This window comes from Phytoamicus setariae, from assembly GCF_016722925.1.
Lineage (GTDB): Bacteria > Pseudomonadota > Alphaproteobacteria > Rhizobiales > Rhizobiaceae > Rhizobium_E > Rhizobium_E setariae.
In genome coordinates this window covers 115343-170671 of the sequence record NZ_JAEQNC010000010.1, presented here as the reverse complement: position 1 = coordinate 170671, position 55329 = coordinate 115343, and the positions used below count along the sequence as shown (strand labels likewise).

Sequence of the window (55329 nt, the reverse complement as noted above, 5' to 3'; positions counted from 1 at the left end):
CGCTCCATGCTCCAGCGTTTGCGCATCCGCCGTGACACCTGTCCATCATGGGTCGCAAGAATGAGCGCGGAATAGGTCTCAGCGAGTTGGTCCAGAACCACGTCCAAGAGCACCATTGCGGTGCGCGTGTCGAGCTGTCCCGTCGGCTCGTCTGCAATCAGCAGCTTTGGACGCACGACCAGAGCTCGCGCCATCGCCACTCTCTGGGCCTGGCCTCCGGAAAGCTCCTCGGGAAGCTTGCTCGATAGGCCCGCGAGTCCCAACACGTCGAGCAGGCGCTCTGCCCGCGCCGTCGCATTCGTTGACCGCCCAGCTAAAAGCAGTGGGAGACTGACGTTCTGGAGCACGGTAAGGGGCGGGAATAAACTCGGTGACTGAAAAACGAAGGCAATCTGCATCGGTTGCAGATCAGTGCGCTTTCCAAGGGCTGGCCAATTGATCTCCCCTGCACTCGGCGACACCAGGCCTCCGAGAATTGTGAGCAGCGTCGATTTTCCGCTTCCCGAAGGCCCCTCGACGGCGATCCGGTCACCAGGCATCACGCTGCAAGTCGCGTCACGCAACACCTCGACGGTTTCACCATCGGGCAAGTGGTAAACCTTTGCCAGATGGTAGGCATCTACAAGTTTCTCAGTCATTGTCCGTCCTGCCGTCTCTAAGGCGGATGATGCGATCGGCTGTCCGCGCGAGCTGTTCGCTGTGTGTGGCGATCAGGCTCGCAAACCCTGCCGCTTTCCTCGTTTCGAAGAGTTCGACGAGCATCGCCTCGGTATGTTTGTCCACCTCGGCGGTGGGCTCGTCGGCAATGAGGACGGACGGCTCCGCGGCCAACGCCACCGCCAGACCTGCGCGCGCGGTCTCTCCGCCGGAGAGCTGCGTCGGATAGTTGTCGCCACGGTGTGCCAAGCCAACAGTCGACAACAGACTGCGGATGCGGGATTCATCCCGCCTGTCCGCCAGCATCATGCGAAGGCGAATGTTCTCTGTCACCGACAGGTGAAAAAATAGATTGCCGGACTGCATCATCATGCCGAGATGAAGCGCCCGTAGCCGCGCCCGAGCCTTCTCCGACCTGCGCGTCATACGCTCGCCCTTGATGTCGACGAATCCTCCGTCAGGCTCGTCTAGGCCAGCGATACAGTTCAGCAACGTCGACTTTCCGCTTCCTGACGGCCCGACGAGCGCGACGAGTTCTCCGGCCTCGACTTCGAGGCTGACACCGCGCAAGGCCGCCGTTTCCTCATCTTCGATATGGTAGAAGCGATAGAGCTCGTTCACCTCCAGGAGCATCGCTCATTTCCATGAAAACGAGCGCGACATAAGCAGCCACTGGTCGACGTTGTCCGCGCCTTTTGGTGCATAGAGCTCCAGCGTCACAAGCTTGCCGTCGCGATAAAAAAGGTAGCGTTCGTTCTCCAACCGCACCTGTTTGTTCGTCACCGCGTTCGGTTCGGAGTTCGAGGTGTAGACGATCCGGATCGCCTCCCCAGATGGAAGTTTCACCGACTTCACCGCGCTAACCTTGATGGCGCGCCCGGACGCCTTGAGGTTCTCGACGTATTGGGATTTCGCCGTCGCGACGTCGGGCCTCTGCTCGACGGCGGCTGCCGTCAGGACGACGCCGTCGAGCTTGTCGACGAAGCTGGCTCCGTCCGGCTTGTCGGAACGAGCCCATCCTTCTGGCACCTTCATGGTGAAGCCGAGCTTCGAGGTATAGTCAATGAACACCTGGGTGTCGGGGATATCACCGGGCGGATTCTTTTCGGCGGGCACCGCGCTCTCTGCATGGGCGGTTGCGGCCATGGTGAATGGTGCAAGTGGCGGCGTCGCTACGGCGGCCACCAACGCCGTGACGGAGATGACGCGTATTGAGATTTCAGAAAACACGCCCATAAAAGGCCTCCATTCGTCGTTCGCAGCCACCGCGACCTTCGAGGTGCGGCGAACGACGACAAGGTAGAAGTCGAGTTATACGGAAACCTGTCTTCGAACTTACGAATTTGTAAGGCCCGAGGAAACTTACGTATCCGTATGGAAGCGTTTTGGCGTTCGCTCGCGGAGCAATGCCCGGACTTGAAGATGCAAGATCGCGATTAAAGCGTTGATATCGGAAAAAATTCTAAAATGCTCAAGGTGGCTAGTACACCCCGGAATGATGGCGCGCGATCAAATCATCAGTACTTGCATCGGCACGTTTTGATCCGGAAGTTGTCTTATCTGTAAATTGGCGAACACCTTGGTGTCGATTTTCAGACCGACCAATTCCGCGTCCCCACGCGTTGTCGGGGAAACCAAGGAGAATGAAAATGCCCAAGGCAATCGTATTGGCAGCTGCGGCCGCCGTCGCCCTCACCGCATTCGACGCAAGCGCTGCCACCATGTCCGGCGTAGTAAAGAGCATCGACAAGGCACGTGACGCTATCCGGCTAACTGACGGCAGCTCTTATGTCCTATCGGAAGGCAGCGAAGCAGAGGACTTCAAGCCTGGAAGCAAGGTCTCGATAACTTATTCGACCAAGCACGGCCAGAACGTTGCGTCGTCCGTGAAAATACTGAAGTAGTTGTCTTGTCTTGCGGGGCTCCCAAGCATCGGCTTGGGAGCCACCTACGGACCAACCAGGCGGAGGCCGTTTCGATTAACCGGCATCGCCCGAACCTGCATGGTTGTTCGCTCAGCTCAATGCCACTGGTTGAGGTGCTGCCCAGCCTCGGTTAGAGTTTCTCAGGTGCATAGCCTAGTGGTTCTCTGCCGACGACTTGAAAGGGCCCAATGAAAATCCTTCTGATCGAAGACGACCGGAAAATCGCGGAACATGTTACCAAGGGCTTTGCTCAGGCTGGGCATGCTTGCGATGTAAGCGACAACGGCCAGGAAGCTCTCCGAAAAGCGAACTCGGAAAGCTACGACGTCTTCATCGTCGACAGGATGGTCCCCGGCCTCGACGGCCTTTCGTTCGTGACCGCGATCCGGGCCGCCAACATCGACGCGCCGGCGATATTCCTTACCTCTATCGGTGGAATCGACGACCGCGTGGAGGGCCTCGATGCGGGTGGGGATGACTACCTCGTCAAGCCGTTTGCGTTCGCGGAATTGATAGCGCGGGTCAACGCCCTCGCCCGCCGGCTACCCGCGTCTGATCAAAAAACCGTCCTAAAAGTCTGCGACCTAGAACTCGACCTTGTAAAACGGAAAGCGACCCGGGCCGGACAGGTGATCGAACTCCAACCTCGCGAATTCACGTTGCTCGAAGTGCTCATGAGGGCGGAGGGCCGCATCATGACCCGCGCCATGCTCCTTGAGCTTGTTTGGGACTTCCATTTCGATCCCAAGACCAGCGTCGTGGAGACCCACATCAGCCGCCTGCGTACGAAAATCGACAAGCCGTTCGGCGTTCCATTGCTGCACACGATAAAGAACACAGGATATACCCTGCATGTCCCTCAGTAGCGTTTGGCGATCCACGCCGTTTCGCCTCGCGGTGACGTTCGCCTGCATTTTCGTCGCAGCCTTTCTTCTGGCGGGAGTCATCACATACCAGCTGTTCAAGAAAGAATTGCTTGACAATCTCGACCGCTCGATGCGCGAACTCCACACGGTGATCGCCTCCTCCTACGACACGAATGACCTGGAGGACCTGACCGCAACCGTCGGCACCTATGCGCGCTTGAACAAGCCGCGCGAACGAGTATTCGCGCTCTTCGATTCCGCGGGGACAATGATCGCCGGGAACGCCCTTCCCAATTCGGTGCCGGACGGATTGTCGACCGCCCGCGCGCGAACTCTAGGCTTTAACTTCAGCGGCGACTACAGGGTGATCGCCGGACCGGCGGGCGAGTACCGTTTGATCATCGCCGAAAGTTTCAACGAAACGGACCGCCTGGAGGACATCGCTTTCCGCAGCTTCATCTGGGCCACATTGCTCGTAGCACTGCTCGCAGTGGCGGGCGGCGTATACGTCGCGGCAAAGGCCCAGCGTCGGCTCGACGGGATTGCGAGCGCGATGACCTCCGTTTCACACGGGCGTCTCGACACGCGCGTGCCGATACACGGCAGCTACGACGATATCGATGTCGTTTCACTCCAGATCAACGAGGCGCTTGAACGATTGTCGACGCTCGTCGAGACGATGCGCCAAGTGAGCTCGGATATGGCCCATGAACTCAAGACACCGTTGAATCGCTTGAAGATGCACATCGAGGACGCTGTGGAGGAAAGTGAAAACGGACAAGACGTGGCCCAGAGCCTGCAAAACGCCCGGGATGAAGTGGACCAAATCAACGCCACCTTCGAGGCCCTGCTCAGGATATCCCAGATAGAAGCCGGAGCTCGCAAGACACGGTTTCAGACCTTGGACCTGACACAAATCCTGGCCGATGTCAGTGAAATCTACGCAGGCGTCGCCGAGGATGCCGGGATGACGCTCGCCGACCGGATTGATAGAGGCAACTCTTCTTCGATAGACGGCGACCGGGAGCTGCTCACCCAGATGTTCGTCAATCTTGTTGAGAACGCGATACGCCACTGCCCAAAGGGCACGGTGATTACTCTCGCCATCGAGAAGCAAGGCCCACAGGCTGTAGCATCGATTGCCGACGATGGTCCCGGAATTCCAGAGGATGAGCGGCACAAAGTGTTCCGAAGATTGTACCGCCTCGACAAGAGCCGCACGACCGCCGGGAGCGGTCTTGGTTTGAGCCTGGTGCACGCGATCGTCGATCTGCACGACGGTCAAGTAGAGCTTGCGGACAACCGACCTGGTCTGAAAGTCGAAGTAACCCTGCCACTCAGCTAACCTTGAGAAGCTGCGCGCTCTACCTCCGGGATCAATCGCCGTGCTATCAACCAGCACAAACACGCCCAGGCTGCACCAGCACACCATCCGCCTAAAACGTCGGTAGGAAAATGGACGCCGAGATAGACGCGACTGACACCGACAAGGACCGTCAGGAAGATTGCGATGCCCACGAAGTAGCAGCGCAGGACACGGGACTTCTGGGTCTGAGCCAACAACAATCCCAGGGTGAGATAGGCCACTGCAGAGAGCATTGCATGACCACTTGGGAAACTGAGGTCGTGTACTTCCACAAGGTGCGGCACGATCTCGGGACGCGGTCGGGAAAATCCCAGTTTCAAGCCGTTGCTGAGCACCCAGCCGCCGAGCACTGAAAGCATAAGGAAGATCGCAGTGATCCTTCGTCTAACAAGAAACAAGAATATCACCGAAAGCGTGGTAATGATCGATAGGACGGTCACGCCTCCAAGACTGGTCAAGTCGGTAAACGCCTTCATAAGCCACGCAGGCCCAATGGGGACGGCCAGGTCTTGCGGTTCTCGCAACGCTCGGAGGATCGCAGTGTCGAACGCCCTCGTCTCGCGTTCCGAAATTTCGCTAGCTAAGCGCAGGAAGACAAATCCGCTCACCGAAACGGCAAGGAAAGCGACAACGACCATAGGTTCCAGCAACGTGATTTTCTCTTGCGTGGCCGCCCAAATCTTTCGCGGCGTCACAGTCGAGCCTCGCGCTCGCGGGCACTGTAAATGTCCTCGAGTTTCTCCCATGTCTCATCCATAGGATAAGCCTGCGAGACGACCGGGATGCTGAAATGGCCGTAGTACAGGGAAATCTGCCCCTCGGCCTTCTCTATGCCCGCCCCGCGGATGCGCTGCATGAAGATCGCGGAGGCGAGACCGCTGCGATCAGCGCCTGCCTGGCAATGAATGAGAACGGGCTTGGGAACTTCTCTAAGGATTTTCTCGAGTTCGTCAGCCTTGTTCAGAGGCAACTCCTTCGTCGCAGACATCTTGAAGTCGACGTGCGTTATGCCCAGAGCCTTCGCCTCGGCGACCTCGCCTTTGTACCAGTCGGCTTTCTCCGACCGTCCCCGAAGGTTCACGATGGAGCGAATGCCGAAGCGGTTTGCATAGTCCCGGAGTTGCGCAGGTGTAAGCTGGCCGGAGCGGTACAAGTAGCCGGGATCGACTTCGTGGAAGTTTGCACGCAGTTGTTCGACGCCCAAGTACGATCCGCCCGCGAGAATAGGCGCAATGGCAACCAGAGCGGTGGTGATCAGAATGCGCCGAAGTTTAGATATCTGGGGCATAGTCCGGATATGGGGCCGATGGCCGACGGGGTCAACTTACGGATTTGTAAAGTGCATTTTCCCGACATCGCTCAGGAACCGAAAGGTTGTGGAATTATTTGGCGGATGCAAAATAGTTCGCGGCCGATGGATATTGGGATCCAGGATTTCGAACGGACGTCGGCGGCAATGTGGTCCAGTCGGGCCTCCGGCCGGAAGCCTCAGATAGGCGCCATCCATGCTAGGGGCTCGCTGCTTATTTGCATTAAAGTCAAACGCGCTGAAAACCCATCAAGGCAAATGTCTAGCCAGGGCAAATGCAATCAAACCTGCAAGTCCAACAAGAGAGAATTTGTCTATTAGCGAGAAAGATCGATCAACTCTGACCTTATTCGAATTGAGTGCGCGCTCAACGTCTTCGAAGGTTTTTCTCGAGAACAACATCGAATATTCCTTTCGGTGATTTGGCCGCTCAGGCCGTCAGATGAATGACCGTTGCACCAGTTTCGTAATACGCAGTCTTAGCCCTACTGAACCGCTCGGAATACCGCTCGATGGGCGCAATGGGCAGTGCATCGGGCGTACCCTCGAGGAGGGCGATCGCAGCCTGCGCTCCGAACACCGTCCCCGGACCGATCCCTCGACCGGAATACCCGAAACATGCATATGCGTCTGGGCCAAAGGCGACGATTTTCGGAACATGGTCATCGGTCATCGCGATCCTACCGCGCCACATATGTTCGAAGGGCAAGTCGCCAATCGACGGAAAGATTGCACGTAACTTCCGTCTCGCCCAGGAGCGGTGGACCGCAGCGCCTGGCCCCTCCGTATTTCCGATCCCGCCGAGGATCATCCTTCCGGCCTTATCGATCCGGAACGATGACATGACGAGTGCGGTGTCCCAGCATCCTTCTCCCCCAGTCAGGATTTCATGTCTGGCGACTTCCGGCATCGGGACGGTAGCGAACTGGCAATAACTGACGGGGGTGTACTGGGGCGTAAACGGACTTTCGATGCCCGCCTGATAGGCGTTGGTCGCCAGCACGAGAGCTTTCGCCGTTACCGTGCGTTCTTTCGCCTGAACGATCCAACGGTCGGCGTTTCTGGTGATCGACGTTACTGGAGATTTGTGATGGACGCTGGCGCCCCGCTCCTGAGCGGCCCGGGCCAACCCGCGGCAATATGAGAATGGTTGGATGGTGCCAGCCCGCGGGTCGAAAAGGGAGCCGTGATAGGCAACTGTCCCCGTCCGTCGCGCCGTCCCGTCAGCGTCCAGCAGTTCAAGCGGTGCGCCGAACTTGTTGCCCTGTCGATACCGTTCCTGCAGGTCGCGAAATCCTGATTTCGAATGCGCCAGGTGCAGCGTTCCCTGCCGGGTGGCCTCGCAATCAATCGCTTCGCGGTCGATGATCTCGAAGACCCGTCTAGGGGCGTCGGCGAGAATGTCAATCAGGCGCCTTCCAGCGGCTTCCCCCATTTGGCCGACAACAGTGTCCGGTGGCAACCAGAGGCCGGCGTTCACAAGGCCGACATTGCGGCCGGAGCCCCCATGCCCGATTATTTCACCTTCGAGAACACATACCGAAGCGCCCCTGGTAGCCGCTTCCAAGGCTGCCGACAAGCCTGTGAAACCTCCCCCAACCACAACGAGATCAACCGACTTGTCTTCATCGATAGGCTTGGAATCGTTGGTCTCCCGCGTGCTAGCGCGCCAAAGAATGGATGAGGTCTGTGTGGTCATGGAAATTGCTTTCGTTTTGCCTTACAGGCGGCCTGGTTCAGAGACCAAGTATGCGGCATGTTTGAGCTACTTCCCTGATCGCGAGCACGTAGACAGCAGTTCTGAGGTCCGGAATATCAGAGTCTGGATCATTCCAAAGTTCCTACATGCCCGCGTAACCATCGTAGCCTCGAAAGATGAGCGGCAGATAAACAGGCCAAGGGTATGAAGGCTGTCTCTGCCTCCACGGAAAAGCGGCTCGTGTTCAGGATGGCGACGAAGGCGCCATCCTCTATCGAAGATTCGCGCAAGCGGCCGCGATGCGACGCATGGCCTCTCGCAACTCCGCTTCAGAGGTCGCATACGAGATACGGAAAAAGGGCGAGAGACCGAAGGCGGACCCTGGCACAACCGCGACGTCCGCCGTTTCAAGAAGGTAGTCAGTGAAGTCGGTATCACTTTCGATCCGTTTCCCGTCCGGCGTGACCCTGCCTATCAATCCGCCGCATCCCGCAAACGTATAGAAGGCGCCTTCGGGAACCCGGCACTGTATGCCGTCGATTTCATTGAGAGCCGACACGACCAGGTCGCGGCGCCCCTTGAAGCTTTCCCGGCGCTCCCTCAGAAAGACCTGCGGCCCGTTCAAAGCCTCCACCGAGGCGGCTTGGCTGACAGATGACGGGCATGACGTAGCCTGGCTTTGAATCACCGCCATGGCTTTGATCAGGGCCTTCGGTCCACCAGCGTAGCCGATGCGCCAGCCGGTCATCGCATAGGCTTTGGACACACCGTTGATCGTGAGAGTTCTCGCCTTCAGCTTGGGCTCCAGAGCGACCGGGGTCACGAATTCGAAGTCGTCGTAGACAATGTGCTCATACATATCGTCCACCATGAGCCAGACATGCGGATGTCGAACAAGAATCTCGATCAAAGGCCGGTAATCGGAGGCGCTGTATGCCGCACCGGAAGGGTTGGAGGGCGAGTTGAGAAGCAGCCAGCGCGTTTTCGGGGTGATCGCATTCTGGAGCTGTTCGGCCTTGAGCCTGAACCCCGCGTCCGCCTCACAAGGGACCAGCACGGGGACGCCGCCGCAGACCTCGACGATATCAGAGTAGGAGGTCCAGTAGGGTGTTGGGATAATGACTTCGTCACCCGGATCGATGGTCGCCATGAACGCGTTGAACAGAATCTGTTTGGCACCGGTACTCACAGTGATCTCGTCGAGCGCGTAGTCGACACCGTTCTCACGTTGGAACTTCTCCGCCACAGCCTTTTTCAGGTCGGGCGAGCCATCTAAGGCAGTGTATTTGGTCTCGCCACGGTCGATCGCAGCCTTCGCCGCCTCCTTCACGTTATCCGGAGTGTCGAAGTCCGGCTCACCCGCTCCGAGAATGATCACCGGACGACCTTCCCGCTTCAAGGCTGCCGCCCGTGCACCTATGGCGAGGATTTTCGATACACCCACGTTGGCAATTCGAGTCGCGGACTTGAATGCGGGATCGACTATTCTAGTGTGGCTTGTCATGGACGTTACTCGATTTCGAAAGAGACGCCCTGCGCGAGCGGCAGCGCTTTAGAATAATTTACGGTGTTGGTGGAGCGGCGCATGTAGGCCTTCCAGGCGTCGGAGCCGGATTCGCGGCCTCCGCCCGTCTCCTTCTCGCCACCGAACGCGCCGCCGATTTCGGCGCCGGATGTACCGATATTTACGTTCGCGATGCCGCAGTCCGAGCCGTCCACCGACAGGAAGCGTTCGGCTTCCTGCATGTTCAAAGTGAAGATGGACGAGGACAGGCCGGCGGATACGGCATTGTGTTCGTCGAGCACGGCATCGAAGTCCGTGTATTTCATGACATAGAGTATCGGCGCGAACGTCTCCTCGAGGACTGGCCCCGATTGCTTTGGCATTTCGACGATCGCGGGCTTCACATAATATGCGGTGTCCTTGCCCACCTCACTGACGCGCTCGCCGCCAACGACCGTCCCGCCCTCTGCCTTGGCGGAAGCCAGCGCTTTCTGCATGCTATCGAACGCAAGCTTGTCGACGAGAGGGCCCACCAGCGCCGATGTTTCCAGCGGATTGCCGACCGAGACGCTCCGGTAGGCCTTAGTCAGACGCGGGACGAGCCGGTCGTAGACGCTATCGTGGACGAAAAGACGGCGGAGCGTGGTGCAGCGCTGTCCTGCGGTGCCCATCGCGCCGAAGGCGATCGCGCGCAGCGCCATGTCGAGATCGGCTGACGGGCAGACGATGCCTGCGTTGTTGCCGCCGAGTTCCAGGATGGAGCGGGCAAAGCGCTTAGCGACTCGCGGGCCAACTTCCTTGCCCATTCGGGTGGAGCCAGTGGCCGAGACGAGCGCGACCTTGGGATGGTCGACCAGGACCTCGCCGACGGAACGGTCGCCAATCAGTACCTGGGAGAGGTTCGCCGGCGCGTCTCCGAAGCGCCTGATAGCGCGTTCGAGGATCGCCTGCGAGGCAAGCGCGGTCAGTGACGTCTTCTCGGAGGGCTTCCAGATTACAGGGTTACCGCAGACGAGCGCAAGCGCTGCATTCCAGGACCAGACGGCGACCGGGAAGTTGAAGGCCGAGATGACGCCAACGACGCCGAGGGGATGCCAGGTCTCCATCATGCGGTGGCCCGGACGTTCGGTCGCGATCGTGAGGCCGTAAAGCTGTCTGGAAAGACCGACTGCGAAGTCGCAGATGTCAATCATTTCCTGGACCTCGCCGAGACCCTCCGATGTGATCTTGCCCGCCTCGATCGACACGAGACGGCCGAGGTCATCCTTGGCTGCGCGCAATTCCTCCCCGAGAAGCCGGACGAGCTCGCCGCGCTTCGGCGCGGGCACGAGCCTCCAGGTCCTGAACGCCTCATGTGCGGCTTGGATGGCCTTGTTGGCGTCGGAGGCAGATATGGTCTTCAAAGCGCCTACCTGTTCGCCAGACACCGGGCTGTAGGTGGGCATGTCGCCATCCGTCCAGACTTCGCGGGATACACCCAGCTTATCCAGAAGGCTCGCGGTTTCATTCTTCACGTCTACGGACTTCGTCATAGTTGTTTCCCTGTTTTCTCTTCTTCACCACGGCGACCGCGGCTCAACTCTCAAAATTTCATTGATCCGAGCGCGCCCGGCGATGTGACTTTCCTCAGACTCGCGGACAGCTTGCGGATTTCGCGCGGCGTGTATCGATCATAGAAAGCTTGGTTCTTCCGTCCGATCGCGTGCTCGGCGCTGAAGCTGCCACCGAACTGCTGGACGGCGATGTCGAAGACCCAGGCCCGCAGACTGTTTTCGAAGGCCCCGTCGGACATACGGGCATCGTCCCTGGCAACCACGAGATTGAAATGGACACCGCCGTCGCCGATATGGCCAAAATCGCAGATCGTGACATCCGGGAATTTGACTGGCAGCTCTGTCTTCATGCGGTCTAAAAATCGCATGACGTCGCCACGACGGAACGAAAGGTCGAATGCCACCAGCCGGCCCCTATGCTTCACACCTTCGGAAAGCGCGTGACGCATCGCCCAGATTTCACCTGGCGGGCCGACGAACGCGTCTGCGAGCAACTGATCTTCGCCTTCCCATATTTCCTCCAAGACAGTTTCCAAAACTTCGTCGAGACTTTGCTCGCCCTTGCGCGGGGTGTTTGAACGCGAAATTTCCGCGAGGATCACGAAGTCAGGCACGATACCGCCCTGGAAGGGATTTCGGAGCGACGGCACGTGATCGAGCGCTGCGCGGACAGCGTTGCCGGACATCCCTTCGAAGGCCGATAGATAGCTTCCGACCGCGGCTTCCATGGCGTTCAACAAATCCGAGACGCTTTCCGGCGAAGCCGGGACCAGAAGCGCAGTGGCCGTCTGTTGCGGCACCGGTTCGAGGTTCAGCACGCACTCCGTTATCACGCCATAGGAACCGGACGTACCGATGAACAGCTGCTTCAGATCGACGCCGGTATTGTTCTTCCTCAGATCGGAAGTCAGATCGAGTACGGTCCCGGTCGCATCAGCAAGCACAACCTTGAGTCCGAGGGTGTTGCGCCTGACATCGCCGTAGCGGAGGAAGCGAGAGCCACCCGTGTTGGTGGCAACCATCCCACCTACACGGGGGTCCGCGCCGAGGTCGATAGGAAAGCATAGTCCAGCATCCTCCAGCCGGGCGTTCAGGTCGGAAAGCCGCATTCCCGCAGCCACCCGCACGGACCGGTTCGCGCGATCCAATTCGAAGATCGACGTCAGTCGGTCGAGGCTGAGAACACCCTGTGCACCCGTGGCATCAGGTGTCGAACCTGACACGAGGCCCGTATTGCCGGACTGGGGAACGAGACAGATGCCGTGTTGCACGCAGTATGCGACGGCAGCCGATAGGTGCTCCGTCGACCCCGGGCGAGCAACGAATGCTGCGAGCCCCTTGTCGTAGCGCGCGCCAGTCTCGTATGGGGCCATATCGGCCGGCTCTGTCAATACCGCATGGTCGCCGATGAGGCCGCGAAGCGCTGATATGTGGATCGAGTCGGACATGGCGCGCTACTCCGCCGCCGCGACTTGGACACCATCTTCGCGGACGCACGCGTTTATCGAAGCGCGAACGATATCGATGTAGTGGGCGAATTCGTCGAGAACGGTCACCCCGAGATCGCGTTCGAACATTTTTTGGTTTGGGCTTGCAACAAATTCCTGCGTAGCGTCGTCACCGAGATTGGACTGGAAAATGCCCGCTGCGCTGACCGGAAGGAAATCTTCGTAGACAACCGGGTCGAATTGGACCAACCCAGCCTCAAGGGCGGCTTCGAGGTCAAATTCGATGCCCCCACGAGCCTTACCGGCGTCCGTCAACGAATATGCGAAGTAGCCGAGGCCTTCCTTGCGCATCGAGTTCCAGTCGTCGGGAAATGCCTTGAAAACGTCGGCCAGCGCCGTCTCATACTCGGAGGAGTTGGAACCATCCGCGGCTGGTCTGCAGCGGTCACGTGTCAAATTCAGCATTCGGTCATACAGCGCTCGACCTTTGGGGGTGAGCGCGACGCCTCTCTGTTCGATCTCCCCGAACCGCGCGCTGTGGGAACCCGTCCGCCAGCTACCGTCTGCGTCTTCAAACGAAACGTCTTCTTCCAGCGCCTTAAACGAGGTCTGGCGCAGCAGGATGGGGCATCGCCGGGCCGGCGGTCCTTCAATCACGGCCTTCGGAGTGATCCCCTCCTCAGGCATCCGAGCCTGGACCTTGTCGATATCCAGAGTGCGCGGCGTCAGGTGGTTGATATGCGGCCCCTTGAAGGACACGACGTCCGCGACCAACCGATGCGCGCCATGAAGCCGCTCGTACATTTCGGCGCTGACGATCGCCTTGTCGTGCCATCTGAAGGTGTGAAGGACTTCCGCCACGAAGCGCTTGGCGTCGTGGCCATCCAGACCGCCGTCGCGCTCGGCCTGCTCGACAAGCGCGAGAGCGTCGTCCGTAAATATCTTCCGCTTTGAGAGAACATCCGCAGCCTCCTTCCTGAGACCCTCGTCCTTGATGAGGTCGAGACGGAGCAGCGAGGTGAAGACCCGAAAAGGATTGACCTTCAAACTTGCGGCGCCCACCGGCCTGAACGCGGTAGAGTGAACCGGAACACCCGCGGTAGAGAGGTCGTAGTAGCCGACTGGATACATGCCCATTACCCCGAAGACGCGCCGCATCGTCGACAGCTCCTCCGCGGTTCCCAACCGGATCGCGCCGTGCCGCTCTTCGGAAATGCGGCTGAGTGTATCCGTGGCAGCCAGTCGCTCCTTCGTCGCTGGATCGGCCGATAGCGTTTCGTCGTTCACTTTCGTGACGAGACCCATCAACGTGCCGTAGGCGGGAACCTCTTCTCGGTACATGGCCGACATGGCCGCTGAGAACTTGGACCGGACAGCGTCGGGTGATACAAACTCGGTTTTCGTCATCGCTATCGTATCTCGCTTCAAATTGGGCTAGATCATTCACGATTTTCATCGTACCTACCCTCAAGCGCGTTGTATCGCGATGATTCATAATGAGTTGATGCGAGTTAAGAATGAAGCTCAACAGATCAATGATTCCTGATCTATCGGTTTTGCAGGCTTTCGAATGCGCCGCCCGGCATGGAAACTTCACTTTGGCGGGAGCCGAACTCAATCTCACGCAAAGCGCGGTGAGCAGACAAATCCGCGCTTTGGAAGACCAACTCGGCGTTTCGCTATTCGAAAGAATCCGGCAGCGAGTGGTTCTGTCCCCTGCGGGTCAGGCGTTGCTACCCGAAGTCATTCAGGTGCTGGGACAGACAGAGGAGATGGTTTTACGTGCCATGGCAGCGGCGGACGGTAAAAAGGCCCTATCCGTAGCCACTCTTCCAACCTTCGGGGCTCGATGGCTGATGCGACGGCTGCCTGCTTTCCTTGAGCGCCACCCGGGCACCGTCGTCAATGTTGCGTCGCGCTCCGAGCCATTCGATTTCGCTGTAGACCGCTTTGACGTGGCGATACATTATGGCCAACCAAATTGGGCGCGTGGAAACTGCACCTACCTCTGCAGCGAGACGATCCTGCCCGTGGCAAGCCCCGCACTTATGACGCGGTGGCCAGCCCAGGCTCCCTCCGACTTTGTCGGCGCGCCGCTGTTGCATCTGGCGACGAGGCCCAAGCTGTGGAGCGAGTGGCTCGAGATGGATGGCCAGCAAGGGGTCAACGCATTTCATGGAAGCCGTTTCGATCAATTCAACATGATCATCGAGGCCGCCGTGGCGGGGATGGGTTTCGCGCTGCTGCCACGGTACTTGATCGAGGAAGAGTTGCAATCCGGTAAGCTGTCGATCGTTATTGCGCGTACGATGACCACGGACCAGAACTATTACGTCGTCTTGCCAGAAGGAAAGGGCCTCAACCCCACCGCATCCGCGTTTCAAACCTGGCTGATCGAACAGGTACTGCCGGGCGAGGCAGCCAAGGTGGGAGCCTAAGACACGACGCGCTCTCAAGGGGCCAGGCGGTTACCGACCCAATCGTCGCCACGGCGTTGGAAAGCAAATCGCTCATTTTGCGGCAATGAAAGATCGAGCCATTCCATATGGGAGAGCGTCACCGTCACCAAAGCGAACCTGTCGAACGGCTCAGCAGGCGCATCGTCCTCATCCTTGTCATGAGAGGGGGCGTCTGAGTCGTTGATCATCGTGCCCGGGGCGAGCGGCGCGTCGAATAGGATGAGGGTTTTGCCCCTAAGCGAGTGCCATACGTTGCGTCTTATCCCGTCGTCGGAGACGACGGTGGCTTGCCCAGCGACACGGAGCTGTATCAATGCCGAAGGATCAAAGCCTACGAGCGAGACGCGAGGATCACGGCGGAGCTGCTCAATTTTGGGAGATCGGATATCGGTGACAAACGACAATGCCCCTGCTGCGGGATCGAAACGTCGCAAAACAATCGTCCGAAGGTTGGGGGAGCCATCGAGGCCGATGGTCGCGAGCTGCAAGAAGTTGAATGCGGACCGGCTTGTCGACGCTTCGATCAGACGTTGGACAATCGCCTGGAAAATGTTTGAGGTCATTGCAACAGTTACCCTGGTGGTTCTCGACGTCGACACAAAGATCGCGACGGTCTAATGTTTCACTTCGATCAATCCGCGATCTGGCCTACGCTGCAAGCCAAAGATACACGAAAGTTTGCGGAAGAAGGCTAAGGGCGCCACTTGCCTGACCGGCGGCGAAACTTGCTCCATTGGTGGTCTTCAAACTGCAGAGCTTCGCTGTGGTTCAGGCCTCCTGCGGAATGCAATGGCTGCAGCAACCGCCATCATCAATCCTCCGGCCAGTTCGATCGGTCCTATGCTTTCATCGAAAAGCCACGCGCCAAGTCCTAGCGCCACCACGGGCGAGACAAAGGCATAAAGTCCCGCACGTGCTGTTCCCCATTCCCGCAGCAGAATGAGATAGATGGTGTAGGCGACCACGGTGCCCAGGAGCGACAGAAAGGCAATGCTGGCGGCACCTTTGATCGAGAAGATTGCAGAGAGCGTAGCCAGGTCTATCGGTTCTGCGATCACGGAGAGGATCAAAAGAGTTGGCCCGCCGATAGCCGCCTGGATCAGTGTCAACTCGAGCGGTTTCATTGTACGCGTCAGCGGGCGCGCCACCACGCTGCCAACGCAGTAACTCGTCGTCCCGACAACGATCGCGGCAAGTCCATTTCCACTGCTGCTTCCCTGTTCGTGAAGCCTTGTCCAGAACAGGCCAACGAGACCGATGCAGCCCAATATTAGCGCGAGCGCGTGTGTCCAGGTCAAACGCTCTTCGCCAGTGAATGCGGCCAGTGAAAAGAGCATGATCGGTATGAGAGCGAGGTTGACGACTGCAGATAGGCCCGACGGCACGCTCTGCATACCCCAGAACATCAGACCGTAGGTCCCGACATTTATGAGGATGGCCGATGTAAAGAGTCGCAAGGTTTGCCCCCTCACCCAGAATCCACGACCTCGTTTAAGTACGACGAACAGCACGATCGTTGTCGTCAGGTATCGCATTGCCGCCAGAAAGAGAGGCGGCATCTCTTCCAAACCGAACTTCACCGCCGCCCAGGTCATCCCCCATATTATGGACATGACCATGAAGTAGACTAGATTACGCGCCAAGGCCGTCTTGCGCCTCGGTTCGACGAAGTTTCGGGTGAGTTTTCGAACATACAAGCATTTAGATGAAACGCTTTCTATTAAGAGTGAGGCATCTCTCCCGGATGCCATTGCGACCGCCGATGAAGGCGTTATCCCACTGACGATGTCGCCGCGCCTTCGATGCGCGCGAGAACGTCGTCGAGGGCGTTGACTACCGCGTCAGTTCCGCCATCGCTGGAAAAGTGCCTGAAGACCTGCTCGTTGGTTCCTCCCACCGTGGAGTGATCCGCGATCAACTCCTTGAAGCAGATGTCATCGCGTGAAGAGGTGACGTCGCCCAGGCCAGCAAAAAGTCCGCGCAGGTATGCGTCGGCGGCCGATCTCGGAAGTCCTCGCTTTTCCATCCAACTGGACGTGATCTCGAGGATGCCGAAATACGTGCCCATCAACGAGCTTGCCGCGGCGATTAGATCATACTGCCTTTTGCTCTCGACCTGGACGGCCGTACCGAGTGGAGCAAAAATCGCCGCCGCAACGTCGTCGGGAGGAAAAATTGCGGTTGCGCCGTGCAGATTGGCCACGAATGGCAGAGGAATTGCCTGGCTCAAGCGCACTGATTGACCGATCCACTCTGCAAGACGGGGAAGCGGTGTCGCGGCGACAAAGCTGACGACGTGATGACCCGGCCGAAAGCGCAACGCGCGAACGACCTCCTCGACAATCTGCAGCCGGACCGCAACGAAAACAAGATCGGCTTTATCGACGACATCCTGGTTGTCGGTAGCGACCTCGACATTTTCATATGTCGCCGAGAGCCGCGTGGCGACGCTATCGCTTCGAGGAGACAATACGATCCTCGTGTTGCGAAACTCTGTCTTGCTCAACCCGGTGACAACGGCTTCGGTGATCGTGCCAGTTCCGATAAAGCCAAGAGTCAGTTCCTTCGGATCGCGCTTCATCGTCGCCCCCTATGCTACAGCCTGCGCACCTGTGATTTCGATCAGCAAGCCACACATGAACTCGGCCTCGCTGGACGCGAGAAAGGCGACAAGCGCCGCCACTTCTTCCGGCTTTCCGATGCGTCCGAAGGGAACGAGTTTATCAAGATCAGCGATGGTTCGGCCAGAACGCGTTACCCCGGCTTCCAGCATCGGCGTGTGGATTTCTCCCGGGCAGACGGCGTTGACCCTGATCTTGTTAGGCGCGTAGTCGCGGCCAAGATTCTGCGTGAACGAAGCGACGGCCGCCTTGGTTACGTTATACGCAATATGGTTAGGGGCAGGATACAGCCCCCATTGCGAGGCGGTGTTTACGATCGCACCGCCGCCTGCCTCGATCATGTGCGGAATCACGGCTTTAGAGAGGTGGAACATCGCGTCGATGTTGACAGCGAAGCTCAGCCGCCAATCATCTTCGGTAATGGAAAGGATATTTCCGCGGCGGTTGACCCCGGCATTGTTGCAAAGGACATCGAGCTTGCCATGCTTGCCGATCACCTCGGCGATAAGCTCTCGGCAGGACTCGCCGCTCGAAATGTCGGCCACGACAGCCGAAGCCTGGCCACCCTCGGCTTCGATCTCCGCGACCGTAGTGCTTGCAAGGTCGCCGTTCATGTCGGTGACCACCACATGGGCTCCCTCGCTCGAGAGCCGCTTTGAAATCGCAGAGCCGATACCGCCGCCTGCTCCAGTGACGATCGCCGTCTTGCCTTCGAAACGCTTCATGGTGTTTTCCTTTATCTGATGTAGCTGCCGCCGTTTGCGTCCAGTGTCGCGCCGTTGAGCGATCGCTGGGACGGGCGCAGCGCGAAGGCGGTCAATTCAGCGATTTCCTCCGGCCGCGCCATCGCCCCGATCGGGATATCCGCAACGGCCGCTGCCTCGCCGTGCTTGGCAATGAAATCCTCAGCCATGTCGGTCCGTATCCAGCCGGGCGCGATTGCGATAGCGGTCACGCCATCCGGCCCAAAGCTGCGCGCGATCGATTTGGTGAGATTGACGAGGGCGGCTTTCGTCGCGCCATAAGCCATGGCATCGGCTGAGTAGCCTCGCTGTCCGGCGCGGCTCGCAATGTTGACGATCCGCCCGCCGCCGTTTTCCTTGAAATGCAGTATGGCGCTGCGGCAGAGGTCTGCGGCCGCGAATAGATTGACCTGGAATTCGTCGTACCAAGCCTTGTGCCAGGCAGTTAGACTGTCATCCAAGCTGACTTCGGTCCGTATACCGGCTGCATTGACCACTGCGTGGACCCTGCGCGCCGCGCTGACGGCTTTCCTCCACAGTACTTCGGGGCCTTCGAGCAGCGACAGATCACCCTGGACGACATGGCCGCGTCCTTCGACCCGGTCGAGAAGCGCATCTGCCGCCGCCTTGTTCCAACCGAAGTGGATGATCGGCGTCGCACCCTCAGCCGAGAGGCGTTCGACAATTGCCGACCCAAGGCCGCCGGATGCTCCGGTCACCAATACATTCATGCCTTCGAGCGGCTTTGCGATCGTCATGAGTTCCTCATTTCAGTTCGTCGACCTGTGGTCCCCAGGTGTCGGAGAGCGCGAATCCCTTCATGAACGGATCGGCGGCATCAACCCGAAGCTCTTCCTTGCCATACACCCAGGCTTGCCCGGTGATGCGCGGCAGGACGGCCTTGCGATTGCCGACGACGGTTTCGCCGATCGCCTCCGCTGAGAATTCACCGCCGATGATCGACCGTGAACGTCTGGTGTCACCGACCGAGACCTCACCGCGCGCATGGAGGACGGCCAAGTTTGCCGAGCTGCCCGTGCCACACGGCGAACGGTCGACGCGCCCTGGTTTGAGCGTGGTGCATGTTCGGACCGCGCCGTCCGGCTCCTTGCCGCGGAACATGACGTAGGCGATCTCGTCAATGGACGGGATTTCAGGGTGCCTTACCGAGACTTGATCGGCCAGTAGAGCCTTGATCTCAATCCCGACTTCGGCGAGTTCTCGCGCGTTCTCCGGGGCGATCGCGAGTCCGATCTGGTCGACATCGACAATGGCGTAGTAGACTCCGCCATAGGCGATATCGGCCTTGATTGTTCCCCACTTGGGCGTCGAGACCGATTGATCGAGCGTTTCCACGAAAGCCGGTACGTTGTCGAGGCTCACCGCGACGCAACGACCGTTCTCGCAGCGAGCGCGGGCAGTGATCAGACCGGCTGGCGTATCGAGCCTGACAGCGGTTTCAGGTTCGACCATTGCAATCCGACCGCTTTCGAGAAGCGCCGTGACGACGCATATGCAATTGCTTCCTGACATGGGATGCGCGCGGTCCGCCTGGAGGACGATGAATCCCGCCTCGGCATCCGGGCGGGTCGGATCGACCAGAAGGTTCACCGACATGGCGACGTTGGCCCGAGGCTCGAAGGTCACGAACCGCCGGAGGCTGTCATCGACATTGTTGATATGGTCCATCTTCTCGGCCATGGTCGCGCCCGGGATTTCCGGCGCGCCGGAGACGATGACCTTGCCTATCTCGCCCTGGCAGTGGACCTCGAGCAGGTGGAGGCTGTTTTTCCAATTCATTGATGTACCAGCCCCATGGCTCGTTTCCAGTCGTTGGGCGTCAGAAGCGGTCGACGCGGTATGGTTTCGCGTCCAACGGCGGAGGCGCACCGGTCACCAAGTCGCCGATAATGCGCGCGGTCGTGGCCGCATAAGTCAGGCCGAGATGGCCGTGACCGATGGCGTAGAAAAGGTTTGAAACCTTCGCGGAAGGTCCGATCATGGGAACAGTGTCTGGAAGCGCCGGCCGATGGCCCATCCATTCTGTCGTCCCATCGATCCGCAGGCCCGGGAGTGCTTCCCTCGCGCGTTTGGTCGTGATCTTGGCCCGTCGATAGTCGGGAGGCGCATCGAGCCCAGCCATTTCCACAGTACCGCCCACCCGAAGCCCACCCGCGGTGGGTGTCACCATGAATGCCTTGGCGGGCCAAATAATCGAATGTCTCAGGCTTACTCCGGGCGACATGATCTGTGTGTGATAGCCGCGCTCCGTTTCCAGCGGGATGGTTTCGCCGATGGTCGACGACAGGCGCGCGGAGAATGCTCCCACCGCTAGTGTCATAGTGTCTACTGCGACAACACGGCCGTCGGTGAGCCGGACACCAGTCAACCGATCTGCGTTCCACTCGAAAGCTTCAACATTGCCCCGCACCAATTCGCCGCCGAGTTCCTGGAATTTCCCGAGGATACCCATGACCAGCTTGTACGGGTCGCGGATGGACCTATTGTCCGGGAAGAGGACAGCGCGTGAGATGCGATCGCTGATCGCTGGCTCCAGCGCCTGGATTTCCGCCCGGTCGAGATGACGATGGGCGAACCCGAAGCGCTCCAGGATTTCAATGTGCGCTCGGTCCGCCGTCAGCTCGTTTTCGTCGGCATACAGCGCGAGGCAGCCTTCCTCGGTGAGCAAGTCCGACATGCGCGTCGCGCTCAGCAACGGCAACAGGTCCTCATAGACCCGGCCGGACAGCGCGGCGCCCTGCGCTTCGAGTTCCCGAAGTTTCGAGGGCCTGCTCGCCGCGAGGAACCGGATAAACCAGGGGACAAGCTTTGGCAGGTATGAAGGCCGGACGCGAACTGGCCCTTCGGGATCGAGGAGCCACTTGGGCATTTGCCGCCAGATAGCCGGACGCGACGCAGGCATGAACTCGGTGACGGCGATCGAGGCCATGTTCCCGTACGACGCACCTCGGCCCGGTTCGTCTCGGTCGACTATGACCACAGACTTGCCACGACGCTGGAGTTCATAGGCGATCGTTACGCCGATAACGCCTGCACCGATGACCAGATGTTTCTCAACGATTTGCATTTTCGCAGCCTTTCAGAACCCTCTCAGAGGGACGGCAACCAGGTGTCAGCAACGATGAACCCTTCTTGGTACGGGTCGGTCGGGTCCATGCCCATCTGATAGAAGCCGCTGAAGTGCCCCGGGGACGGATCGCAGTCGTCCCCGGCCACTGTCAATCAACTGATCACGGGCGCCATCGCCTCGGCGAACGACTTCTTTTCTTCCGGTGTCAATTCGAGAAGCGGCTTGCGGCCTGCACCGACCGGGATGCCTGCCATTTCGCAGCCGTATTTAACTTTCTGCACGAACTTGCCGCTCTCGAGGCTCGCCATGGCTTTGAAAATGACCTGCATTTTGTCACGGGCCTTCAGCCAATCGCCGGCTTCGATCGTATTGACGAGATCGACGCAGGCCTTCGCCATGCAGTTGGCGGGACCGCAAATCCAGGAGGTCGCACCCCACAGGTAGAAGTCCAGCGTCTGGTCGTCGGAGCCGTTGGTGACCTGGTAGCGATCGCCGTAGCGCGAGCGGATTTCGATCGGGCGCAGCAGGTTGCCGGAAGACTCCTTGATGCCGAGGATGCGCGGGTTGCCGACAAAGGCATCGAGGACTTCGAGACCCACTTCCACACCCACCTTCGGCGGATAGTTGTAAAGCACGATGTTGACGTCCACCGCGTCAAGAACGGACTGATAATGGGCGATCAGCTCGTTCGGGGCCGGTGTTGCATAGAACGGAGCGGAAAGCAGGACGGTGTCGTAGCCGATCTCACGTGCCCTTCGTGTGTGCTCAATGACTTCCCAGGTCGATCCGGCATTGGTGCCTGCGATGAGCAACTCGTCCTTGTTCGCGAAGTCTTTGACGAATTTCAGGACGGATGCGCGCTCGTCGGCAGTAAGGGCGTTGTATTCGCCGGTCGAGCCGCAAGGTACCCAACCCGTCACGCCATCGGCGCGGAGCTTGGTCAGCAACTTCTCGAACGCCGCGAAATCGATCTTGCCGTGGGTATCGAAAGGCGTGACGAGTGCGGGCATTACTCCCCTGAGCTTCATTGTCTTTCTCCTTGCTTTGAGTTGTTACTTCAGACAGCCAACCGCGTGAGGATGCGTCTTTCGATCACGGCGACCAACCGGGTGAGCGGGAACGCAATGACGAAGTAGATCAACGCCACGACGGTCAGGACCTCGACGGGCCGGGCGGTGTTGTTTGAAATATTCTGGCCGACGAACATCAGGTCGGCCATACCGACAGCCGAGACAAGCGCTGACTCTTTGAAAAGAGAAACCACGTTTGAAAGCAGAGTCGGCGCTGCGCGGAGCACCGCTTGCGGCAGGATGACACTCGTTGTCCTGACCCATGGGGACAGGCCAAGTGCGACACAGGCGTCAATCTGCTCGCTGCCGACAGACTTAAGCGATGCCCTGAATGTTTCGGAGGTAATGGCCCCCATGTAAAGACTTAGGGCGATGACTCCCGAGGCGAAATTCGACAGCTCTGCGCCCAGAATCAGCGGCAGGCAGAAGAAAACCCAAAAGAGTTGAATGAGGACGGGTGTGCCGCGGAAGAACTCAACATATACTCCTGAAACGCCACGCAGCGCAGCGTTCTTGGAAGTCCTGGCAAGGGACAGGAGGAAGCCGAGCACGCAGCCGATCGCGACACAGACGATAGTCAGTTGGATAGTCATCCATAGTCCGAGCAACAATGCGTGCTGAAACTTGAGGACGATGGCGAAATTGTACGTCATGAATCTTTCCTCTTCAGCTCGCCATCACTTCACGCCGCCGTTCCAGGTATCCGACGATCTGCGAGACCGGAAAGGAAACCGCGAAGTAGATCAGCGCGACGATCGTGAAGGTCTCGATAGGGCGGTAGGTCTCGGTAGCGAGCATTTTGCCCTGGTACATCAGGTCCTGAATCGCGACGATGGCCACCAGCGCGCTTTGTTGGAAAGTGCTGATGCCGTTTGTAAGCAGCACAGGCACCGAATTGCGGACTGCGGTAGGCAGGACGATATAGGCGATCCGCTGGAACGGATTCAGCCCAAGCGCGACTGCCGCGTCGAGCTGTTCGTTCGGAACGCCTTGGATGGAAGCCCGGTATGCCTCGGCGTTGAATGCCGCCAGGTTTAGGCCGAGAGCCATGATGCCCATCGTCATGGGGCCGAGGAAGACGTCGAAGAGCATCGGCACGCAGTAAAAGAACCATACGATCTGGACGATGGCGGGCGTGCACCGGAAAAATTCGATGAACAGAACGAACGGGAGGCGCACGACCGCCCAGCGGCTCATCGCCAGGAGTGCGAGGACGAAGCCAAGCGTGAGGCCTACGATGTTCGAGGCCAATGTCAGCGCCAGCGTGACCACCAGCCCATCCCAAAGGGGACCGAAGTTGCGGAAGACGGAACTGAAGTCGAAGGTGTAGTCCATAACGCGGTCTCCGATCAGTGCTTTATATGGAACACGCGTTCGATGAATTCGCGAGTACGCTCTTCTTTCGGTGAACCCAGGACCTGGTCCGGCGGGCCATCCTCGACGACCACGCCCCCTGCGCAGAATATGACGCGGGACGCGATGTTCCTTGCGAACCACATGTCGTGGGTCACGATGACCATCGGCAGATCCTGCTTCGCAAGCTGTAGGATGACCTGCTCGACCTCTGCCACGAGTTCCGGGTCCAGGGCGCTCGTGACCTCGTCGAAGAGCATGAGTTTCGGATCGAGCATCAAGGCTCTCGCGATTGCGACGCGTTGCTTCTGCCCGCCGCTGAGCTGAGCCGGATAGGCGTTCGCTTTATGCGCCAGCCCAAAGCGGGACAGCAGAGCCATTGCACGTTCCCGCGCTTCTGCCTTGTTTTCACCCCTGACCTTCACAGGGGCGAGGATCAGGTTTCCGATCACGTCCCGATGGGGGAACAACGTGTAGTGCTGAAAGACCATTCCGATGGATCGGCGGACCTTGGAGTCGATGTGGGTCTTGCCACCTTCGGCCGAGATATAGGGCTTGCCGCCAAAGCTGATCGAACCCTGGTCAATCTTTTCGAGACCCATAAGAACCCTGAGCAGGGTCGACTTTCCGCCACCGCTCGGGCCGATGACCACGACGCGGTCGCCCGGCTTCATCTCGATGTCAAGGCCCTGAAGGACCTTCACGGCTCCGTTGCCGTAACTCTTGTGCAGGCCTTCCATTTTGACAAGCGGGGTCGTTGATGGCGACGACATGGCGCGATCCTCTGGCGTTCTAAAATTGCTTGGAAAAGATGGGTCGCTTTGAGCGACCCACTCGAAAATCAGTTAGTCGTTTTCAGTGTTTCGTCGACCGCTTTGCGGATTAGATCCTCGACGTGGCCTGTAGCAACGCGTTCTTCGAGGAAAATATCTACGACCTCCTTGTCTGCGGCCGAGAGTTGCTGAGGCAAGCCGAATGCGACGCCCTGTTTGGCCAGTGCGGGCTGCGGATTGAGAGCGACCGCCCAGTCCGGGTTGGCCTGGGTGAACAACTGATTGCTGTCCGAGGCGTCTACCAGAATGTCGGCGCGCTTGGACGTAAGCGCTAGACGGGTCTCATCGCTTGTCGGCAGCCGCATGATCTGCGCCTTCTTGACGACAGCGGAAATCGACTTGTCCTGAGCCGAACCGGACATCACAGCGATGGTTACGCCGTCCAGGTCGATGTCGGAGACCGCCTTCGCGCCGGCCGGAAGCTTCGGATTGTTTTTGTTATAGACGAGCGAGACCTGATATTCGAACGCTGCGATCGAGAACTGCACCGCCATCGCGCGGGTCGGCGTCCGATTGAGGGCGAGCGAGAGGTCCCATTTGCCTGCCTGGAGTCCTGCGACGATGTTATCCCAGGTCGTGTCGACGAATTCCGTCTTCACTTCGAGCACATCGCCGAACTCGCGGCAAAGGTCCGCGAAGAAGCCGGAGTATTCGCCGGATGCCGGATCGCGCATCAGGTAGGGAGGAGCGACCGCAGCGCCGCAACGCAAGACCCCGGCCTTCTGCACTCCCTGCCAATAGCCTTCTGCTGTCTGAGCCTGTGCGGTCCCAGCGAGACCAAGCATTAGAGCAGCAGCAGGCAGCGTCCGCAGAGCGGACGAGATCAATTTTGAGAACATGGTCATTCCTCTTTTTGCGCGCCATTCAGACGCTGTTCCGAGGTCGGCTTCACGCCGATCTTTCCTCCGGTTTCTGTCGAACAGTTGTCGACTGCGCCATATATGTCGACAGCGGATCGACAAGGTCAATGCAGTAAAATTGCGCTTGGTCGATAGATTTTGTGACTGGCATTCTGTCGAACAGCGTGTACGTAACGAGCTATGGAATACGTCCGGAATGTCGAAAAAGTGAGCGGCAATGGGAGAATTGGAGGGCAAGCGCACCCGCCAGTTCCGAGACAATTTCATCAACTTCATGACAGAAACTACACGACGGATGTACCGTTACGATCGCCGTCGACTGCAGAATGAACAAATCGAATGAGCCACATATGAGCACCAATGGATCGACGAACATATTTCTCCCGGTCAGCGATCTGACTGATCTTCTTACCCGGATTTTCATCCGCAATGGCGTGTCCCGGGATAGTGCTGGCATCCTCGCGGCCAATTGCGCCTGGTGCGAGAGGGATGGCAGCTTGAGTCACGGAATTTTCAGGATGCCGGGCTATGTGGCGACTTTGAAGTCAGGATGGGTAGACGGGTGCGCCAAGGCAACGACAGAAATAGCCGGGGCAGCATTCCTGCGAGTTGACGCTCAGAACGGCTTCGCCCAACCTGCATGGCAAGACTCGCTTCCTCAGGTTTTTAAAATGGTATCCGAACAAGGAGTCGCAGTCGTTGCCATCCGGAATTCGCATCATTTCAGTGCGCTTTGGCCGGACCTGGAGCCCCTCGCAGACAAGGGGTTGATCGCCTTGTCGATGGTGACTGGGCTTGCCTGCGTCGCTCCCTATGGAGGCCGCCGCCCCGTGTTTGGCACCAATCCCATCGCGTTCGCGACCCCTGTCGCCGATGCGCACCCCATGATTTTCGATTTCGCCACCAGCTCGATCTCCAACGGCGATCTGCGGATCGCGGCGAAGTCGGGGCACCAAATTCCTCCGGAAAGCGGAATCGACGCGTCTGGCAATCTGTCTGCCGATCCCAGTGCAATACTCTCAGGCGGCGCTTTGCTGCCCTTCGGCGGTCACAAAGGCGCGGCGATCAGCTTGATGGTCGAAATCCTGGCATCAGGCCTCACGGGCGGACTGTTCTCTTCAGAGGTGGATTTTTCGAGCCACCCAGGCGCCGAATCTCCCAGAACAGGCCAGGTAATTATTGCAATCGATCCGCAGCGAGGCGGCAACGGGGCGTTCGAACGCAGGGTGAGGCAGCTCATCGACACCGTACGCGACGCTGGGCAAACCCGTCTTCCGTCGGATCGGCGTTACAGGACACGGGAGCTCGCCCTGTCGAACGGAATTCCTCTGTCTCAGGAGCAACACGAAGCGCTCCTCGCAATGGCAGGCTGAGAGGCGATTCGTCTGCGACCTGTGTCTCGACAAATCCGTTAATCGGCCTCGGTCAACCCGTCACTATGCTCGGGCTCCGATTTCGAGAGCAACCATTCCCTGACGACATTGACGGAAGCCGCGTGTCGCGGCTTCCGTGGAGCGACAACGTAATAATTCGTTCCAGGTCGCAGCTCGGTGTCGAAATAGCGGACCAGTTTCCCTGCAGCGATGTCCTCCGCCACGAACAGAAGACTTGCGAGGGCGAGCCCTTGTCCGTCGATGGCGGCTTCGATCGCCAGCGAAGTGTGGTTGATGCGGATGTTTTTGGACGGCTGCGGCGTTTCACCGGGCAGTATCATCCCCAAGTACTGCGGCCAAAGAGCGAGATCGTCGTGCAGCAGCGGTATCTGTTGAACATCGCTCGGCTGAAGGGGGCGTCCCATCTTTTCAGCAAGAACGGGGCTACCAACAGCGACGATTACCTGCTCGCAGAGCAGGTCCGCGGTCAGGCCAGGCCCGAACGGCGCTCGGCCGAGGCGTACCGCCATGTCGATAGCATCCGTCTGAAAGTTGGCCAGTCGTCGGCTTGCGACGATTCGAAGCTCAATTTGCGGATGAACGTTTGTGAAATAAGGCAGCCTCGGAATCAGCCATTTTGCCGCAAACGAGGGCATCACGCTAATCGTCACGTGCTGGGGTTCCGGCCGGACTGCCTCCGTCGCATCGGCGATCAGTTCGAAAGCTTTTCGGATATTCGCGACATAGCCTAAGCCGGCGTCGCTGAGTGCCAACGTCCGCGGCAGCCGCAGGAAAAGCTGGATACCAAGATGCGCCTCGAGATTCCGGATTTGTTGGGCGACAGCACCCTGGGTCACATTGAGCTCTTCCGCTGCGGAGCGGAAGTTGAGGTGTCGCGAAACGACCTCAAACGCCCGTAGTCCGTTCAGAGATGGAAGCCGTTTGAAGTCTTTTGGCATCGATAGTTTTTCTGCTGGAGGAAGACAGAGATTTTGGTTCGAAGCGTGAGCGCTCGAATGGTATTGTCAACGAATATAAAGAGCTTCTCGCCTTCTTGCCAGCAACCCAGGTCGAAAATGTCAGCAGAAAAAGTGGCGCTTTTCACAGCAGGTGGCAGTGGCACGGAGGCCGCCGTGCGGGCCACGCGGCTAGTGACCCCGATCGAGTTCCAGGTGTCGGACGGAGCGGGTTACATCACAGGTCAGAACATCAAGGTCGACGGCGGCGTAACGCGCTCGGTCTAATCGTCATTCATTGAACAAGGAAGAACAGCATGCGTTTCAGAAAGACCCTCTCGGTGGTTGATTGCCACGCCGAAGGCGAAGTGGGCAAGGTCGTTGTTGGCGGAGTGGGCCAGGTTCCCGGCCAGACTATGTTCGACAAGAAGCTCTATCTCGAAGCCCATATGGACGACATCCGCAAGATGGTCCTGTTCGAACCGCGGGGCGCGGCATGGCACAACGCGAACATCATACTGCCTTCGAACAATCCCGAGGCGGCGATGGGATACGTTATCCTTGAGTCTACCGAATACCCGGCCATGTCGGGATCGAACACCATGTGCGTCGCGACCGTCCTCCTGGAAACCGGTATCCTTCCGATGCAGGAGCCCGTCACGCAACTCACCCTGGAATCGCCTGCAGGCCTCATCCGCGTCCATTGCGAGTGCAAGGACGGCAAGGTCACCAGTGTAAAACTCGTAAACCAGCCCGCCTTCTGCTACCATCTCGACGCCAAGATCGAGGTCGAAGGCCTAGGGACGGTCAATGTCGACATTGCTTATGGCGGCATGACTTTCGCGGTCGTTGACGGAACATCGCTGGGGTTCGATATCGCTCCGTCCGAAGCACGGCAGCTCTGCGAAGTGGGTGAGAAAATCAAGGCCGCGGCGGCGGAACAGTTGCCAGTCGCATATCCCGGCAATCCCGACATGCCCGGCATCACCATCACCGAGATCACCGCGCCACTACGCCGGGAGAACGGGCAGCTGATCGCGCGCAATACCTGCATCGTATCGCCTGGCCGCTGCGACCGGTCGCCTTGCGGAACCGGAAGCTCGGCGCGGCTCGCTGTGTTGCACGCAAAGGGGCAAATCCGGCCCGGTGAAGTACTTCACCACCACTCGATCACTGGAAGCCGTTTCATTTGCAGCATCGAAGGTCTTGCCAAGGTCGGCGATTATCCGGCGGTCATCCCGAGCGTCGCGGGCCAAGCGTGGATTACCGGCCTCAACCAGATGGGAATGGACCCAACCGATCCTTACCCCAACGGATTTACCCTGACCGACACATGGCTGCGAGAGTTCTAATCCGCATAGAGTGCCAGGTCTCATCGGCCCGGATCTAATATCCGGCGGCCTCATGCGGGGCCGTCGTCAATTTCGGAAATTTGGGGCCTGTTGACGATGCCTATCATACGCGTTGAACTTCTCACCGGCCGCAGCGCCGAAAAAAAGGCCGAGCTCGCCAAGGAGTTCACTGAGACTCTGGAGCGGGTCGCAGGCGTGAAGCCGGAGGCGACGACGGTCGTGTTCGTCGAGGTCGCACCTGAAAACTGGACAATAGCCGGCGCACCGCTCGGCGCCCCTCCCACCTCGAAGTAAAAGCCCGGTCAGAGGTGCTCGTTCAGCGCACATTGCACCCAGCCGCATCTTCAAAATCCAACCACTCCGCAGGGGTTCGAAACATGGCAACTTTTTCAATTCTCGATGCCGAGCAAACCGCGACACTGCTCCCGTTCAACGAACTCATCGGCGCTTTGCGGTCAGGCTTCGCAACAGGCTGCGAGGCCCCCGAACGTCACCAGCACACGATGCACAGGCGGGACGAAGCGGACGCGACACTGCTTTTGATGCCCGCATGGACCAACCCCGAGGAGGAACGTCAGTTCCTTGGAGTAAAAATTGTCACCGTTGTCCCGGGCAATGCCGGGCGCGGGCTTCCCGGACTCGTGTCGACCTATATCCTGTACGACGGCCTTACCGGAACACAGCTGGCGTTGATGGACGGCAACACCGTCACCGGGCGGCGCACGGTTGCCACCTCTGCGCTCGCGGCGAAATTTTTGTCACGGCAGAATTCGTCGAACCTGGTCGTGATCGGTGCGGGACGTGTGGGGAGCCTCGTCGCGGAAGCTTATCGGGCTATCCGGCCCATTGAACACGTCTCGGTCTGGGACATGAATGCCGATGCGTCACAGCGCCTGGTCCAGAACCTTTCTTCGATGGGCATACGAGCGTCTGTCGCCGATGACTTGCGGCAGGCCGTCGAAGGTGCCGATATCGTCAGTGCAGCCACGCTTGCCACGGAGCCCGTCATCAAGGGCGAGTGGCTGCGGCCGGGAACCCATGTCGATCTGATCGGAGCGTTCACGCCCCGCATGAGAGAGGCAGATGACGTCACGATTTCCAAGGCTCGGCTCTTCATCGACACGCCGGAAGCATTCCATGAAGCGGGCGACCTGGTGCAGCCGATCGAGGCAGGCTTTATCACCAAGAGTCACGTTCTGGGGACACTCGCAGACCTCTGCCGGGCCGACAGGTTTGCCCGTGAGAGTGACGAAGAGATCACGTGCTTCAAGACCGTGGGGTCCGGTCTCGCTGATTTGACCGCAGCGAAGCTCGTCTTACGGACACTCGAGGCCAACCTGGCAGCAGGGTGACGCCAGCGCCCATCTAGCGCTTCCGTCGAAACCTTGGCGGACCGCTCGACAGTGGCGCAGAACTGCATCTGGACCGCGTCAGCTTCGTTGAAGCCGACCGCGAAGAGAACGTTCTTTGCAACATCGAGGAATGCATAGCGTTCGGCGGCATAGAGGCGAGTCAGCCGTCAGCTAGTCGCTTATCAGGTTCCGAAACTGGCTCCGCGGTGATCGGAAAATCTTGCAGAACAGTTTCACTTGATGTTGGCATCCTCTCAGCCTCTTCGAGCCAAGCCCAAAGGCTTGATCGCCTTGCCACGACGCTCGCGCCCACTCATCACTCCAGACAACTATGAACCGGTATGGTCATCTCTTTCCTGACGAGCGCCACCATACTAAAATGGATGAAATTTCGACGAGATATTTCTGAATGGCGCATATCTGTCACACGGAGATATCTCCGTGCACAACAATTGTTCGAAAACCAAGTTCTTTCAAGCTGAGGCGACGGCGAATCCATGCAACATGGATACTATATGGCATCCCTTTGAGATAACGCAGATTATCCAGCGATGCGCGGGACTTCCTGCCTCGTTCAGAAACGGACTGTCGGCATCGGGCAAAAGGAAAGGCGACCCACGGCGGACTGAAAGCCTGCCGGGCTCTTCATTTTCAAACTGGCGAGCCGACCAGCGGGGCCGGCTCCGGCTGACGCAAGGCTGGCGTAGGATTAGCTATCAACCTGTGAAAAGCGCGCGTAATCGCGCAAAGAGGCTGGTTCGCCCGTCTAAAACCTCGCGAACGCGGCGTGCTGAATCGGCGCCACTTACGGTGTTACCGAAGTGGCAAAAGCACACAATCCGATGCAGTTGCTCATCGTTGATTTCGAAGAATCGTTTCGCTTCGTCATAAGTATCGCCATGCAAGCCGGCGGCTCGAAGGATTGGGTCCTTGAACGCTACCGAAATTGGCGTGCAGTCAGCACGCATTACGGCGCGCAACGCTGTCGGTTCGTACTCTGTTTCATACAAGGTCGAGAGTTGATGATGCGAGACTTGCTCCAGGAGCTCCGCCCAACGCGCCAGCCGATCGGTACGCGGCAAGGAGGAACGAAGAAAATCTCCAGTCGCGCCAATGGACTGCAATTGCTCAAATGTCTGGTGTTTCACAATAGCCTCCATTCACAGATGGTTGCTCGGTTGCGCCTGCTGACAGAGGGTTAGCCGTGGCGCCAAAACCCCAACGATGTTAAGCCTTGTCTGCTCCGTTGTCCGCTCACTTAAAATTGACAAGGACCAGTAAGCCGCCCCCTATGCAACATGCTTGCGCTACCATGCGATCATCTCACTGGACCCGTATGCTTCGAACAAGGACGCAAACGGCTCCCACCGGCCGATGGGAGCCGATTACGCAGTCCTGAGTATCAATGAGCCGAAAGCTTCATCATCACCAAGCCGGATACGATCAGTACGGCCGCAGCCACGCGCATCGGGCTGACCAACTCGCCAAGCACGGCTATGCCGACCAGGAATGCCCCGACCGCACCAATGCCCGTCCAGATCGTGTACGCGGTACCGAGCGGCAGCGTCCGCATCGAAACCGACAAAAGGGCGAAGCTGCCGATCATGGTGATGAATGTGATGATCGTGGGCGTCAGGCGCGTGAAGCCCTCGGATTGCTTCATATAATACGCCCACACGATCTCGAGGACACCGGCGGCGACTAGATAGACCCAAGCCATTGTTAAACCTTATGGCACGTCGGGTCGTCCCGATCGTTTGAACCTGACATAGGGAGGTCGTCCTCTGTTCGATATATAGGATTTTGCCGGCGGCAGGAAAAGACCTCTGCTTGCCTAATGTCCTGGATGGAGCGCATCGTTGAGATACATGCAAGTGAGCATGGTGAAAATATAGGCTTGGATGACCGACATCAGCAGTTCGAGGCCCGTCAGGCCGACCGTCATCGCCAGGGGCATCACCGCCGCCAGCACACCAAGCGAGCCGAGGCTGCCAAGTGCAACAATGAAGCCAGCAAACACCTTGAGAGTGATGTGCCCAGCCAGCATGACGGCGAAGAGACGCACGGAGTGGCTGACGGGACGAGAAAGATAGGAGACGATCTCGATCGGAACCAGGATCGGTGCAAGCACCATGGGCACGCCTGACGGCATGAACAGCCGGAGAAATCCAAACCCATGCTTGACGATCCCGTAGACGGTCACCGTCAGGAAAACCAGCATGGCGAAAGCGAACGTGACGATGATCTGGCTCGTCACGGTAAAGGCGCCCGGAAACATGCCGATCAGGTTGGCAAACAGAATGAACATGAAAAGCGAAAACACCAGCGGAAAGAAACGCATCCCTTGCTTGCCGGCATTGTCACGCAGGGTCTTTGCCACGAATTCGTAGAGAAATTCGGCCGAGGATTGCCAGCGATCCGGTGTGATCAGTCGTTTTCTGCTGGCAAACAGCAAGTATCCACCGGCGCTGACAACCGTCAGGAGCATGAATGCAGCGGAATTGGTGAAATCGATCGCGTAGCCGTTGAACTCGGCGATACGGAAAATCGGCTTGACTTCGAATTGTTCGATTGGCCCGGCCATCGAGACTCCCCTTTCAGATGGGGCCGTCCCCGATGAAACACATCGGCACAGGTCGTCCTGTGCAAGGTGCGTTTAGAATCCAAACTCAGGAAATGCAAGTATCGAGCGCAAGGTTATGGGCGCCGAATCGACGCACCGTGATAAATTGATCCAGAAGCCGCCCAGACGGTGGCATCCTTGGGGATGGACCGGAAACATGACCTTGCAGAATCGCGTCACCCCCTTCGGCGAGATCCTCGCCATACCACAACGCGGCATGTTCACCGGCAACCGCGGCATCATCCATGACCCGTCGACCCGGACGTTGCTCAAGCGGCGCTGGACGAGCAAAGCCTGGCTGATCTGCGCCTGCGAATTTCAAGGCCGTCGCCGCACGGTGATGGGCGGACAAAGCTGGACCGAACTCTTTTTCCTCGACGAGGCAATCGCGCTGGCCGCCGGACACCGGCCGTGCTTCTTTTGCCGGCGCAACGCGGCTCTCGCTTTCCGGGCAGCCTGGGCGGACGCCAGGGGCGAGAAAATACCAAGCGCGGCGGCGATGGATGCGCTTCTTCATAGGGAGCGGATCGATCATGGGCGCAAGCGAATTCATCCCGTGCCTGCGCCGCTGGCAAACATGCCTGACGGGACGGTTGTCATCGCGAACGGCTCCGCGTTTACACGCGCCGACGGTAGCTTCTATCGCTGGACAGAACAGGGCTACGGAGCGCCGGAGAGAGTTGAGCAAGCCGACGGCTTGCTTACGCCCCCCTCTACCTACGCAGCATTGCGGGCCGGCTATCTGCCGATCATGCATCCGGACTTGCGGATCAACCGGCAGATTCCGACATTGAAATGAGTGTCGCCAAAGGCGTTTTAACCATATTTTTCATATACTTGTAGTAATATCATGCCGGCTTTTATCATCCCCGATGGTTTCAGGAACGACATCGAATGCAGCCCGAAATAGAACCAATACCCTGAACTCTCCAGCATCTAATTAAGGAAGATTTAACGAATCTTCTTTATAGGCTCGCTTTTTTGAGAGAAGAAGGGCGGAATCGATCTCGATCCAGGCTGCCCGGCAGACGACCGGGATGAACAACTGTGGGTTCCGGCGCATGAAGTACCCGCAGTTGCCAATTGGACGGAATGGGATAGAACCCGTCCCGGCTTTTTAAACTGGAAACTATATTAGAAATGATTGTTACATATCAGGACGACCAGACAGGGTTTGGGAATCGTTACGGTTCCAACGGCCTCGTCCCGAGCTTCTCAGGTCAAATTGCGTCGATACCCAACAGGACCATGGGTGACGTTACGATCACTCTCGAATATTTCGGGGATTTTGACGTTGGCGGCACCACTGAGGCACTTACGATCAACATCGAAGGCGTAACCTTTGGGGCATATACGGGCCAACAGTACAACGGCGCCTTCGGCCCCGCGTCGCCGAGTACCGTGAACCTCACCATCGATCAAGCGACTTGGGCATCCATCATCGCGGATGGAGTGATCGACATAAACTATAGCGTAGGGGATGGCTTCAACAACCTGTCCGATGCGCCGGGTGTTGAAGAGTTCGTTAAGCTCACGTTCACCTGGGATCGAGGGTTCGTCAATTCAGCGCCGGTGGTTTCGGCCCCACTCGTCGACCAGTCGACAGACCAAGATGCGGCCTTTTCCTACACGCTCGCGCCCAATGCCTTTACCGATGCAAATGGCGATACCCTGACCTACGCGGCGACCCTGGCAGATGGCTCGCCCCTGCCCGCATGGCTGAGCTTCGACGCCGCCACACGGACGTTTTCGGGAACGCCAGGCAATGCCGATGTTGGCACCATCTCGGTCAAGGTCACGGCATCGGACGGAGCGGCAAGCGCTGCGGATGTGTTCGATATCGCGATTGGCAATGTCAACGATGCGCCCACCGCCATTGCGCTTTCTGCTGCCACGGTTGCGGAAAATTCCGCGACCGGCACGATCATCGGCCAGGTCAGCGGAATCGATCCGGATGCCGGCGATGTCCTCGGTTTTTCCCTCAGTCGTAATCCCGGCAATGCGTTCGCCATCGTCGACGGCAACCTGGTCGTGGCCAAGGGCGCACACCTCGATTTTGAAACGAAGGCGACTTACGCAATCGTCATCCGCGCCACCGACCTCGCTGGCGAAAGCTTTGATCACGCCTTCACCGTCAATTTGACCGACGTCCTGGAAAATCCCTCGGGTGCATCGGGCAACGACCGACTCACCGGAGATGCGGGCAACAACCGCATTCGGGGCTACGGTGGCGACGACAGCCTGCAGGGCAAGCAGGGCGATGATGTACTGTTCGGCGACCAGGGCAACGATCACCTGCGAGGCGGCCGGGGTGACGACAGGCTGCTTGGCGGCAACGGCAACGACCTCCTGCGAGGCGGTTATGGCAGTGACGAGCTGTATGGCGGCCAGGGCAATAACAGGCTGCGTGGCGGGCTCGATGCGGATACCCTGACCGGCGGCGCAGGCGCGGACCTGTTCGTCTTCCGCTCCGTCGGCGATTCTCTTCCCGCCACGGCCGATACGATCACCGACTTTTCCCGTGCTCAAGGGGACAAGATCATGCTGCGTTTCATCGATGCGGACACAACTGCAGCCGGCCACCAGCATTTTTCGTTTATCGGCAAAGCGGCGTTCAGCAACGCCGCCGGCGAACTGCGCTTTGAACGCTCGGGGGCTGACACCCTGATCAGCGGCGATATCGACGGCGACGGCGTGGCTGACTTTGCCATCCTGGCTGCTGGCCACATCAACTTCCGCGCCGACGATTTCGTCCTCTAACCAATATTCTTCTCTACCACCTCAATGAGGATCGCCTGTGCACCGCCTGGGCCCTGATAGCCAAAGCCGACCGCAATGCCCGAAAAAATTCCGGCAGTCCGTGGATGTCCGGACTGCCGTTGGTTCAGAGACTGAAACCGCCGGATGCTATTTGCGTGGCAGGCCGTAGATATCGTAGTCGAAATACGGCTTGGCGAGCTTGTCGTACTCGCCACTCTTGAGCAGCTTTGCGATCGAGGTGTTCAACTGCGCCAGCAGTTCCTTGTTGTCCTTGTTGACACCTGCTCCGGCCGTCACTAGGCCGCCATCGGTGACATCGGCAAGCATGCCGAGATCCTTGGCGGCATCAGTTTTGAGGAATTCGGCGAGCGGCGCCTTGTCGGCGATGACGAGATCGACGCGACCGGCCACAAGATCTGCATTAGCTTCGTCCTGGGTTGCGTAGGTGCGGATTTCCGCAACATCGCCATACACTTTCTCGATATAGGCGGCCTGCGTGGTGGCAATCTGGACACCGATCGACTTGCCCGACATCCACTCCTTGGTCAGCTCGACCTCGGTGCCCTTCGGCCCGATGAAGGCCGGGACGGTGGAGTAGTAGGGATCGCTGAAATCGATCACCTTCTTGCGTTCCTCGGTGATGGTCATGGAATTGATGATGACATCTATTTTCTTGGTCTGCAGTGCAGGGATAAGGCCATCCCAGGCAATCTCGACGATCACGCACTCGCGCTTGATGTCGGCGCAGATTGCCTTACCGAGATCGATTTCGAACCCCTTCCAGGTACCATCGGCTTCTTTCCATTCGAAGGGCGCGTAGGGCTCAGGCGCCATGCCGATCTTGAGAGGCTCGGCATGCGCGGCGGTGAGCGCGGCAAGCGACATGCAGGCAGTGAAGGCAAGTGTCAGCAGTCGGTTCATCAATACACTCCATAGCGATGCTGTTGACGTTGGTCAGCATTTCCAGCACCAACAGATCACACTCCCGAAGCCCAGACAATTGAATTTGACGACTGTTCAGTCTTGTTCGATTATCACTAGGCTAAGGCCCTGTTGATCCGATCCGACCGAAAAGTTGGAAAGGTATCCTTCAACCCCCGAATTTTGCAGCCAGCCATTTCCAGAAGTAGGACGCAATTGCGCCAAGCAGGAAGCCGATGGCCGTGAACGCCATCCATATGCCGATAAGCCGTTCCTTCCACTTCTTGATGTCGCTCAGGGTGGGCTCCGCCGCTTCGAACTTCGTAGCGATTTCGCTGACCTTCGCGCGGCTTGCCACAGCGTCAGCGCAACAGCCCACGAGCAGATGGCGATGTACGGTTGGTCGCACCTGTCGGTAGCTGAATTTTACATGAAGGAAGCAGACACGAAGAAGCTGGCTAAGGCCGCATCAGAACGGTTAGCGAACAGGATATAGATCACACCTACAACCCCGTCCAGTCGAATTCATAATAAAAACAAATACTTAGATGGTGAAATGGCGATCCCTGCAGGGCTCGAACCTGCGACAACCTGCTTAGAAGGCAGGTGCTCTATCCAGCTGAGCTAAGGGACCGCTGGCCGTGCCCGTTGGCGGGCTACGGAAGGTGTACTATTTTGCCAGAACGATAGCCCGTGATCAATGAGTCCAAGGCTGTGTGCGCGTATAGCGGAAGTTATCGGTGTAGGAAACCGTCTTGCGCGTTGCGTCTTTGGGCTCGATCACACGATATTCGATGCCGTTGCGCTTGGCATAGGCTTCAGCCAGTTCGCTGGATTCGAATGTCAGCCTGATCTGCTGGCGCATATCGCCGGAGCCGGTGTAGCCGAACACCGAATCGATGACACGGGGCTGTTCCTGATCGTACTCTAGCACCCAGAGATTGGTCTTTGCCTTGCCCGACTGCATCGCGGTCTTGGCAGGACGATAGATTTTTGCACTCATGCTGAAACAGCCTCTGAATTGTCCCGCGCCGGGCGCCCTTCATTCCTTCTGCCACGAATTTGTGAACAGAAGAATGACGAAACCAACTTTTCGCAAAGCGGTCCGGCGCGCCGACAGTTGCGTTCTTCTACCGGCGTTCGCACACGGTTTCAAGCCGCTTGGCAACGGTTGGCACAATTCCTTCTAGGCGCGAAGCATCTGGCCGCGGAACGGAAACCACCATGCCGCGACAAATAGCGGGATTCAGCGCCCTGCAATTTCATGTTGTGAAGTCTCTATCTCAGCGTTATCTTCCCTAGGGTAAGCAAGGAATCTTCCGAGAAAGGAACCCTGCATGTCCCAAGAACTTGAAAAAGCAGCTGAAACTTTCCGCTCAGCCATGCGTGACACCGTCAAGCGCTACTCGTTCTGGTATCTTGTCCAGGGTGTCCTTCTCGTCATTGGTGGCGTTCTGGCGATCGTCTATCCGCTTATCTCGGCCGTTGCGATAATCGTGCTGATGGGATGGCTGCTGATCCTCAGCGGCATTATTCAAGGGATAAGCCTGATCGGAGCGCAACGCGTTCCGCATTTCTGGCTGCAACTTGTCTCAGCGATCCTCGGCATCCTGATCGGTTTTCTCTTTCTGCGCGATCCGGCACAGGGACTGGTCACGATCACGATGCTGCTCATCATCTTCTTCATGATCGAGGGTATATCGAAGATCGTTTTCGCCTTGACCATCCGTCCCCTTCCGCAATGGGGATGGGTGCTGGCGAGCGGAATCGTCGGTGTCATCCTGTCGATAGTTCTGTTGGCATACCTGCAGATAACGGCCGTCTGGCTGGTCGGTCTCTTGCTTGGCATCCAGTTGATCAGCATCGGGATGGCAATATCCTCCATGGCATGGCAGGCCCGCAAGTCGCTGACATAAAACGTATCTTGGCTCAGCGGGCTTGCCGAGCGGCGCGACTCAGGCATGATTGCACTGTACCGCCCTCGACTCCCTACGCCAGATCGGTTGTATCAGCATGCTCGTCACCCCAGGATCCCAGAGAGATGCGGTAATCGACCGCCAACTGGCGATTACGCTCGCTTCGATCGCCGGAGGTATCAATGCCGCCGCGTTCTATGCCGTCGGCTTTTTCTCGGCCAATATGACCGGAAATGTATCGGCCCTGTCGGATCGCATCGCGACCGGCGCCTTATCCAGTGCCTGGCTCTATCTCGTCATTGTCATCGCCTTCATTGCCGGAGCGGCCACCTGCACATTCGTAATTCTTGCTGCGGAACGTCGAGGAGTGGTCGGCGCGCATGCCTTGGTGATTCTGCTCGAAGGCCTGCTTCTTGCACCGCTCAGCCTGGTCGACCTTTGGCTGGCAGGCACGGTCCGCGTAGCGCTGCTGGTCATCTGGCTGGCCTTCCTGATGGGAATGCAGAATGCGGTGGTGACTCACCTGTCGAACGCACGAGTCCGCACAACGCATGTTTCGGGGATGGCGACAGACCTCGGCATAGAAATCGCACTGGCCTGGAAATTGCGTGGCGATGCAAACCCCAACGCTTCAGGCAACGACACCAGACTCAGGCTTCACCTGACGACCATCGTCGCCTTTCTGGTTGGTGGTGTGGCTGGCGTGGTACTCTACCAATTCTGCGGTGGCTATGCGCTTCTCGTCGCGTCGGCCCTGCTGTGCATGCTCGGCTTGCGCGGTATTGTCTCGGCACGCGCACGATCCCGGCTTGCCTGATGATCAATTCAGCCCGCGCATTGTGGATTAAAGGCCGTCGCGTCCCCTGAAACGGCGCTGATAGGCGGCATCATATAGCGAACTTTCGCGAAAATCGGTAGCGTCCAAGCCGGGACCGACAAAAATCAAGGCAGTTCGCTCGATCGGCTCATTCTGCACCTGTTCCTCGATGCTGCCAAGCGTGCCGCGCACGATACGCTCGTCTGGCCAGCTCGCCTTGACGACGATCGCAACCGGGCAATCCACACCGTAATGGGGCACAAGCTCTGCCACCACCTGTGGCAAGGCATGGATCGCCAGATGAATGGCGAGCGTCGAGCCGGTCGCGGCAAAATTATCCAATGTCTCCTTCGGCGGCATCGGCGATGCACGGCCGGAAACACGCGTCAGCACCAGACTCTGGGCGACAGATGGAATGGTCAGTTCGCGCCCCAGTGCAGCGGCCGCTGCCGCAAAAGAAGGCACGCCAGGCGTCATCGTGTATTCAATGCCATGCTTTTGCAGCCGCCGGATCTGCTCGGCCACCGCGCTCCAAACCGAAAGGTCGCCGGAATGCAGGCGCGCCACATCCTCGCCATTGGCGGCGGCGTTGACATATTCCGCTTCGATCTCATCCAGCGACATCGGCGCGGTATTGATGATCCGCGCACCGTCCGGGCAGTATTGCAGCAGTTCCGGCGATACGATCGAGCCGGCATGCAGGCAGACCGGGCACTCCGATATCAGCTTCGCGCCGCGCACCGTGATGAGATCTGCTGCACCCGGTCCGGCGCCGATAAAATGCACTTTCATACCAATTCCCTTTTCAATTCGTCTGCTCAGGCCGGCTTGGCCCAGGACCATTGGGTGACGGGCATAGCCGGCCGCCATCCGGTCATGCCGCCGACTGGCGAGGCGCGCGCCACATCGATGCGGATCAGATTGCCGCCGAGCCGCTTATGATAGCCCAGAAGCAACACTTCCATTTCCGTCGTCACCGCATTGGCGACCAGGCGGCCACCATTTTTCAGTGCGCCAATTGCCCGATCCAGGACATCAGGATCGCTGCCACCGCCACCAATGAAAATAGCGTCGGGCGCGGGCACGCCGTCCAAAGCTGCTGGCGCGCTGCCCTCGACAATTTTCAGCCCCGGCACGCCGAACATCCGCGCGTTGCGGCCAATTCGCTCCGCACGCTCCGGATTGGCTTCGATGGCAATCGCCCGCATAGCTGGATCGCAAAGCATCCACTCGATGGATATCGAGCCGGAGCCAGCCCCGATATCCCAGAGCAGTTCACCCCTGCGCGGTGCAAGCGAGGACAGGGTCACCGCCCGGATTTCACGCTTGGTAATCTGCCCGTCATGCTCGAAAAGCGCGTCATCAAGCCCCGTCGAGAGCGGAAGAACGCGCGCATTTCCTGCGCAAATTACTTCGATTGCACAAACATTGAGCGCATTGATTTCGTACGGCACAAAATCCTTCGCAATAAGTCTGGATTTCCGCTCGGAGCTCCCGCCCAATACTTCAAGCACGTGCAGGACCGACAAACCAAAACCAGTTTCGGTCAGCAGCCTTGCGAGAGCTGCAGGCCCGTCGGCATCCGAGGTCAGCGCAAGTATCTTCGCACCAGGTTGCAAGTATGGCCGGACAAGATCGAGCGGCCGGCCATGCAGCGACACAGTCGCGGTGTCCTGCAGCGGCCAGCCCAATCGAGATGCCGCCAGGCTGAACGATGACGGAGCCGGCAGCGAGATCATTTCTGTCACGTCGATGAACCGCGACAGCGTCGCACCCATGCCGTAAAGGAAGGGATCGCCGGATGCCAGCACCACCACCCCTCGCCCACGCAGGCTTTTGATCTGTTCAATGGACCCGTCGAGTGGGCTGGTCCAGGCGTTCGTCTCACCGCTGATCAACGACTGCGCCAGCTCCAGATGCCGTTTGCCGCCAAAGATGAACTCAGCCCCGGCTATGCGCCGCTTGGCGTCGTCGCCGAGCCCAGCTATACCGTCCTCGCCGATGCCGACGATCGTCAGCCAGCGGAGCGGCGCAATCGATGAATTCGACGGATCAGACATGACAAAACACCGGATACTTGTTCTGGGAGGCACGACCGAAGCGCGGCAACTCGCGGAGCTGCTGGCGCCAAGACCGGAGTTCGATTGCATTGTCTCGCTCGCCGGGCGAACCTTGGATCCGAAGCCATTGCCGTTGCCCGTGCGCAGCGGCGGCTTCGGCGGTGCAGCCGGCCTGGCGAATTATCTCAGGAACGAGAATATTTCGCTGCTCATCGATGCCACGCATCCCTTTGCCAACCAGATTTCGGCCAATGCGGCCAGTGCGGCCGCAGCTACGGACACGCCGATCTTCGCGCTTTGTCGCCCGGGATGGCAGCGGCAGCCGGGTGACCGCTGGTCTTCGGTAGCCAGCATCGAGGACGCAGTCCGCGGGCTCGGAAACCGTCGCAAGCGGGTATTTCTCGCCATCGGCAGGCAGGAAGCTCACCAGTTCTCGGGCGCGCCCCAGCACGATTACCTCGTGCGCAGCGTCGAGCCTGTCGACCCGCCGCTCGCCGTGCCGGATTGCCGCTACATTCTCGCCTCCGGCCCGTTTGCGGAGCAGGACGAACGAAAGCTGCTGGCCGACAACGCCATCGACGTGATCGTTTCCAAAAACAGTGGTGGAACCGCGACTTACGGCAAGATCGCCGCCGCACGCACCCTTGGTATCGACGTGGTCATGATCGAGCGAAAGCCCGATATCGGCGTGAGGACCGTCCATCATGCGGATGCGGCCCTCGAGCTGATCGATCACTTGCTCGCTCCCGCGATGAACCGTGGCGTATAGACGAGGCCGGACTTTTCGCCCCGATCGATGATCCGGGTTTCCGGCGAGCCTATGATGACGCAAGTCGCCATGTCGGCGACTGTGGCATCGGCTTCGGAAAGTGGTTGCACGACGATGCGCTCGTCCGGCCGGCCCGCCGCGCGTCCAAAAATCACTGGCGTTGAAGGCGGCAGTATCCCGCACAGGATCGCAAATGCTTCGCCCAATTGCCATGGACGTGCCTTGCTGATCGGATTGTAGAGCGCGATCACCAGACCGGCTTCGGCCACCAGCTTCAACCGTCTTGTGATGACATCCCAGGGCTTAAGATTATCCGACAAGGAGATCGCACAGAAATCGTGACCCAGAGGCGCGCCAGCTCGCGCTGCCACGGCGAGCATGGCGGTCACGCCGGGCGTGACGACAATATCAATTTGACGCCATTCGGCCGGCCCCTGTTCGATCGCCTCGCAAACCGCCGCCGCCATGGCGAACACGCCGGGATCTCCACCCGAGACAACGGCGACGTCGACACCTTCGCTTGCCCGCCGCAAGGCGACACTGGCACGGTCCAGCTCTTCGCGGTTGTCAGAAGCCACTTTCTTCTGATCACCGCGAAGTGACAGGCGATCGAGATAGGGAAAATAACCGAAGAATTCCGTCGCCTTGCTGACCGCAGCCAGCGCTTCGGGCGTCATCTGTTCAGGGCTTCCGGGGCCGGTGCCGATCACATAAAGCGTGCCGCTCATGGCTTGGTCTTCCAGCCGGGTACCAATACGATGGAAAAATACGGTGCTTCGTCGTCGCTCTTCTCGGCCAGCGGGGTCATGGCGGTATTGGCCATTGTGCCACGCTCGACATAGAACGCCTGGTCAATTCTTCCGGCTTCGATCAGTGCTCGGCGGATCTTGGGCAGGTTACGACCGACCTTCATGATGACTGCAGCTTCGGTGTCGCTCAGGCGCCGAACCAGCTGATCCTCGTCCATCGTGCCCGGGAGTACCGACAACACATCATCACCCTGGACGATGGGCAGGTTTGCCTGCGACCAGCATCCGGACATGGCCGTTACACCCGGGATCACTTCGGTCGGAAACCGATCCGCGAGCCGCACATGAAGATGCATGTAGGAGCCGTAAAACAGCGGATCTCCCTCGCTGAGCACAGCCACCGTCCGGCCGGCCTCGAGATGCTTGGCAAGGGTCGCCGTCGATTCCTCATAAAACCGCGTGACCTGATCGACATATTCCGGCTTGGCGCGATGGATCTCGGTTGTCACCGGATAGTAGAGCGGCACCTCGATAATCTCGGCTGGCACCACGCCATCGACGATGCCGCGGCCATTGCCGCGCCGGCCTTCCTTGGCAAACCAGGCCAGAACGTCGGCGTTCTGAATGGCCTTTACCGCCTTGACGGTCAAAAGGTCCGGATCGCCGGGACCCGTGCCGACCCCGATAAGCTTGCCCAATGTCATCGCGCTCACAGTCCCGGCCTCGCAAGTGAATTCAATGCAGCTGCTGTCATTGCACTGCCGCCGAGGCGGCCGCGAACAATTGCAAACGGCACGCCATAGGAATTTTCCGCCAGCGCATCCTTGGATTCCGCCGCACCGACAAAACCGACCGGCATACCGAGGATCGCCGCCGGCTTCGGCGCACCATCCCTAAGCATTTCAAGGAGATAGAAAAGCGCTGTCGGCGCATTGCCAATTGCGACGACCGAACCAGCCATCCGTTCGCCCCAAAGCTTCAGTGCCGCGGCCGAACGGGTATTGTTGATCTCTGCGGCAATCTCAACCGTTTTCGGATCGCGTAACGTGCAGATCACTTCGTTGCCAGCCGGAAGTCGGGCAGCGGTAACGCCGTGAACCACCATGTTGGCATCGCAGAAGATCGGCGCTCCATTCCCGAGAGCCGTCCGCGCTGCATCGACAAAACCTTCGGAAAACTCGAAGTGCTGGGCAGCATCCACCGAACCAGCGGCATGGATCATGCGAACAGCAACATCGGCTTCCGCTTCGGAAAAGCGTGAGAGGTCGGCTTCCGCGCGGATGATGGCAAAAGACTTTTCATAGATCGCCATTCCGTCGCGAATATAATCGTATTCGATCATGTGTTTTCCATTTTTAGGGCCGCGCCGATCCGGTCCGCGCCCAGCCGTGTAAGACAGGTATGAACCGATTCGCCAGCCTGCCTGCTTTGCGCCACCAACAGAGCCAGCCGCGAAAGCAGAGGTTTTACGTCGTTTGCGGCAATGTAGGCAACAGGCTCGTTCGAAGCCGCCCCATTTACGACAAGCCCATAGCCTGTTGGCGTACCGATGAGCGCCAAACCTGATGGCGCCGGATGTGCGCAACCCTTGGCGCAACCCGACAGATGAAGGGTGCAAGATCCATCCAGCAGGTCGGGCGCATCCTGGAGGACAGCGTCCGCTAGCTGCTTGGTATCGAAGAATGCCGATGCACATCCTTGCGAGCCAGCGCATAGCGAAATATTGGCCCTGATATCACCCGGGTCCGTCCAGAAGCCCAGCTCTGTCGCCCGCCGTTGAAGAGATTCTCCGGCAGGCCGGGAAAGGCCGGCGACAAACAGCGCGTGACCGGGGGCGAGATAAACCCGGCCTGCGCCTGCGCGTTTCACCGGATCCAGAAACTCGATTAACGTAACGGCATGCACCTGCCGGTAGGGAAGCACAACGCCGACTGCAATCGTGCCGCCCTCCATCGTGTGCAGACCGCAGGGCTGTACCGGCTCCGTTAGGGCCGCAACGGTTGGCTTGATCGCAGGAATATGTGCAGCGAGTCGATCCGCTGTGAGATCTTTGCCACGCGCGGCCGGACCGAGATCGGCCAGCATTTCCAGCAGCCTCACGACGGCGTCGTCGATCTCGCCTTGTCTCAGGAGCGCTACCGGACGCGCGGACGCAGCAATTCCGCTGACAGACAGCAGATAGTCGCCCTCGCCGCCATATGCAGCGATTCGGATATCGGCCGCCACCTCGCCAAGATGGAAGCGCCCACCTCCGTCGACGGTAATCGCCAGCTTTGGCGCCAGCGCCAGCAGCGGTTTATGTTCCTCAATGCGCTTGCGCAGCCGGGCGGCCAACGGCCGAACATCCACCAGCTCATCCGGATCAAGACCAGCCAGCGGCGGCGTTTCAATCATTGGTCCCGGGGGAATCTTGACGCCTGTCTCAAGCACTGCACGTTCGAAGGAGGCCACCGTTTCGGGTCGAAGCCCGCGTATCTGCAGGCTGCCGCGCGCGGTTATCTCGAGGATTCCGTTGCCGAATTCCGCCGCCGATTGCGCAATTGCCCTAAGCGCGTCGACACCAATCGTGCAGTCAAGAGGTCGCAGACGCGCCAGCAATCCATCTCCGGTCTTCATCGGGCGGGCAAGCGTCGGGCAACTGCCACGGCGCATGTTCGATGCTGGGATCTTTTCAGGCCGGGCAAGAGTCATGGTCGTTCCAATCAGGCAGAAATCTTAGAGACGTTTTGCGATGCCGGGCAAGACTTTGCCTTGCGCCCGGTCAAATCATGGCCCTATTGTTCGAAATCTGCGCCCTTGCGCAGCAGATAGATGTCCATGATCCATCCATGGCGTTCGCGTGCAGCAGCACGGGTGGCGAGGATCTCGTCTTTCTTGTCATCGAGGCGGCCGGAGATGACGATCTCGTCCACCGTGCCGAGATAGGCGCCCCAGTAAATCATCGCATCCGGATCATCTATCTTCGCAAATGCCTGCTCGCCATCGAGCATGACCGCGCTGGTTTCGCTCGCCAGCGGAAATGACTGCGAAACCCGTCTGCCAGTGGTGATTTCCACCGGCTTTCCCACGAGATTGAGCGGAATGCGGTGGGAAGCGCAGAGGGCCTGCAGGCTGGTAATGCCGGGAATCACCGAGTAATCGAATGCGACCCGCCCGGCGGCTGTCACCCGCTCGATAATACGGATGGTGCTGTCGTAAAGCATCGGGTCACCCCAAACCAGAAACGCACCGATGCCATCCTCCCCGAGTTCGGACAGGAACAGTTCCTCATAGATGCGGGTGATTGCTGCGTGCCATTCATCGACGCTGCGCATATAGGACGGATCAGAGGACCTGCGCTCCGGAACCGCATATTCGACGGTCCGGCTCTGAGGATTGGTAACATAGCGCCGGATGATGTCGCGCCGGACGTCAGCAAGTTCGACCTTTTTTGCGCCCTTCGTGGGAATGAACAGCACATCGGCCTTGTTCAGCGCGTTGATCGCCTGAATGGTCATATGTTCCGGATTGCCTGAGCCAATGCCCACGATCAGGATTTCACGCATGCTTCCCTCCAGTCTTGCAGAATGCGTACTTAGCAGGCGCGCATGAGACATGCCTATGCTCCCAGCGCCATTGGGCGTCAAGACAGGCAAACAAAAGGCGCTGGATGCCATATGGTATTGCAAACATGGAAGAAACAGGCTCTTCTGGAGCTCCCGCTTTTGCTATAGCAATATCCCGTTTCCCCAACTGCGATTGAGTGCCATGCCGCGACAGTTCAAAAAACTTGCCTTTGTGGCCTCGTCTGCAAACGAAGCACAGGTCGCACTGGCCGAAATGGAGAGCCTTTACGGCAACGTGCCGACCGAAGAAGCCGACGTCATTGTCGCACTCGGCGGCGACGGCTTCATGCTGCAAACCCTGCATGAGACGATGAACACCGGCAAGCTCGTCTATGGGATGAACAGGGGCTCGGTCGGCTTCCTGATGAACAAATACTCGACCGGAGATATCGCCAAGCGCGTTGCGCATGCGGTGGAAAACGCCATTCGCCCGCTGAAGATGCAGACGCTGGATGCCGAGGGCAACCGGGCCATCGCCTATGCGATCAATGAAGTGTCGCTGTTTCGGCAGTCTTATCAGGCCGCCAAGCTCAAGGTCGTGGTAGACGGCCACACGCGTCTCGCAGAATTGATCTGCGACGGGCTGCTGCTGTCGACGCCCGCTGGATCGACTGCCTACAATTTTTCGGCGCATGGACCAATTCTGCCGCTCGAAGCGCCTCTGCTGGCGATGACGCCGGTCAGCCCGTTTCGACCCCGCCGCTGGCGTGGCGCGCTGCTGCCTGACCGCCTGAAGGTCGAGATATTCGTCCTGGAGCCGGAGAAGCGCCCGGTAAACGCGGTTGCCGATCACAACGAAGTCAAATCGATCGTGGAAGTTACCATCACCCAATCCGAAGGCAGCACCGCACGACTTCTCTCCGACCCGGATCATTCATGGTCTGATCGCATCCTCGCAGAGCAATTCGTCGATTAGCTGACCCTGGGATCCTTTCCGAGAGCTCCCTTTCCTTGGCGTGTACACGTCATCTAGGCTCACTCTCGCCCTTGCAATAGGAATAATATCCCATTTCGGACCGAAACGACGTGATATATCAGTGGAATTGACATCTTTTCTGCAGGGTGCCAGGATCTGATATATCAAATCGGACACACAATGCGCGCCACGCCGGAATCCCAAAGCCGCCTTGCCTACTTCGAACTCGAAAAGCTGATCGTGACATCGAAGCTCGCACCGGGTTCTGTAGTCACAGAAAAACAGCTGATCGCGCTTGCCGGTTACGGACGGACGCCTGTGCGCGAGGCAATCCAGAAGCTGGAATGGCAGGGTCTCATGCAAGTGCGACCGCGGGCCGGCCTGCAGATCACACCGCTCAATCCCACCCAGCAGGCAATGGTGCTGGAAGCCCGGCGCCAGCTGGAGCCGCTGGCCACCCGGCTGATGGCAGGCAATATTTCTCCCACATATCGCAAGCGGCTGATCGACTGTGCCAAAACCATGACCGAATGTTCGATCACCGGGGACAGTGAAGGCTACCTTGCTGCCGATCGGCACTTCGATGAGATCGTGGAGGCGACCTGCCCCAATCCCTTCATCACCCAGGCGCTGGCGACTCTCCAGACGCATTCGCGCCGCTTCTGGTTCCACAGCGCAACGAGGCAATTGCTGGAACTCTCGGTGGATTTGCATGTGCGGGTCATACGGGCGCTTCTCAACGGCGATGCGGCGCAGGCGGAAAAGACCATGGCTGCACTGGTCGACGGCTTGATTGACTATGCCGGCACGACTTCAGTCATCGGTAAAGAGCGACTTCAGGGCGGGTGACGTCGACGAATAGGCCAGTACCGTCCGCTTGCCCCCTGCCCGCCGCTTGCGGATCGAAAAGGCCATCAGCGCCGCCTCGTGAAAAGCCGAAACCAGCAGGCATAACTTGCCAGGGTAAGTGACGGCATCGCCGATGGCGTAGAGATTTTCACATCCCGTCTGGAATGTATCCTGCGTCACCAGAAGGTGACCATCGCTACAAATGACATTTTCCGGCAATTGCAGCGAAAAAGACTGATCACCGGCCGAAAACGGCCCGAGCCCTGTGGCGACGATCACATAAGGTGCACGAAGTTTTTCGCCGCTTGCCATCTCGACAAGCAGTCCATCGGGCTGCTCGCCAACTGCAATGACGCATTTGCCCAGCCTGTATGTCGGCTCGAACCGGGCAGCTTGCGCAGTGATCGCCGGGCCGACATCGCCTGCATCCAGAGAGGCATAGCCGGGTAGATCAAAGATGGGCTTGTCAGCATAAAGGGCGGCACATTGGCCGCCCACCTTGTCATTGCTATCGATAACCACGGATTTGACGCCGTGGATGCCGAGCTGAAACGCGGCCCAGAGTCCTGCGGGACCAGCGCCGATGATCACGGCTTCGCAAATCTCCGGACCGGAAGCCACATCCGCTTTCATCAGTCGACGAAAGCGCGCTCGATGACGAATTCGCCCGGCTTGTTGTTGGAGCCTTCATTCAGGCCAGCATCGATGAGAATCTGCTTGGTTTCCTTCAGCATCGCCGCAGAACCGCAGATCATGCCGCGATCAACAGCCACGTCGAGCGGCGGAACGCCGAGATCGGAATAGAGCTTGCCGCTGCGCATGAGGTCGGTAATCCGGCCCTTGAACGGGTAGTCCTCGCGCGTCACCGTCGCATAGTGCTTCAGCTTGTCGCCGACGACTTCTGCCAGGAACTCGTGATTGCGGATCTCATCGATGAGATCGAAGCCGTATTTCAGCTCGGACACTTCACGGCAGGTATGGCAAAGGATGACGTCGTCGAACTTCTCATAAGTTTCCGGATCGCGGATCAGGCTCGCGAAAGGTGCGATGCCAGTGCCGGTCGAGAACATATAGAGCCGTTTGCCAGGTACGAGCGCATCGTTGACCAGCGTGCCGGTCGGCTTCTTGCGCATCAGCACGGTGTCGCCCACCTTGAGGTTCTGCAAATGGCTGGTCAACGGGCCGTCAGGAACCTTGATCGAGAAGAATTCAAGTTCGTCGTCCCAGGCCGGGCTTGCGACCGAATAAGCGCGATAGAGCGGCTTGCCGTCGATCATCAGGCCGATCATCGCAAATTCACCCGAACGGAAACGAAACTCCGCCGGACGCGTCATCCGGAAGCGGAAAAGCCGATCGGTGTAATGCTGCACGGCAGTCACCGTTTCGGCATAGACTCCGGCCGGAACTGCATTGGCGATATCTTTGTTCAAAGCGGGCGCGTTCATAAGGTCCTGATCCTTCGGAAGTCCGGGTATGCTCTAGGCAGATATTACAAATGAAGCCGATGTTGAAGGTATCGGTTTCTAACCGTCAAAAGCCAGGCGGAATATGCTTTTGAATCTCCGGAAAAACCATGCGGCAAATATACACCCGCAGGCACGATGATTCCAGCATTTTGTTTGTGTACGAACGTTATTGGCCGCGGCGGTTCATTTCGCTCATCCGGCCAACTCCACCGGATGAGCGTCAAGTTATTAGAAGACTTTAGGAAACCCGTCTCCAGCTATACGACTTTGCGTCCGTCGAGGCGCGCGCCGTCGGCTGGTAGTGATTGTCGATTCCCGGCAGCTTGCCCTCTTCCAGCCGCTTCAATGCAGTCGCATTGGTAACAGCGAAGCTCGATATGCCACACCGTAGCATCAGTGGAATGGGATCGATCAGCACATCGCCGACCGCCCGGATTTCGCCTTCGAAGCCGAGCCGCTCCCGCAGCAGCGAGGCATGGCTGAAGGAGCGGCCATCGTTGAAAGCCGGAAAGGAAACCGCGACCAGCGCAATGCGATCGAGATACGGCGCCAGCGCCCTGACATTGTCAGCCGGAAGGATCAGCACGCCGAGATTCGTCTCGCCGGCTTCGGCCTTTTCCAGAAATGTAGCCAGCGGCAGGATCGGCTTCTCGTTGTTGCCGGCCTTTGTTTCCTCAGTTTCGATCACCCAGGGATCATCGCTCTGAAAGCCGGCTTCGTTCCAAATTCTTGTCATTGTCGGGTCCTTATATCTCAAGCCGCTTCAGCCGCGTTGCCGTACAGCGCATCCTTGAAAGGCTGCTGGCCGACGCGACGATAGGCTTCGAGGAAGGTTTCCTTGGGCGACAAGCGAAGGCCGAGATAGGTATCGACCACCGTCTCGATGGCATCCGTGACCTTCTCCGGTTCAAAGCCACGGCCAATGATCTCGCCGACCGACGTGTTGTTGTCGGCAGAACCGCCCAGCGTGATCTGGTAAAGTTCGGCACCCTTCTTTTCCACGCCCAGCAGGCCGATATGGCCGACATGGTGGTGGCCGCAGGCATTGATGCAGCCCGAGATCTTGATCTTCAGCTCGCCGATTTCGGCCTGCCGCTCGGCAGAGCCGAACCGTTCGGAAATCTCCTGCGCCACCGGAATGGAGCGTGCATTGGCAAGCGCGCAGTAGTCCAGGCCGGGACAGGCAATGATATCCGTGATCAGATTGGAGTTGGCGGTGGCGAGATTTGCAGGCTTCAGCGCGCGATAAAGCGCCTCCAGGTCAGCGAGCGCCACATGCGGGAAGATGATGTTCTGCTCGTGGCTGATGCGGATTTCGTCGAAGGCGTATTCCTCGGCAAGATCGGCAACCAGATCCATCTGCGCGTCACTGGCATCGCCCGGAATGCCGCCGATCGGCTTCAGCGAAATGGTCACCATGCCGTAATCGGGGTGCTTGTGCGGCTGGACGTTCTGCTCCACCCAGCGAGCGAAATCGATATCGGCCTTCTTCCAGGCGGCCAGGCTTGCCCAGCCCTCCGCACGCGGTGGCAGGTCAGGAAGAGCGAAATAGCCCTGGATTGCCTGAACGTCCTTTTCCGGCAGCTTGAGTTCGCCGTTCTTCAGTTCGGCGAACTCCGCCTCGATCTCGGCCGACAACTTCTCGACGCCCGTCTCATGGACGAGGATCTTGATGCGTGCCTTGTACTTGTTGTCGCGGCGGCCGTAGAGATTGTAAACCCGCATGATCGCGGTGATGTAGGACAGCAGGTCCTCTTCCGGCAGGAATTCTCGGATCTTCTTGCCCACCATCGGGGTACGGCCCTGGCCGCCGCCGACATAGACATCGAAGCCGATTTCACCTTCGCCATTCTTCTTCAGGTGCAGGCCGATATCGTGAACCTGGATTGCGGCACGGTCGGATTCCGCTCCCGTCACCGCGATCTTGAACTTGCGCGGCAGGAAGGTGAATTCCGGATGGACAGACGACCACTGACGCAGGATTTCCGCGTAAGGGCGCGGATCGGCCGCCTCATCGGCTGCGGCACCGGCGAAATGATCGGCGGTGACGTTGCGAATGCAATTGCCCGACGTCTGGATGGCATGCATTTCCACGCTTGCAAGCTCGTCCAGGATATCCGGGGTGTCTTCCAGGCGCGGCCAGTTGTACTGGATGTTCTGGCGCGTGGTGAAATGGCCATAGCCGCGGTCATACTTACGCGCGACATGGGCAAGCATCCGCATTTGTTTCGAGTTCAGCGTGCCGTAGGGGATGGCAACGCGCAGCATATAGGCATGAAGCTGCAGGTAGACGCCATTCATCAGACGCAGGGGGCGGAACGCATCCTCGGCGAGTTCGCCGGACATGCGGCGTTCGACCTGGTCGCGAAACTGCGCCACACGGCCGGCCACGAAGGCATGATCGAATTCATCGTAACGGTACATTCTACTCTTTCCTCAACCCTAGTATTTGCGCAGTCGCCAGACGGCTATCAAATCACGTAATCGATCGTCGGCCCTTCGGCGCGAATGCGCTCGCGAAGCCTGAGCGGCCGAATAAAGCCATTGTTTTCCTCAACATCTATGAGGTTGACATCGAGAACCAGATTGGCAGAAAACGCCTGCTTGCCAACACTTTCCAGCCGTGCGGCATCCTCCTTGGTGCGCGCGATTTCGGCACGCGCAATGCTTTCGTTCCAGAGACCGTCCACGTCATACCAGACGGAGATGCCGTCTGAAAGCCGGTTGGCGGTCAAGATCTGCAATGTCATTTCATGCTCCCGGTAGTCTCGGCCATTTTCTTCTCTCTGGAGAGTAGTGGCTCGGAATTGTCAATATTGGCGCCTGCCACCGCGTCGCCGATGATCACCATCACCGGTCCGGCGAGATCGTCGCGTGTTTCAAGGCCTGGCAAGTCGGCAAGCACGCCATGCAGCATGCGCTTGTCGCGGCGGCTGGCATTTTCGATGACCGCCACAGTCGTTTCCTCAGGCAGGCCCGCGGCAATCAGTCGTTCGGCCACCGACGCAGCGACGGTACGGCCCATATAGACCGCAATCGTCGCACCCGAAATCGCCAGGCTCGCCCAATCGGGAAGCACATCCCCGGTCAGATCGTGGCCGGTGGTGAAGATCAGCGAGGAAGCGACTCCGCGCAGTGTCAGTGGCAACTCGAAATCGGCGGCCGCAGCAAATGCCGATGTGATGCCCGGAACGACTTCATAGGTGATGCCAGCGTTCCGAAGAGCGGTCATCTCCTCGGCAGCACGGCCATAGACGAGTGGATCGCCCGATTTCAGCCGCACAACGCGCTTGCCTTCTCGGCCTAGTTCAACGAGCAGATCGTTGATCTCGTCCTGAGATTTGGAGTGGCACCCTTTGCGCTTGCCGACGGAAATGCGGTCAGCATCGCGGCGCCCCATATCGACGATTTCCTGTGGCACAAGTGCATCGAAGACGATCACGTCAGCTTCCATCATCACCCGCTGGGCGCGCAACGTCAGCAAATCCTCGGCGCCCGGACCAGCCCCGACAAGCCAGACATGGCCCTTGGCCTCGCCGATTGTGTTGAGAAGTCGTGTCGCTTCGCGCTCGGCATCATGCATGCGACCGATATTGACGGCGTCGGCAACCTGCCCCGAAAAGAACCGTCTCCAGAAGACACGGCGCACCACACCTTTTGGCAACATGGCGTCGACTGCGTCGCGATAGAGCGTTGCCAATCGGGCAAGCCGCCCTAGCGACGGCGAAAGCAACTGGTCGATCTGGGCTCGGATCATCTGTGCGAGCACGGGGCCAGCACCCTCCGTGCCGATTGCAACGGCAACCGGCGCACGATTAACGATCGCGGGCGTCAGGAAATCGCATTGGTCCGGCTGATCGACCGCATTGGCCGGAATCCTGAGAATACGGGCGACCTCGACGATGGACCGGTCAAGCAGGCGATCGCCAGTCGCTGCAAACACCAGGGTCATGCCATCGATGAGCGCCGGCTCGAAAGGCCGCGCGATGTGGCGCACATCGTTCTGAATGGTAAGAGCCATGAGCGCGGCATCCGGCGCATCCGAAATGAGCGTGATCGAGGCGCGCGTGTTCAGCAGCAGCCGCACCTTGGCAATAGCCTCGGCGCCATTGCCCACCACGGCAACACTTTTCCCCTCGACGCGGAAAAACGCTGGAAACACGCAAAGCTGGCTGTCGCGATCAGACATGGATAAACCCTATTAGAGATGCGGCAATATCGCTTTTATTCGTGCAATGGTGAAGAAACAGGAATCCGGGTTTGCCCGGGCAAGTATATTCTTTTCCTCGCTTTTCCCCGTTCTGGAGCAATATCTGCCGTGCCGGCATGCGCACGCGCTGACACTTCATGCCCTTCGATTGCGTCGGCGTTCAGTATCACCCAATAACTTGTTCGTTTTGCGCCTCCGGCGCTTTCATGCATCTTGCTCAATGGATATGGTCGACCATCAAGCCGCGCGGAGCCAAGCATGTATTTTGACCATTCGCCCGATCCTTTCGTATCACGCCTTCTTTCGGTGATGGAAAACGATATCATCCCGCTGACCAAGCGCGGTGTCGCTGCAGGCAACAAGATCTTCGGCGCGGCGTTGCTGCGCAAGTCGGACCTGTCGCTGGTCATTGCCGAGACCAACAACGAGACGGAAAATCCGCTCTGGCATGGCGAGATCCACACGCTGAAGCGTTTCTACGAAATGGCCGGAAAACCCGACACCAAAGATCTGATCTTCCTGTCCACCCACGAACCCTGCACTATGTGCATGTCAGCGATCACCTGGGCCGGGTTCGACAATTTCTACTACTTTTTCAGCCATGAAGACAGCAGGGACGCCTTCGCGATCCCGCACGATCTAAAAATCCTGAAGGAAGTTTTCGATCTTGAGCCTGGCGGCTACCGGCGCAGCAACGCCTTCTGGAAGAGCGCCTGGATTGCCGATCTCGCAGCAGTTGCCACGCCCGCTCACAAGGCGGAGTTTGCCAGCCGCATCGATGCGATCAAGGCAACCTATGCCGAGCTGTCGAATGCCTACCAAGCTTCGAAAGACAACAACGCCATACCGCTGAACTGAGCCCGTCATGAAGCCTGCAAAAGACATAACCCGGCTGATCGAGATCATGGCCGCATTGCGAACGCCCGTCACCGGCTGCCCCTGGGATCTCGAACAGAACTTCGAGACCATCAAGCCATACACAATCGAGGAGGCCTATGAAGTCGCAGATGCGATCGAGCGCGGTGATCTCGATGACTTGCGCGACGAACTCGGCGACCTGCTTCTGCAGGTGGTGTTTCATGCTCGTATGGCCGAAGAACAAGGCGAATTTGGCTTCGGCGACGTCGTAGAGGCGATCACATCAAAAATGATCCGCCGTCACCCCCACGTCTTCGCGGAATCCGGTGCCGACGACCCCACCAAAGTCAAGAAACAATGGAGCGACATCAAAGCCGAGGAAAAACGTGAGCGCGTCGCCCGCCGGAGCATGCGTGGAAT

At 58.7% G+C, this 55329-nt stretch carries 60 protein-coding genes and 1 tRNA gene (2 of these 61 only partly in view); 18 read left to right on the top strand and 43 right to left on the bottom strand.

Annotation, left to right across the window (positions count from 1 at the left end):
- The 3 genes in view from JJB09_RS18295 to JJB09_RS18285 are tightly spaced (at most 3 nt apart) and all read right to left on the bottom strand, a layout consistent with a single transcriptional unit that may run on beyond the window.
- On the bottom strand, positions 1–638 hold the 5' portion of the coding sequence (locus tag JJB09_RS18295; protein ID WP_201661448.1) for an ABC transporter ATP-binding protein. 37 nt of this gene lie to the left of the window's left edge; the window shows 638 of its 675 coding nt (coding positions 1–638); the start codon lies at positions 636–638; its stop codon lies beyond the left edge, outside the window.
- Positions 631–1290, bottom strand: a complete 660-nt coding sequence (locus JJB09_RS18290) for an ABC transporter ATP-binding protein (RefSeq protein ID WP_201661436.1) — start codon at positions 1288–1290, stop codon at positions 631–633. Before JJB09_RS18290 ends, JJB09_RS18295 begins: the two co-directional genes overlap by 8 nt.
- A 3-nt stretch (positions 1291–1293) precedes the next feature.
- Positions 1294–1923, bottom strand: coding sequence for a hypothetical protein (locus JJB09_RS18285; protein ID WP_343229049.1), 630 nt, complete (start codon positions 1921–1923; stop codon positions 1294–1296).
- Between the two features lie 383 nt (positions 1924–2306).
- Between JJB09_RS18285 and JJB09_RS18280 the strand changes: the two genes are divergently transcribed.
- The 3 genes from JJB09_RS18280 (at position 2307) to JJB09_RS18270 (ending at position 4793) form a co-directional block, all read left to right on the top strand.
- Positions 2307–2561, top strand: coding sequence for a DUF1344 domain-containing protein (locus tag JJB09_RS18280; protein ID WP_201661433.1), 255 nt, complete (start codon positions 2307–2309; stop codon positions 2559–2561).
- A gap of 209 nt (positions 2562–2770) precedes the next feature.
- Positions 2771–3448: a response regulator transcription factor gene (locus JJB09_RS18275; protein ID WP_201661431.1), complete on the top strand. Its 678-nt coding sequence runs from the start codon at positions 2771–2773 to the stop codon at positions 3446–3448.
- Complete coding sequence (locus JJB09_RS18270) at positions 3435–4793, top strand: sensor histidine kinase (RefSeq protein WP_201661429.1); 1359 nt, start codon at positions 3435–3437, stop codon at positions 4791–4793. The genes JJB09_RS18275 and JJB09_RS18270 overlap by 14 nt, the downstream gene beginning before the upstream one ends.
- Here JJB09_RS18270 and JJB09_RS18265 read toward each other — a convergent pair.
- From JJB09_RS18265 to hglS, 7 genes are all read right to left on the bottom strand, one after another.
- The gene (locus JJB09_RS18265) at positions 4790–5509 is read right to left on the bottom strand and encodes a phosphatase PAP2 family protein (protein WP_343229048.1); all 720 of its coding nucleotides are present in this window, start codon (positions 5507–5509) and stop codon (positions 4790–4792) included. The two genes, JJB09_RS18270 and JJB09_RS18265, sit on opposite strands and share 4 nt — an antisense overlap.
- The gene (locus tag JJB09_RS18260) at positions 5506–6018 is read right to left on the bottom strand and encodes a tyrosine-protein phosphatase (RefSeq protein ID WP_246748776.1); all 513 of its coding nucleotides are present in this window, start codon (positions 6016–6018) and stop codon (positions 5506–5508) included. The genes JJB09_RS18265 and JJB09_RS18260 overlap by 4 nt, the downstream gene beginning before the upstream one ends.
- Positions 6019–6553: 535 nt before the next feature.
- Complete coding sequence (locus JJB09_RS18255; protein WP_201661423.1) at positions 6554–7822, bottom strand: NAD(P)/FAD-dependent oxidoreductase; 1269 nt, start codon at positions 7820–7822, stop codon at positions 6554–6556.
- A 271-nt stretch (positions 7823–8093) separates the two neighbouring features.
- A complete protein-coding gene (locus JJB09_RS18250; protein WP_201661421.1) occupies positions 8094–9326 on the bottom strand; it encodes a pyridoxal phosphate-dependent aminotransferase in 1233 nt (410 codons plus the stop codon).
- Positions 9327–9331: 5 nt separating this feature from the next.
- Positions 9332–10858, bottom strand: a complete 1527-nt coding sequence (gene amaB, locus JJB09_RS18245) for an L-piperidine-6-carboxylate dehydrogenase (protein ID WP_201661419.1) — start codon at positions 10856–10858, stop codon at positions 9332–9334.
- A gap of 50 nt (positions 10859–10908) precedes the next feature.
- Positions 10909–12327, bottom strand: coding sequence for an FAD-binding oxidoreductase (locus JJB09_RS18240; RefSeq protein WP_201661416.1), 1419 nt, complete (start codon positions 12325–12327; stop codon positions 10909–10911).
- Positions 12328–12333: 6 nt separating this feature from the next.
- Positions 12334–13734, bottom strand: coding sequence for a 2-oxoadipate dioxygenase/decarboxylase HglS (hglS, locus tag JJB09_RS18235; protein WP_201661412.1), 1401 nt, complete (start codon positions 13732–13734; stop codon positions 12334–12336).
- A gap of 110 nt (positions 13735–13844) precedes the next feature.
- Here hglS and JJB09_RS18230 point away from each other — a divergent pair, with 110 nt between their 5' ends.
- Positions 13845–14765: a LysR family transcriptional regulator gene (locus JJB09_RS18230; protein ID WP_201661409.1), complete on the top strand. Its 921-nt coding sequence runs from the start codon at positions 13845–13847 to the stop codon at positions 14763–14765.
- A gap of 14 nt (positions 14766–14779) precedes the next feature.
- On the opposite strand, the gene JJB09_RS18225 is transcribed toward JJB09_RS18230, so the two are convergent.
- The 12 genes from JJB09_RS18225 to JJB09_RS18170 all read right to left on the bottom strand — a co-directional run bounded on the left by JJB09_RS18225 (position 14780) and on the right by JJB09_RS18170 (position 25336).
- Positions 14780–15349, bottom strand: coding sequence for a pyridoxamine 5'-phosphate oxidase family protein (locus tag JJB09_RS18225; RefSeq protein ID WP_201661406.1), 570 nt, complete (start codon positions 15347–15349; stop codon positions 14780–14782).
- A 180-nt stretch (positions 15350–15529) separates the two neighbouring features.
- On the bottom strand, positions 15530–16405 hold the full coding sequence (locus tag JJB09_RS18220) for a DMT family transporter (protein ID WP_281431844.1): 876 nt from the start codon (positions 16403–16405) through the stop codon (positions 15530–15532).
- Positions 16406–16557: 152 nt separating this feature from the next.
- Entirely contained in the window at positions 16558–17367 is an 810-nt protein-coding gene (locus tag JJB09_RS18215) for a pyrroline-5-carboxylate reductase (RefSeq protein ID WP_201661400.1), read from the bottom strand.
- 9 nt (positions 17368–17376) lie between these two features.
- Positions 17377–18132, bottom strand: a complete 756-nt coding sequence (locus JJB09_RS18210; protein WP_201661397.1) for an SDR family NAD(P)-dependent oxidoreductase — start codon at positions 18130–18132, stop codon at positions 17377–17379.
- Between the two features lie 11 nt (positions 18133–18143).
- Positions 18144–18908, bottom strand: coding sequence for an SDR family NAD(P)-dependent oxidoreductase (locus tag JJB09_RS18205; protein ID WP_201661395.1), 765 nt, complete (start codon positions 18906–18908; stop codon positions 18144–18146).
- Positions 18909–18915: 7 nt separating this feature from the next.
- Positions 18916–19950, bottom strand: a complete 1035-nt coding sequence (locus tag JJB09_RS18200) for a proline racemase family protein (RefSeq protein ID WP_201661393.1) — start codon at positions 19948–19950, stop codon at positions 18916–18918.
- 40 nt (positions 19951–19990) lie between these two features.
- Positions 19991–21238 carry an NAD(P)/FAD-dependent oxidoreductase gene (locus tag JJB09_RS18195; protein ID WP_201661392.1) on the bottom strand — a complete coding sequence of 416 codons (1248 nt, stop codon included), beginning with the start codon at positions 21236–21238 and terminating at the stop codon, positions 19991–19993.
- A gap of 155 nt (positions 21239–21393) precedes the next feature.
- Positions 21394–22269: a dihydrodipicolinate synthase family protein gene (locus JJB09_RS18190; RefSeq protein WP_201661390.1), complete on the bottom strand. Its 876-nt coding sequence runs from the start codon at positions 22267–22269 to the stop codon at positions 21394–21396.
- Between the two features lie 29 nt (positions 22270–22298).
- Complete coding sequence (locus tag JJB09_RS18185) at positions 22299–22964, bottom strand: amino acid ABC transporter permease (RefSeq protein WP_201661388.1); 666 nt, start codon at positions 22962–22964, stop codon at positions 22299–22301.
- A 13-nt stretch (positions 22965–22977) separates the two neighbouring features.
- On the bottom strand, positions 22978–23646 hold the full coding sequence (locus JJB09_RS18180; protein WP_201661386.1) for an amino acid ABC transporter permease: 669 nt from the start codon (positions 23644–23646) through the stop codon (positions 22978–22980).
- A 14-nt stretch (positions 23647–23660) separates the two neighbouring features.
- Positions 23661–24437: an amino acid ABC transporter ATP-binding protein gene (locus tag JJB09_RS18175; RefSeq protein ID WP_201661383.1), complete on the bottom strand. Its 777-nt coding sequence runs from the start codon at positions 24435–24437 to the stop codon at positions 23661–23663.
- A 68-nt stretch (positions 24438–24505) separates the two neighbouring features.
- A complete protein-coding gene (locus tag JJB09_RS18170; protein WP_201661382.1) occupies positions 24506–25336 on the bottom strand; it encodes a substrate-binding periplasmic protein in 831 nt (276 codons plus the stop codon).
- A 347-nt stretch (positions 25337–25683) separates the two neighbouring features.
- Here JJB09_RS18170 and JJB09_RS18165 point away from each other — a divergent pair, with 347 nt between their 5' ends.
- Positions 25684–26730 carry an Ldh family oxidoreductase gene (locus tag JJB09_RS18165; RefSeq protein ID WP_343229047.1) on the top strand — a complete coding sequence of 349 codons (1047 nt, stop codon included), beginning with the start codon at positions 25684–25686 and terminating at the stop codon, positions 26728–26730.
- A 38-nt stretch (positions 26731–26768) separates the two neighbouring features.
- Here the strand turns inward: JJB09_RS18165 and JJB09_RS18160 are convergent, their stop codons facing one another.
- Positions 26769–27689 (bottom strand): LysR substrate-binding domain-containing protein, encoded by a 921-nt coding sequence (locus tag JJB09_RS18160; RefSeq protein ID WP_201661376.1) that lies wholly within the window; start codon positions 27687–27689, stop codon positions 26769–26771.
- A gap of 117 nt (positions 27690–27806) precedes the next feature.
- Between JJB09_RS18160 and JJB09_RS27145 the strand changes: the two genes are divergently transcribed.
- The 4 genes from JJB09_RS27145 (at position 27807) to lhpI (ending at position 30390) form a co-directional block, all read left to right on the top strand.
- Positions 27807–27974: a hypothetical protein gene (locus JJB09_RS27145; protein ID WP_246748774.1), complete on the top strand. Its 168-nt coding sequence runs from the start codon at positions 27807–27809 to the stop codon at positions 27972–27974.
- 29 nt (positions 27975–28003) lie between these two features.
- Complete coding sequence (locus JJB09_RS18150) at positions 28004–29038, top strand: proline racemase family protein (RefSeq protein WP_201661373.1); 1035 nt, start codon at positions 28004–28006, stop codon at positions 29036–29038.
- 96 nt (positions 29039–29134) lie between these two features.
- Complete coding sequence (locus JJB09_RS18145) at positions 29135–29332, top strand: tautomerase family protein (protein WP_201661370.1); 198 nt, start codon at positions 29135–29137, stop codon at positions 29330–29332.
- 83 nt (positions 29333–29415) lie between these two features.
- The gene (gene lhpI, locus JJB09_RS18140) at positions 29416–30390 is read left to right on the top strand and encodes a bifunctional Delta(1)-pyrroline-2-carboxylate/Delta(1)-piperideine-2-carboxylate reductase (protein WP_201661367.1); all 975 of its coding nucleotides are present in this window, start codon (positions 29416–29418) and stop codon (positions 30388–30390) included.
- 716 nt (positions 30391–31106) lie between these two features.
- Here the strand turns inward: lhpI and JJB09_RS18135 are convergent.
- The 3 genes from JJB09_RS18135 to JJB09_RS18125 form a co-directional block, all read right to left on the bottom strand.
- Positions 31107–31538 carry a hypothetical protein gene (locus JJB09_RS18135; protein ID WP_201661364.1) on the bottom strand — a complete coding sequence of 144 codons (432 nt, stop codon included), beginning with the start codon at positions 31536–31538 and terminating at the stop codon, positions 31107–31109.
- A gap of 254 nt (positions 31539–31792) precedes the next feature.
- Positions 31793–32110, bottom strand: coding sequence for a DMT family transporter (locus tag JJB09_RS18130; protein ID WP_201661361.1), 318 nt, complete (start codon positions 32108–32110; stop codon positions 31793–31795).
- A gap of 114 nt (positions 32111–32224) precedes the next feature.
- Positions 32225–32974 carry a F0F1 ATP synthase subunit A gene (locus JJB09_RS18125; RefSeq protein WP_201661358.1) on the bottom strand — a complete coding sequence of 250 codons (750 nt, stop codon included), beginning with the start codon at positions 32972–32974 and terminating at the stop codon, positions 32225–32227.
- A 196-nt stretch (positions 32975–33170) separates the two neighbouring features.
- Here JJB09_RS18125 and JJB09_RS18120 point away from each other — a divergent pair, with 196 nt between their 5' ends.
- Positions 33171–33812, top strand: a complete 642-nt coding sequence (locus JJB09_RS18120; RefSeq protein ID WP_201661355.1) for a hypothetical protein — start codon at positions 33171–33173, stop codon at positions 33810–33812.
- A gap of 341 nt (positions 33813–34153) precedes the next feature.
- The gene (locus JJB09_RS18115) at positions 34154–35773 is read left to right on the top strand and encodes a putative Ig domain-containing protein (protein ID WP_201661352.1); all 1620 of its coding nucleotides are present in this window, start codon (positions 34154–34156) and stop codon (positions 35771–35773) included.
- Between the two features lie 147 nt (positions 35774–35920).
- Here the strand turns inward: JJB09_RS18115 and JJB09_RS18110 are convergent, their stop codons facing one another.
- The 4 genes from JJB09_RS18110 to JJB09_RS18095 all read right to left on the bottom strand — a co-directional run bounded on the left by JJB09_RS18110 (position 35921) and on the right by JJB09_RS18095 (position 37697).
- Entirely contained in the window at positions 35921–36694 is a 774-nt protein-coding gene (locus tag JJB09_RS18110; protein ID WP_201661349.1) for a transporter substrate-binding domain-containing protein, read from the bottom strand.
- A 169-nt stretch (positions 36695–36863) separates the two neighbouring features.
- Positions 36864–37052, bottom strand: coding sequence for a hypothetical protein (locus JJB09_RS18105; RefSeq protein ID WP_201661346.1), 189 nt, complete (start codon positions 37050–37052; stop codon positions 36864–36866).
- Between the two features lie 199 nt (positions 37053–37251).
- A tRNA-Arg gene (locus tag JJB09_RS18100) sits at positions 37252–37328 on the bottom strand.
- Between the two features lie 63 nt (positions 37329–37391).
- Complete coding sequence (locus tag JJB09_RS18095; protein WP_201661343.1) at positions 37392–37697, bottom strand: ETC complex I subunit; 306 nt, start codon at positions 37695–37697, stop codon at positions 37392–37394.
- A 334-nt stretch (positions 37698–38031) separates the two neighbouring features.
- On the opposite strand from JJB09_RS18095, the gene JJB09_RS18090 reads away from it, so the two are divergent.
- Together JJB09_RS18090 and JJB09_RS18085 are read left to right on the top strand one after the other, a co-directional pair.
- Positions 38032–38610 (top strand): HdeD family acid-resistance protein, encoded by a 579-nt coding sequence (locus JJB09_RS18090; protein ID WP_201661340.1) that lies wholly within the window; start codon positions 38032–38034, stop codon positions 38608–38610.
- A 97-nt stretch (positions 38611–38707) separates the two neighbouring features.
- The gene (locus JJB09_RS18085) at positions 38708–39427 is read left to right on the top strand and encodes a YoaK family protein (protein ID WP_201661337.1); all 720 of its coding nucleotides are present in this window, start codon (positions 38708–38710) and stop codon (positions 39425–39427) included.
- Positions 39428–39454: 27 nt separating this feature from the next.
- On the opposite strand, the gene cobM is transcribed toward JJB09_RS18085, so the two are convergent.
- The gene (gene cobM / locus JJB09_RS18080; protein WP_201661334.1) at positions 39455–40219 is read right to left on the bottom strand and encodes a precorrin-4 C(11)-methyltransferase; all 765 of its coding nucleotides are present in this window, start codon (positions 40217–40219) and stop codon (positions 39455–39457) included.
- Positions 40220–40245: 26 nt separating this feature from the next.
- Entirely contained in the window at positions 40246–41487 is a 1242-nt protein-coding gene (gene cbiE / locus JJB09_RS18075) for a precorrin-6y C5,15-methyltransferase (decarboxylating) subunit CbiE (RefSeq protein WP_201661331.1), read from the bottom strand.
- Between cbiE and JJB09_RS18070 the strand changes: the two genes are divergently transcribed.
- Positions 41486–42256 (top strand): cobalt-precorrin-6A reductase, encoded by a 771-nt coding sequence (locus JJB09_RS18070; RefSeq protein ID WP_201661328.1) that lies wholly within the window; start codon positions 41486–41488, stop codon positions 42254–42256. The two genes, cbiE and JJB09_RS18070, sit on opposite strands and share 2 nt — an antisense overlap.
- Here JJB09_RS18070 and JJB09_RS18065 read toward each other — a convergent pair.
- The 5 genes from JJB09_RS18065 to cobF all read right to left on the bottom strand — a co-directional run bounded on the left by JJB09_RS18065 (position 42220) and on the right by cobF (position 46550).
- A complete protein-coding gene (locus JJB09_RS18065) occupies positions 42220–42984 on the bottom strand; it encodes a precorrin-3B C(17)-methyltransferase (protein ID WP_201661325.1) in 765 nt (254 codons plus the stop codon). The two genes, JJB09_RS18070 and JJB09_RS18065, sit on opposite strands and share 37 nt — an antisense overlap.
- Entirely contained in the window at positions 42981–43709 is a 729-nt protein-coding gene (locus tag JJB09_RS18060) for a precorrin-2 C(20)-methyltransferase (RefSeq protein WP_210341764.1), read from the bottom strand. Before JJB09_RS18060 ends, JJB09_RS18065 begins: the two co-directional genes overlap by 4 nt.
- Positions 43710–43714: 5 nt before the next feature.
- On the bottom strand, positions 43715–44347 hold the full coding sequence (locus tag JJB09_RS18055; protein WP_201661319.1) for a precorrin-8X methylmutase: 633 nt from the start codon (positions 44345–44347) through the stop codon (positions 43715–43717).
- Complete coding sequence (gene cobG / locus JJB09_RS18050; protein WP_201661316.1) at positions 44344–45696, bottom strand: precorrin-3B synthase; 1353 nt, start codon at positions 45694–45696, stop codon at positions 44344–44346. The genes JJB09_RS18055 and cobG overlap by 4 nt, the downstream gene beginning before the upstream one ends.
- Positions 45697–45779: 83 nt before the next feature.
- Positions 45780–46550 carry a precorrin-6A synthase (deacetylating) gene (gene cobF / locus JJB09_RS18045; protein ID WP_201661313.1) on the bottom strand — a complete coding sequence of 257 codons (771 nt, stop codon included), beginning with the start codon at positions 46548–46550 and terminating at the stop codon, positions 45780–45782.
- Positions 46551–46752: 202 nt separating this feature from the next.
- Here cobF and JJB09_RS18040 point away from each other — a divergent pair, with 202 nt between their 5' ends.
- Together JJB09_RS18040 and JJB09_RS18035 are read left to right on the top strand one after the other, a co-directional pair.
- Positions 46753–47526 carry an NAD kinase gene (locus JJB09_RS18040; RefSeq protein ID WP_201661310.1) on the top strand — a complete coding sequence of 258 codons (774 nt, stop codon included), beginning with the start codon at positions 46753–46755 and terminating at the stop codon, positions 47524–47526.
- Between the two features lie 180 nt (positions 47527–47706).
- Positions 47707–48375: a GntR family transcriptional regulator gene (locus JJB09_RS18035; RefSeq protein ID WP_201661307.1), complete on the top strand. Its 669-nt coding sequence runs from the start codon at positions 47707–47709 to the stop codon at positions 48373–48375.
- On the opposite strand, the gene JJB09_RS18030 is transcribed toward JJB09_RS18035, so the two are convergent.
- The 6 genes from JJB09_RS18030 to cysG form a co-directional block, all read right to left on the bottom strand.
- Positions 48340–48996, bottom strand: coding sequence for an NAD(P)-binding protein (locus tag JJB09_RS18030; protein WP_201661305.1), 657 nt, complete (start codon positions 48994–48996; stop codon positions 48340–48342). The two genes, JJB09_RS18035 and JJB09_RS18030, sit on opposite strands and share 36 nt — an antisense overlap.
- An 11-nt stretch (positions 48997–49007) precedes the next feature.
- Positions 49008–49820: a ferredoxin--NADP reductase gene (locus JJB09_RS18025; RefSeq protein ID WP_201661302.1), complete on the bottom strand. Its 813-nt coding sequence runs from the start codon at positions 49818–49820 to the stop codon at positions 49008–49010.
- Between the two features lie 259 nt (positions 49821–50079).
- A complete protein-coding gene (locus JJB09_RS18020) occupies positions 50080–50577 on the bottom strand; it encodes a DUF934 domain-containing protein (protein ID WP_201661299.1) in 498 nt (165 codons plus the stop codon).
- A 17-nt stretch (positions 50578–50594) separates the two neighbouring features.
- Positions 50595–52265 (bottom strand): nitrite/sulfite reductase, encoded by a 1671-nt coding sequence (locus tag JJB09_RS18015; protein WP_201661296.1) that lies wholly within the window; start codon positions 52263–52265, stop codon positions 50595–50597.
- Between the two features lie 47 nt (positions 52266–52312).
- A complete protein-coding gene (locus JJB09_RS18010; RefSeq protein WP_201661293.1) occupies positions 52313–52591 on the bottom strand; it encodes a DUF2849 domain-containing protein in 279 nt (92 codons plus the stop codon).
- The gene (gene cysG, locus JJB09_RS18005; protein ID WP_201661290.1) at positions 52588–54030 is read right to left on the bottom strand and encodes a siroheme synthase CysG; all 1443 of its coding nucleotides are present in this window, start codon (positions 54028–54030) and stop codon (positions 52588–52590) included. The genes JJB09_RS18010 and cysG overlap by 4 nt, the downstream gene beginning before the upstream one ends.
- Positions 54031–54309: 279 nt before the next feature.
- On the opposite strand from cysG, the gene JJB09_RS18000 reads away from it, so the two are divergent.
- A complete protein-coding gene (locus tag JJB09_RS18000; RefSeq protein WP_201661287.1) occupies positions 54310–54909 on the top strand; it encodes a nucleoside deaminase in 600 nt (199 codons plus the stop codon).
- Positions 54910–54916: 7 nt separating this feature from the next.
- Positions 54917–55329, top strand: the 5' portion of a protein-coding gene (gene mazG / locus JJB09_RS17995) for a nucleoside triphosphate pyrophosphohydrolase (RefSeq protein WP_201661284.1). Its footprint extends 415 nt past the window's final position; the window shows 413 of its 828 coding nt (coding positions 1–413); the start codon lies at positions 54917–54919; its stop codon lies beyond the right edge, outside the window.

Coding starts and splice junctions, on each gene's coding strand:
- amaB (WP_201661419.1), bottom strand. CDS start 10,858: ATGACGAAGTCCGTAGACGTGAAGAATGAAACCGCGAGCCTTCTGGAT.
- JJB09_RS18000 (WP_201661287.1), top strand. CDS start 54,310: ATGTATTTTGACCATTCGCCCGATCCTTTCGTATCACGCCTTCTTTCG.
- JJB09_RS18150 (WP_201661373.1), top strand. CDS start 28,004: ATGCGTTTCAGAAAGACCCTCTCGGTGGTTGATTGCCACGCCGAAGGC.
- cobM (WP_201661334.1), bottom strand. CDS start 40,219: ATGAAAGTGCATTTTATCGGCGCCGGACCGGGTGCAGCAGATCTCATC.
- JJB09_RS18125 (WP_201661358.1), bottom strand. CDS start 32,974: ATGGCCGGGCCAATCGAACAATTCGAAGTCAAGCCGATTTTCCGTATC.
- JJB09_RS18250 (WP_201661421.1), bottom strand. CDS start 9,326: ATGACAAGCCACACTAGAATAGTCGATCCCGCATTCAAGTCCGCGACT.
- JJB09_RS18170 (WP_201661382.1), bottom strand. CDS start 25,336: ATGTTCTCAAAATTGATCTCGTCCGCTCTGCGGACGCTGCCTGCTGCT.
- JJB09_RS18025 (WP_201661302.1), bottom strand. CDS start 49,820: ATGAACGCGCCCGCTTTGAACAAAGATATCGCCAATGCAGTTCCGGCC.
- JJB09_RS18195 (WP_201661392.1), bottom strand. CDS start 21,238: ATGCAAATCGTTGAGAAACATCTGGTCATCGGTGCAGGCGTTATCGGC.
- JJB09_RS18185 (WP_201661388.1), bottom strand. CDS start 22,964: ATGACGTACAATTTCGCCATCGTCCTCAAGTTTCAGCACGCATTGTTG.
- lhpI (WP_201661367.1), top strand. CDS start 29,416: ATGGCAACTTTTTCAATTCTCGATGCCGAGCAAACCGCGACACTGCTC.
- JJB09_RS18145 (WP_201661370.1), top strand. CDS start 29,135: ATGCCTATCATACGCGTTGAACTTCTCACCGGCCGCAGCGCCGAAAAA.
- hglS (WP_201661412.1), bottom strand. CDS start 13,734: ATGACGAAAACCGAGTTTGTATCACCCGACGCTGTCCGGTCCAAGTTC.
- JJB09_RS18255 (WP_201661423.1), bottom strand. CDS start 7,822: ATGACCACACAGACCTCATCCATTCTTTGGCGCGCTAGCACGCGGGAG.
- JJB09_RS18085 (WP_201661337.1), top strand. CDS start 38,708: ATGCTCGTCACCCCAGGATCCCAGAGAGATGCGGTAATCGACCGCCAA.
- JJB09_RS18090 (WP_201661340.1), top strand. CDS start 38,032: ATGTCCCAAGAACTTGAAAAAGCAGCTGAAACTTTCCGCTCAGCCATG.
- JJB09_RS18020 (WP_201661299.1), bottom strand. CDS start 50,577: ATGACAAGAATTTGGAACGAAGCCGGCTTTCAGAGCGATGATCCCTGG.
- JJB09_RS18240 (WP_201661416.1), bottom strand. CDS start 12,327: ATGTCCGACTCGATCCACATATCAGCGCTTCGCGGCCTCATCGGCGAC.
- JJB09_RS18060 (WP_210341764.1), bottom strand. CDS start 43,709: ATGACATTGGGCAAGCTTATCGGGGTCGGCACGGGTCCCGGCGATCCG.
- cobF (WP_201661313.1), bottom strand. CDS start 46,550: ATGCGTGAAATCCTGATCGTGGGCATTGGCTCAGGCAATCCGGAACAT.
- JJB09_RS18040 (WP_201661310.1), top strand. CDS start 46,753: ATGCCGCGACAGTTCAAAAAACTTGCCTTTGTGGCCTCGTCTGCAAAC.
- JJB09_RS18180 (WP_201661386.1), bottom strand. CDS start 23,646: ATGGACTACACCTTCGACTTCAGTTCCGTCTTCCGCAACTTCGGTCCC.
- JJB09_RS18160 (WP_201661376.1), bottom strand. CDS start 27,689: ATGCCAAAAGACTTCAAACGGCTTCCATCTCTGAACGGACTACGGGCG.
- JJB09_RS27145 (WP_246748774.1), top strand. CDS start 27,807: ATGTCAGCAGAAAAAGTGGCGCTTTTCACAGCAGGTGGCAGTGGCACG.
- JJB09_RS18115 (WP_201661352.1), top strand. CDS start 34,154: ATGATTGTTACATATCAGGACGACCAGACAGGGTTTGGGAATCGTTAC.
- JJB09_RS18055 (WP_201661319.1), bottom strand. CDS start 44,347: ATGATCGAATACGATTATATTCGCGACGGAATGGCGATCTATGAAAAG.
- JJB09_RS18270 (WP_201661429.1), top strand. CDS start 3,435: ATGTCCCTCAGTAGCGTTTGGCGATCCACGCCGTTTCGCCTCGCGGTG.
- JJB09_RS18175 (WP_201661383.1), bottom strand. CDS start 24,437: ATGTCGTCGCCATCAACGACCCCGCTTGTCAAAATGGAAGGCCTGCAC.
- JJB09_RS18070 (WP_201661328.1), top strand. CDS start 41,486: ATGACAAAACACCGGATACTTGTTCTGGGAGGCACGACCGAAGCGCGG.
- JJB09_RS18220 (WP_281431844.1), bottom strand. CDS start 16,405: ATGGTCATGTCCATAATATGGGGGATGACCTGGGCGGCGGTGAAGTTC.
- JJB09_RS18225 (WP_201661406.1), bottom strand. CDS start 15,349: ATGACCTCAAACATTTTCCAGGCGATTGTCCAACGTCTGATCGAAGCG.
- cysG (WP_201661290.1), bottom strand. CDS start 54,030: ATGTCTGATCGCGACAGCCAGCTTTGCGTGTTTCCAGCGTTTTTCCGC.
- JJB09_RS18200 (WP_201661393.1), bottom strand. CDS start 19,950: ATGAATTGGAAAAACAGCCTCCACCTGCTCGAGGTCCACTGCCAGGGC.
- JJB09_RS18095 (WP_201661343.1), bottom strand. CDS start 37,697: ATGAGTGCAAAAATCTATCGTCCTGCCAAGACCGCGATGCAGTCGGGC.
- JJB09_RS18215 (WP_201661400.1), bottom strand. CDS start 17,367: ATGAAGCGCGATCCGAAGGAACTGACTCTTGGCTTTATCGGAACTGGC.
- JJB09_RS18280 (WP_201661433.1), top strand. CDS start 2,307: ATGCCCAAGGCAATCGTATTGGCAGCTGCGGCCGCCGTCGCCCTCACC.
- JJB09_RS18210 (WP_201661397.1), bottom strand. CDS start 18,132: ATGAAGCGTTTCGAAGGCAAGACGGCGATCGTCACTGGAGCAGGCGGC.
- JJB09_RS18015 (WP_201661296.1), bottom strand. CDS start 52,265: ATGTACCGTTACGATGAATTCGATCATGCCTTCGTGGCCGGCCGTGTG.
- JJB09_RS18110 (WP_201661349.1), bottom strand. CDS start 36,694: ATGAACCGACTGCTGACACTTGCCTTCACTGCCTGCATGTCGCTTGCC.
- JJB09_RS18290 (WP_201661436.1), bottom strand. CDS start 1,290: ATGCTCCTGGAGGTGAACGAGCTCTATCGCTTCTACCATATCGAAGAT.
- JJB09_RS18065 (WP_201661325.1), bottom strand. CDS start 42,984: ATGAGCGGCACGCTTTATGTGATCGGCACCGGCCCCGGAAGCCCTGAA.
- cobG (WP_201661316.1), bottom strand. CDS start 45,696: ATGACTCTTGCCCGGCCTGAAAAGATCCCAGCATCGAACATGCGCCGT.
- JJB09_RS18230 (WP_201661409.1), top strand. CDS start 13,845: ATGAAGCTCAACAGATCAATGATTCCTGATCTATCGGTTTTGCAGGCT.
- JJB09_RS18130 (WP_201661361.1), bottom strand. CDS start 32,110: ATGGCTTGGGTCTATCTAGTCGCCGCCGGTGTCCTCGAGATCGTGTGG.
- JJB09_RS18120 (WP_201661355.1), top strand. CDS start 33,171: ATGACCTTGCAGAATCGCGTCACCCCCTTCGGCGAGATCCTCGCCATA.
- JJB09_RS18205 (WP_201661395.1), bottom strand. CDS start 18,908: ATGACGATCGCAAAGCCGCTCGAAGGCATGAATGTATTGGTGACCGGA.
- JJB09_RS18190 (WP_201661390.1), bottom strand. CDS start 22,269: ATGAAGCTCAGGGGAGTAATGCCCGCACTCGTCACGCCTTTCGATACC.
- JJB09_RS18165 (WP_343229047.1), top strand. CDS start 25,684: ATGAACAAATCGAATGAGCCACATATGAGCACCAATGGATCGACGAAC.
- cbiE (WP_201661331.1), bottom strand. CDS start 41,487: ATGTCTGATCCGTCGAATTCATCGATTGCGCCGCTCCGCTGGCTGACG.
- JJB09_RS18035 (WP_201661307.1), top strand. CDS start 47,707: ATGCGCGCCACGCCGGAATCCCAAAGCCGCCTTGCCTACTTCGAACTC.
- JJB09_RS18275 (WP_201661431.1), top strand. CDS start 2,771: ATGAAAATCCTTCTGATCGAAGACGACCGGAAAATCGCGGAACATGTT.
- JJB09_RS18010 (WP_201661293.1), bottom strand. CDS start 52,591: ATGACATTGCAGATCTTGACCGCCAACCGGCTTTCAGACGGCATCTCC.